At 72.8% G+C, this 53,001-nt stretch carries 50 protein-coding genes and 2 tRNA genes; 25 read left to right on the top strand and 27 right to left on the bottom strand.

Annotated elements, in window-relative coordinates; translation table 11 throughout:
- The 6 genes from pglW to AIIKEEIJ_RS15210 form a co-directional block, all read right to left on the bottom strand.
- Positions 1 to 2,671: BREX system serine/threonine kinase PglW (pglW, locus tag AIIKEEIJ_RS15235; protein WP_338020959.1), on the bottom strand; the 2,671-nt coding region annotated here is incomplete at its 3' end.
- Positions 2,672 to 2,785: 114 nt separating this feature from the next.
- Complete coding sequence (gene mshC, locus AIIKEEIJ_RS15230) at positions 2,786 to 4,027, bottom strand: cysteine--1-D-myo-inosityl 2-amino-2-deoxy-alpha-D-glucopyranoside ligase (protein WP_161995992.1); 1,242 nt, start codon at positions 4,025 to 4,027, stop codon at positions 2,786 to 2,788.
- A 51-nt stretch (positions 4,028 to 4,078) separates the two neighbouring features.
- Complete coding sequence (locus tag AIIKEEIJ_RS15225; protein WP_050035239.1) at positions 4,079 to 4,882, bottom strand: SCO1664 family protein; 804 nt, start codon at positions 4,880 to 4,882, stop codon at positions 4,079 to 4,081.
- 4 nt (positions 4,883 to 4,886) lie between these two features.
- Positions 4,887 to 5,471, bottom strand: coding sequence for a DUF3090 domain-containing protein (locus AIIKEEIJ_RS15220; protein ID WP_006939363.1), 585 nt, complete (start codon positions 5,469 to 5,471; stop codon positions 4,887 to 4,889).
- A 42-nt stretch (positions 5,472 to 5,513) separates the two neighbouring features.
- The gene (locus AIIKEEIJ_RS15215; protein ID WP_006939362.1) at positions 5,514 to 6,194 is read right to left on the bottom strand and encodes a histidine phosphatase family protein; all 681 of its coding nucleotides are present in this window, start codon (positions 6,192 to 6,194) and stop codon (positions 5,514 to 5,516) included.
- Between the two features lie 56 nt (positions 6,195 to 6,250).
- A complete protein-coding gene (locus AIIKEEIJ_RS15210) occupies positions 6,251 to 7,096 on the bottom strand; it encodes an undecaprenyl-diphosphate phosphatase (protein ID WP_170914091.1) in 846 nt (281 codons plus the stop codon).
- A 191-nt stretch (positions 7,097 to 7,287) separates the two neighbouring features.
- On the opposite strand from AIIKEEIJ_RS15210, the gene AIIKEEIJ_RS15205 reads away from it, so the two are divergent.
- The 5 genes from AIIKEEIJ_RS15205 to AIIKEEIJ_RS15185 all read left to right on the top strand — a co-directional run bounded on the left by AIIKEEIJ_RS15205 (position 7,288) and on the right by AIIKEEIJ_RS15185 (position 11,991).
- Positions 7,288 to 8,226, top strand: coding sequence for an aldo/keto reductase (locus AIIKEEIJ_RS15205; RefSeq protein WP_029543698.1), 939 nt, complete (start codon positions 7,288 to 7,290; stop codon positions 8,224 to 8,226).
- Between the two features lie 108 nt (positions 8,227 to 8,334).
- Positions 8,335 to 9,009, top strand: a complete 675-nt coding sequence (locus AIIKEEIJ_RS15200; RefSeq protein ID WP_006939358.1) for a biliverdin-producing heme oxygenase — start codon at positions 8,335 to 8,337, stop codon at positions 9,007 to 9,009.
- On the top strand, positions 9,006 to 10,016 hold the full coding sequence (locus tag AIIKEEIJ_RS15195) for an ABC transporter substrate-binding protein (protein WP_161995991.1): 1,011 nt from the start codon (positions 9,006 to 9,008) through the stop codon (positions 10,014 to 10,016). The genes AIIKEEIJ_RS15200 and AIIKEEIJ_RS15195 overlap by 4 nt, the downstream gene beginning before the upstream one ends.
- Positions 10,013 to 11,092 carry a FecCD family ABC transporter permease gene (locus AIIKEEIJ_RS15190; protein ID WP_006939355.1) on the top strand — a complete coding sequence of 360 codons (1,080 nt, stop codon included), beginning with the start codon at positions 10,013 to 10,015 and terminating at the stop codon, positions 11,090 to 11,092. Before AIIKEEIJ_RS15195 ends, AIIKEEIJ_RS15190 begins: the two co-directional genes overlap by 4 nt.
- Complete coding sequence (locus AIIKEEIJ_RS15185) at positions 11,089 to 11,991, top strand: heme ABC transporter ATP-binding protein (protein ID WP_050035238.1); 903 nt, start codon at positions 11,089 to 11,091, stop codon at positions 11,989 to 11,991. The genes AIIKEEIJ_RS15190 and AIIKEEIJ_RS15185 overlap by 4 nt, the downstream gene beginning before the upstream one ends.
- Here AIIKEEIJ_RS15185 and AIIKEEIJ_RS15180 read toward each other — a convergent pair.
- Positions 11,944 to 12,291, bottom strand: a complete 348-nt coding sequence (locus AIIKEEIJ_RS15180; RefSeq protein ID WP_050035237.1) for a hypothetical protein — start codon at positions 12,289 to 12,291, stop codon at positions 11,944 to 11,946. The genes AIIKEEIJ_RS15185 and AIIKEEIJ_RS15180 overlap by 48 nt on opposite strands.
- Before the next feature lie 138 nt (positions 12,292 to 12,429).
- Between AIIKEEIJ_RS15180 and AIIKEEIJ_RS15175 the strand changes: the two genes are divergently transcribed.
- The 3 genes from AIIKEEIJ_RS15175 to AIIKEEIJ_RS15165 are packed head-to-tail and all read left to right on the top strand — an operon-like array spanning position 12,430 to position 14,809.
- Positions 12,430 to 13,437, top strand: coding sequence for a hypothetical protein (locus tag AIIKEEIJ_RS15175; RefSeq protein ID WP_050035236.1), 1,008 nt, complete (start codon positions 12,430 to 12,432; stop codon positions 13,435 to 13,437).
- Entirely contained in the window at positions 13,437 to 13,697 is a 261-nt protein-coding gene (locus tag AIIKEEIJ_RS15170; RefSeq protein ID WP_006939347.1) for a DUF5703 family protein, read from the top strand. Before AIIKEEIJ_RS15175 ends, AIIKEEIJ_RS15170 begins: the two co-directional genes overlap by 1 nt.
- 41 nt (positions 13,698 to 13,738) lie before the next feature.
- Positions 13,739 to 14,809: a quinone-dependent dihydroorotate dehydrogenase gene (locus AIIKEEIJ_RS15165; RefSeq protein ID WP_161995990.1), complete on the top strand. Its 1,071-nt coding sequence runs from the start codon at positions 13,739 to 13,741 to the stop codon at positions 14,807 to 14,809.
- A 110-nt stretch (positions 14,810 to 14,919) separates the two neighbouring features.
- Here the strand turns inward: AIIKEEIJ_RS15165 and AIIKEEIJ_RS15160 are convergent, their stop codons facing one another.
- Both AIIKEEIJ_RS15160 and AIIKEEIJ_RS15155 read right to left on the bottom strand, forming a co-directional pair.
- Positions 14,920 to 15,453 (bottom strand): YbhB/YbcL family Raf kinase inhibitor-like protein, encoded by a 534-nt coding sequence (locus tag AIIKEEIJ_RS15160; RefSeq protein WP_006939343.1) that lies wholly within the window; start codon positions 15,451 to 15,453, stop codon positions 14,920 to 14,922.
- A 29-nt stretch (positions 15,454 to 15,482) separates the two neighbouring features.
- Entirely contained in the window at positions 15,483 to 16,844 is a 1,362-nt protein-coding gene (locus AIIKEEIJ_RS15155; protein WP_161995989.1) for a M20/M25/M40 family metallo-hydrolase, read from the bottom strand.
- A gap of 113 nt (positions 16,845 to 16,957) precedes the next feature.
- On the opposite strand from AIIKEEIJ_RS15155, the gene AIIKEEIJ_RS15150 reads away from it, so the two are divergent.
- Positions 16,958 to 17,043 (top strand) — tRNA-Leu (locus AIIKEEIJ_RS15150).
- 225 nt (positions 17,044 to 17,268) lie between these two features.
- Positions 17,269 to 17,354, top strand: a tRNA-Leu gene (locus tag AIIKEEIJ_RS15145).
- 76 nt (positions 17,355 to 17,430) lie between these two features.
- On the opposite strand, the gene AIIKEEIJ_RS15140 is transcribed toward AIIKEEIJ_RS15145, so the two are convergent.
- Positions 17,431 to 17,655: a PLDc N-terminal domain-containing protein gene (locus AIIKEEIJ_RS15140; RefSeq protein ID WP_006939339.1), complete on the bottom strand. Its 225-nt coding sequence runs from the start codon at positions 17,653 to 17,655 to the stop codon at positions 17,431 to 17,433.
- 146 nt (positions 17,656 to 17,801) lie between these two features.
- Between AIIKEEIJ_RS15140 and AIIKEEIJ_RS15135 the strand changes: the two genes are divergently transcribed.
- From AIIKEEIJ_RS15135 to AIIKEEIJ_RS15110, 6 genes are all read left to right on the top strand, one after another.
- Positions 17,802 to 19,244 carry an SDR family oxidoreductase gene (locus AIIKEEIJ_RS15135; protein WP_006939337.1) on the top strand — a complete coding sequence of 481 codons (1,443 nt, stop codon included), beginning with the start codon at positions 17,802 to 17,804 and terminating at the stop codon, positions 19,242 to 19,244.
- A gap of 140 nt (positions 19,245 to 19,384) precedes the next feature.
- The gene (locus tag AIIKEEIJ_RS15130) at positions 19,385 to 19,783 is read left to right on the top strand and encodes a universal stress protein (protein ID WP_006939335.1); all 399 of its coding nucleotides are present in this window, start codon (positions 19,385 to 19,387) and stop codon (positions 19,781 to 19,783) included.
- A 47-nt stretch (positions 19,784 to 19,830) separates the two neighbouring features.
- Positions 19,831 to 20,217: a DUF2784 domain-containing protein gene (locus AIIKEEIJ_RS15125; RefSeq protein WP_006939334.1), complete on the top strand. Its 387-nt coding sequence runs from the start codon at positions 19,831 to 19,833 to the stop codon at positions 20,215 to 20,217.
- 10 nt (positions 20,218 to 20,227) lie between these two features.
- Positions 20,228 to 21,472 carry a saccharopine dehydrogenase NADP-binding domain-containing protein gene (locus tag AIIKEEIJ_RS15120; RefSeq protein WP_161995988.1) on the top strand — a complete coding sequence of 415 codons (1,245 nt, stop codon included), beginning with the start codon at positions 20,228 to 20,230 and terminating at the stop codon, positions 21,470 to 21,472.
- Positions 21,473 to 21,756: 284 nt separating this feature from the next.
- Positions 21,757 to 22,701, top strand: coding sequence for a TSUP family transporter (locus AIIKEEIJ_RS15115; RefSeq protein ID WP_161995987.1), 945 nt, complete (start codon positions 21,757 to 21,759; stop codon positions 22,699 to 22,701).
- Between the two features lie 21 nt (positions 22,702 to 22,722).
- Positions 22,723 to 24,153 carry a CoA transferase gene (locus AIIKEEIJ_RS15110; protein WP_161995986.1) on the top strand — a complete coding sequence of 477 codons (1,431 nt, stop codon included), beginning with the start codon at positions 22,723 to 22,725 and terminating at the stop codon, positions 24,151 to 24,153.
- On the opposite strand, the gene meaB is transcribed toward AIIKEEIJ_RS15110, so the two are convergent.
- From meaB to mutA, 3 genes are read right to left on the bottom strand one after another with little or no spacing between them, the layout of a single operon-like run.
- The gene (gene meaB, locus AIIKEEIJ_RS15105; protein ID WP_006939329.1) at positions 24,098 to 25,117 is read right to left on the bottom strand and encodes a methylmalonyl Co-A mutase-associated GTPase MeaB; all 1,020 of its coding nucleotides are present in this window, start codon (positions 25,115 to 25,117) and stop codon (positions 24,098 to 24,100) included. The genes AIIKEEIJ_RS15110 and meaB overlap by 56 nt on opposite strands.
- Positions 25,118 to 25,123: 6 nt before the next feature.
- Positions 25,124 to 27,370: a methylmalonyl-CoA mutase gene (gene scpA / locus AIIKEEIJ_RS15100; protein ID WP_161995985.1), complete on the bottom strand. Its 2,247-nt coding sequence runs from the start codon at positions 27,368 to 27,370 to the stop codon at positions 25,124 to 25,126.
- On the bottom strand, positions 27,371 to 29,236 hold the full coding sequence (gene mutA / locus AIIKEEIJ_RS15095) for a methylmalonyl-CoA mutase small subunit (RefSeq protein WP_161995984.1): 1,866 nt from the start codon (positions 29,234 to 29,236) through the stop codon (positions 27,371 to 27,373).
- Between the two features lie 215 nt (positions 29,237 to 29,451).
- Between mutA and AIIKEEIJ_RS15090 the strand changes: the two genes are divergently transcribed.
- From AIIKEEIJ_RS15090 to AIIKEEIJ_RS15080, 3 genes are read left to right on the top strand one after another with little or no spacing between them, the layout of a single operon-like run.
- Positions 29,452 to 30,114, top strand: coding sequence for a VTT domain-containing protein (locus AIIKEEIJ_RS15090; protein WP_161995983.1), 663 nt, complete (start codon positions 29,452 to 29,454; stop codon positions 30,112 to 30,114).
- Between the two features lie 31 nt (positions 30,115 to 30,145).
- Complete coding sequence (locus AIIKEEIJ_RS15085; RefSeq protein ID WP_161995982.1) at positions 30,146 to 30,727, top strand: hypothetical protein; 582 nt, start codon at positions 30,146 to 30,148, stop codon at positions 30,725 to 30,727.
- The gene (locus AIIKEEIJ_RS15080; protein WP_006939313.1) at positions 30,724 to 31,266 is read left to right on the top strand and encodes a hypothetical protein; all 543 of its coding nucleotides are present in this window, start codon (positions 30,724 to 30,726) and stop codon (positions 31,264 to 31,266) included. The genes AIIKEEIJ_RS15085 and AIIKEEIJ_RS15080 overlap by 4 nt, the downstream gene beginning before the upstream one ends.
- Positions 31,267 to 31,278: 12 nt before the next feature.
- Here AIIKEEIJ_RS15080 and AIIKEEIJ_RS15075 read toward each other — a convergent pair whose 3' ends face one another.
- The 3 genes from AIIKEEIJ_RS15075 to AIIKEEIJ_RS15065 all read right to left on the bottom strand — a co-directional run bounded on the left by AIIKEEIJ_RS15075 (position 31,279) and on the right by AIIKEEIJ_RS15065 (position 33,833).
- Complete coding sequence (locus tag AIIKEEIJ_RS15075; RefSeq protein ID WP_006939305.1) at positions 31,279 to 32,517, bottom strand: SPFH domain-containing protein; 1,239 nt, start codon at positions 32,515 to 32,517, stop codon at positions 31,279 to 31,281.
- Positions 32,518 to 32,949, bottom strand: a complete 432-nt coding sequence (locus AIIKEEIJ_RS15070) for an NfeD family protein (RefSeq protein WP_029543671.1) — start codon at positions 32,947 to 32,949, stop codon at positions 32,518 to 32,520. It abuts the gene before it with no gap.
- 62 nt (positions 32,950 to 33,011) lie between these two features.
- The gene (locus AIIKEEIJ_RS15065; protein WP_029543669.1) at positions 33,012 to 33,833 is read right to left on the bottom strand and encodes a DUF3097 domain-containing protein; all 822 of its coding nucleotides are present in this window, start codon (positions 33,831 to 33,833) and stop codon (positions 33,012 to 33,014) included.
- A gap of 107 nt (positions 33,834 to 33,940) precedes the next feature.
- Here AIIKEEIJ_RS15065 and AIIKEEIJ_RS15060 point away from each other — a divergent pair, with 107 nt between their 5' ends.
- Entirely contained in the window at positions 33,941 to 34,750 is an 810-nt protein-coding gene (locus AIIKEEIJ_RS15060) for a hypothetical protein (RefSeq protein WP_006939299.1), read from the top strand.
- Positions 34,751 to 34,835: 85 nt separating this feature from the next.
- Here the strand turns inward: AIIKEEIJ_RS15060 and AIIKEEIJ_RS15055 are convergent, their stop codons facing one another.
- The 8 genes from AIIKEEIJ_RS15055 to AIIKEEIJ_RS15020 form a co-directional block, all read right to left on the bottom strand.
- The gene (locus AIIKEEIJ_RS15055; protein WP_006939297.1) at positions 34,836 to 35,900 is read right to left on the bottom strand and encodes a ferrochelatase; all 1,065 of its coding nucleotides are present in this window, start codon (positions 35,898 to 35,900) and stop codon (positions 34,836 to 34,838) included.
- 9 nt (positions 35,901 to 35,909) lie between these two features.
- Positions 35,910 to 36,722, bottom strand: a complete 813-nt coding sequence (gene inhA, locus AIIKEEIJ_RS15050) for an NADH-dependent enoyl-ACP reductase InhA (RefSeq protein ID WP_006939295.1) — start codon at positions 36,720 to 36,722, stop codon at positions 35,910 to 35,912.
- A gap of 52 nt (positions 36,723 to 36,774) precedes the next feature.
- Positions 36,775 to 37,524 carry a 3-oxoacyl-ACP reductase FabG1 gene (gene fabG1 / locus AIIKEEIJ_RS15045; protein WP_006939293.1) on the bottom strand — a complete coding sequence of 250 codons (750 nt, stop codon included), beginning with the start codon at positions 37,522 to 37,524 and terminating at the stop codon, positions 36,775 to 36,777.
- A 79-nt stretch (positions 37,525 to 37,603) separates the two neighbouring features.
- Positions 37,604 to 38,584 (bottom strand): VWA domain-containing protein, encoded by a 981-nt coding sequence (locus AIIKEEIJ_RS15040; protein ID WP_006939291.1) that lies wholly within the window; start codon positions 38,582 to 38,584, stop codon positions 37,604 to 37,606.
- Positions 38,581 to 39,534 carry a DUF58 domain-containing protein gene (locus tag AIIKEEIJ_RS15035; protein ID WP_029543665.1) on the bottom strand — a complete coding sequence of 318 codons (954 nt, stop codon included), beginning with the start codon at positions 39,532 to 39,534 and terminating at the stop codon, positions 38,581 to 38,583. Before AIIKEEIJ_RS15035 ends, AIIKEEIJ_RS15040 begins: the two co-directional genes overlap by 4 nt.
- Positions 39,531 to 40,691, bottom strand: coding sequence for an AAA family ATPase (locus AIIKEEIJ_RS15030; protein WP_006939288.1), 1,161 nt, complete (start codon positions 40,689 to 40,691; stop codon positions 39,531 to 39,533). The genes AIIKEEIJ_RS15035 and AIIKEEIJ_RS15030 overlap by 4 nt, the downstream gene beginning before the upstream one ends.
- 153 nt (positions 40,692 to 40,844) lie before the next feature.
- Entirely contained in the window at positions 40,845 to 42,665 is a 1,821-nt protein-coding gene (locus AIIKEEIJ_RS15025; protein WP_161995981.1) for an NlpC/P60 family protein, read from the bottom strand.
- A gap of 344 nt (positions 42,666 to 43,009) precedes the next feature.
- The gene (locus tag AIIKEEIJ_RS15020; RefSeq protein WP_006939285.1) at positions 43,010 to 43,555 is read right to left on the bottom strand and encodes an Rv1476 family membrane protein; all 546 of its coding nucleotides are present in this window, start codon (positions 43,553 to 43,555) and stop codon (positions 43,010 to 43,012) included.
- Between the two features lie 257 nt (positions 43,556 to 43,812).
- Here AIIKEEIJ_RS15020 and acnA point away from each other — a divergent pair, with 257 nt between their 5' ends.
- Together acnA and AIIKEEIJ_RS15010 are read left to right on the top strand one after the other, a co-directional pair.
- Positions 43,813 to 46,617 carry an aconitate hydratase AcnA gene (acnA, locus tag AIIKEEIJ_RS15015; RefSeq protein ID WP_065922572.1) on the top strand — a complete coding sequence of 935 codons (2,805 nt, stop codon included), beginning with the start codon at positions 43,813 to 43,815 and terminating at the stop codon, positions 46,615 to 46,617.
- 97 nt (positions 46,618 to 46,714) lie between these two features.
- Complete coding sequence (locus AIIKEEIJ_RS15010) at positions 46,715 to 47,287, top strand: TetR/AcrR family transcriptional regulator (protein ID WP_006939281.1); 573 nt, start codon at positions 46,715 to 46,717, stop codon at positions 47,285 to 47,287.
- A 5-nt stretch (positions 47,288 to 47,292) separates the two neighbouring features.
- Here the strand turns inward: AIIKEEIJ_RS15010 and AIIKEEIJ_RS15005 are convergent, their stop codons facing one another.
- Both AIIKEEIJ_RS15005 and AIIKEEIJ_RS15000 read right to left on the bottom strand, forming a co-directional pair.
- On the bottom strand, positions 47,293 to 47,538 hold the full coding sequence (locus tag AIIKEEIJ_RS15005) for a helix-turn-helix domain-containing protein (protein WP_006939279.1): 246 nt from the start codon (positions 47,536 to 47,538) through the stop codon (positions 47,293 to 47,295).
- Positions 47,539 to 47,692: 154 nt separating this feature from the next.
- Complete coding sequence (locus AIIKEEIJ_RS15000; protein ID WP_006939277.1) at positions 47,693 to 49,321, bottom strand: ABC-F family ATP-binding cassette domain-containing protein; 1,629 nt, start codon at positions 49,319 to 49,321, stop codon at positions 47,693 to 47,695.
- Positions 49,322 to 49,446: 125 nt separating this feature from the next.
- On the opposite strand from AIIKEEIJ_RS15000, the gene AIIKEEIJ_RS14995 reads away from it, so the two are divergent.
- From AIIKEEIJ_RS14995 to ku, 3 genes are read left to right on the top strand one after another with little or no spacing between them, the layout of a single operon-like run.
- Positions 49,447 to 50,235, top strand: coding sequence for an SDR family oxidoreductase (locus AIIKEEIJ_RS14995; RefSeq protein ID WP_043798805.1), 789 nt, complete (start codon positions 49,447 to 49,449; stop codon positions 50,233 to 50,235).
- A gap of 3 nt (positions 50,236 to 50,238) precedes the next feature.
- Positions 50,239 to 51,348, top strand: a complete 1,110-nt coding sequence (locus tag AIIKEEIJ_RS14990; protein ID WP_006939274.1) for a lycopene cyclase family protein — start codon at positions 50,239 to 50,241, stop codon at positions 51,346 to 51,348.
- Positions 51,349 to 51,400: 52 nt separating this feature from the next.
- Positions 51,401 to 52,378, top strand: a complete 978-nt coding sequence (ku, locus tag AIIKEEIJ_RS14985) for a non-homologous end joining protein Ku (protein WP_006939272.1) — start codon at positions 51,401 to 51,403, stop codon at positions 52,376 to 52,378.
- A 63-nt stretch (positions 52,379 to 52,441) separates the two neighbouring features.
- On the opposite strand, the gene AIIKEEIJ_RS14980 is transcribed toward ku, so the two are convergent.
- Positions 52,442 to 52,834, bottom strand: coding sequence for a MarR family winged helix-turn-helix transcriptional regulator (locus AIIKEEIJ_RS14980; protein ID WP_044476102.1), 393 nt, complete (start codon positions 52,832 to 52,834; stop codon positions 52,442 to 52,444).
- Positions 52,835 to 53,001: the final 167 nt, after the last annotated feature.

The following is a 53,001-nucleotide window of genomic DNA, read 5'->3' as shown; positions in this document are numbered from 1 at the left end:
GGGTGCTGGCCCTACCCGTGCCCACCGCCGATACCAACAGGGCGACGGCATCGTCCAGGCCGAGCAGCCCCTGCTGATCCTGGGGCTTAGCGGCGGATCGGCCGAGTTCCTTGACCCACGTGCGATGCCGGTCGCGGATCTCGGTGCGGGTGGCTTTCGCTTCCTTGGCGACCAGCCGGTTGAGTCGGGTGGAATCGAGCACCAACAACTCGCCGACCGTGGTGACCTGCGCCGCGGCGAGAGCAGACACGGCCCGCGCGCTCAGCCCGGCGGCAGCAAGGGAGGTGCCGGCGGCGACCTTTACTGCGCGAGTGGTCTTGTCTGCCTTCGCGGGAGCGGCGTCGAGGTCGGTGAACACCCGGCGCCAGTCTCGGAGCATCTCCTCGGCCGTGTCCGGGCGGGTCGCGACGTCGCGGGACAGCGCAGAGGTGAAGTACGTGGTGAGACCTGCCGCGACGGGCGTCTCGAACATGGAGGGGTCGACGGTGACATCGTCCTGCACGGTGGCCGGGTTCGCCTGTGGGTCCGGTCCGTACTGCGGCGCCGCACCGGTCGCCATCTCGAACAGGACGACAGCAGCGCCGTAGCGCTCGGCGGCGGTGTCGTACTGGTTGCGTCCACCGGTGCCGAGAAACGGGTCGAGATAGGGCGGGGTTCCGGCGTCGGTGTGGCGCAGATCGATCCCGGCCATCGAGAAGTCGAACAAGCGAAGGTGCGCGTCGGCACGCGAGCTGGACTGGTGAACACCGAGATTCGACGGCTTGAGGTCGCGGTGCACCACCCCGGCACGCTCGAGGGCAACGAGTGCCTGCAGCAGGTCGGTACCCCAGCGTTCGAGCAGATCGATCGACAGCCGGCCGCCCTTGGCGGCCAACTCCTCCGCGAGGGTGGTGCGTCCCGCGTAGTGCACGACGAGAGCCGCGCGGCCGCCGACGTTCTCCTCGGAGGCCAGTTGCACGATGCGAGGATCGTCGAGCTTGCCGAGCACCTGCGCCTCGGCATGGAGGCGGGCGGCGGCCTCGTCGTCGCGGGCGACCTTGAGGACCCGCTCGTGATCGCCCGCCTTGCGGTCCACGACAAGGATGCCGACGGCGGTCGAGCCCGCGCCCAGGCGCCGCTTGTAGACGAAGCGGCCGTCGCCGAGTTCGTCGCCGGGTTTCGCGTCGAGCGGATCGGTTTCCCCTTCGGCGCGGAACAGATCCGAGCGCACCGCCTCGAGTCGCTCGAGGAAGTCGCCGACGGACGGAATCCGTTCTGCGGGACGGGGGTCGGTGGCGTCGAGCACGAGTTGCCGCAGGATCGAGGGGACCTGTGGCAGTTCCACCGCCAGGTCGAGACCGCCGTCGCGGCGCAATCGGTCGAGCAGTTCGCCTCGTTCCGTTGCCGGCGACTGCCCGCCGGTGAGCAGGTAGAACGCAAGCGCACCGAGCCCGAACACGTCCATCCGGGCCGGATCGGCGGGGTTCACTCCCTCGGGAGCGGTGAACAGCCGAGCCTGGTCGCTCAGGCTGCCGGCCATGAGGCTCAGTGGTCCCGCGGACAGGCGGGTCACCCCAGTTTCCGCGTTGGCGGGCAGCACACCGGCGGTGTCCCAGTCGGTCACCTGCGGTTGCGGGCCGGTCTTGCGGTCGCGGACCACGATCGCCCGTGGGTTGAGGGTGCGGTGCACCACGCGGTGCCGGTGCGCGTAGTGGACGATCTCGGCGATCTCGGTGAGCGCCTCGAGTTGCCGCTCGAGCGTCATCGCGCCGTGGTGGTCCGCGAGCCACAGGTCCAGGCGGACGTCGCTCTCGGATTTCGGGAACACCAGGCCGATGCCGAGTTCCTTGTCCTTGACCACGTCGACGGGCACCTGCAGGCCGTCGTGCTTGAGCCGCGACAACAGCTTGTATTCGTGCTCCACACCGCGCGCCCGGGCGTGCTCCTCCGCGGACGTCGCCCCGGGCTTGGGCAGGTAGAAGCGGATACGGGCGGCACGTTCCATGTCGACGTGGTGGAAGGCGGGCCAATCCTGCCAGCCCTCGCCGTCGCCGAGCGGCTGATCGTCGATCACCCAAGAGCCGACTTCGCGCTGGCGGCGCGGGGCGAGCCCGATGGCGGTCATCAGGTCGCGGATCAGCAGTGACTTCTCTTCGGACACCGGACCGTGCTTGGCCGGGGCGAGCAGCCGCTCGCTGATCCCCGGCAGCTGGCTGCGATCGCTATTTTCGTCGATGCCGTAAAGGTTGATCTTGGAACTGGTAGGGAGTGCGCACACGAAGTCCGGATGGTGCAGGTACACCAGTTCCTGCACGAACGGGATGATGCCCTTGAGGTTCTTCTGCCCGGTCTTCTCTGCCAACCGGTCCTTCAGCAGCGACGAGAAGTACTGCGCCTTCTTGCGCGCAAGCAGCAGCGGCGAATCCTCAGAACGGTAATTTCCGCGACTCCACACGTGGTCGTTGCCGCGCAGAACGCCGCTGTAGTACTTGAGTTCGATCAGGTAGAGAGTGTCGCGGGCGAGAACCAGCAGATCTACTTCATGCCAGCGGCCACGGTTGTCCCGGAATTCGAAGTTCGACCACGCCCGAAACGGTGGTGCGTCGGGAAGGATCTCCTTGATCCGTTCGAGCCCTTCGCGTTCATGGTCGAATGGAGAAGGACTGACCTCGACCCAGCGGTCACTCTGCACCTGGCCCCGCACCTCTCGATCTCATCCGTCACTCATGTATAGAGAGTCGAGTGTGCACATCTCGTCGTTACGCTTCGGCGTGTCGCGACGAGATGTGCACACTCGGAAGGCGCTTCAGCGCAGCGGGATGCCGAGCAGGGCGTCGACGGCGTCCGCGAATACGGCGGGCGCCGAGGGGTCGTCGCCACCGCGCTCGACCGCGAACGTCGCCCAGCTGTCCAGCGCGGCGAGGGCTTTCGGGGTGTCGAGGTCGTCGGCGAGGTGCTGACGCAGCCGCGCGATCGTGTCGTCGGCGGACTGGGCCGAGCCCAGGGCCGCGGCGTCGCGCCACAGGGCGAGGCGGGCCTGGGCGTCGGCGAGGACCTGATCGGTCCAGGCGCGGTCGGTGCGGTAGTGCCCGGCGAGCAGGCCCAGACGGAGGGCGGCGGGGTCGACGCCCTGGCCGCGGAGCTTGGAGACGAACACGAGGTTGCCGCGGGACTTGGACATCTTCTCGCCGTCGAGGCCGATCATCCCGGTGTGCACGTAGTGCCGGGCGAAGCGGCGGTCGCCGGTGACTGCCTCGGCGTGGGCAGCGGAGAATTCGTGGTGGGGGAAGATCAGGTCGCTGCCGCCGCCCTGGACGTCGAAGCCGCTGCCGATGCGGTTGAGGGCGATGGCGGCGCATTCGATGTGCCAGCCGGGGCGGCCGTCGCCGAACGGGGACGGCCAGGCCGGTTCGCCGGGCCGCTGCGCGCGCCAGAGCAGGGCGTCGAGCGGGTCGCGCTTGCCGGGCCGGTCGGGGTCGCCGCCGCGTTCGGCGAAGAAGTGCTCCATGGTGGCGCGGTCGTAGCCGGATTCGTAGCCGAACTGCTCGGTGGCGTCGGCGCGGAAGTACACGTCGGGGTATTCGGCGTCGTCGACGATGTACGCGGCGCCGGAGGCGACGAGTTTCTCGACCAGTTCGACGACCTCGCCGACGGATTCGACGGCGCCGATGTAGTCGCGGGGCGGCAGGACGCGCAGCGCCTCCATGTCCTCGCGGAACAGGGCGGTCTCGCGCATGCCGAGGACGATCCAGTCTTCGCCGTCGCGGGCGGCCCGTTCGAACAGCGGATCGTCGACGTCGGTGACGTTCTGGACGTAGTGCACGTCGTGGCCGGCGTCGCGCCACACCCGGTGGACCAGGTCGAAGGCGAGGTAGGTGGCGGCGTGACCGAGGTGGGTGGCGTCGTAGGGGGTGATGCCGCAGACGTACATCGTGGCCGTGGGGCCCGGGGTGACGGGGCGGACCGCGCGATCGGCGGTGTCGTACAGCCGGAGCGGGGGGCCCTGACCGGGGACGGACGGGAGCGCGATGTCGGACCATGACAGCATGCGCACGAGCCTAGTAGAGGGCGCGGGCGGCTCCGGACGGAGGCCGGGTCCTCAGAACGCCGGCCAGGGGATGCGCCGCTCTCCGACCGGGCGGGGCATGACGGGGCGGCGGAGCAGGGCGCCGACGCGGCCCCGCAGGGCGGCGACCTCGCCGGCGGTGATGTGGGTGCCCAGCCGCTGCCCGAGTTCGCCGTCGAGTTCGCGGGCGAGTTTGTCCAGGTCGACGAGCAGCGACGGGTCGACCTGGCTGCCGGCCCAGCCCCACAGCACGGTGCGCAGCTTGTTCTCCCGATGCAGGCAGATGCCGTGGTCGACGCCGTACACGCCGCCGTCGACGCCCTCGAGGGCGTGCCCGCCCTTGCGGTCGGCGTTGTTGAGGATCACGTCGAGCACGGCCATGCGCTGCAGTCGCGGGTCGTCGGCGTGGACGAGGACGACGTCGGTGCCGTCGAGATCGCGGGCGCGCAGGACGGGCAGCCAGCCGGGCGGGACGGCGTCGATCGGGCACAGGTCGACCAGGTCGAGGCGGCCGGGCGGGTCGGCGGGGTCGGGGGTGTCGATCCACCGCTGCACCATGCCGGTCCCGAAGGGTCCCTCGCGCAGCACGGTGGTGGGGATGACGCCCCAGCCGAGGGCCTCGGAGACGAGGTAGGAGGCCACCTCCCGGCCGGCGAGGGTGCCGTCGGGGAAGTCCCACAGGGGCCGTTCGCCGCGGACGGGCTTGTACACGCAGCGCACGGTGGTCGCGTCGAGGGTGGCGTCGCACACCAGGGTGGCGTTGCTGGCGTGCACGACGCGGCCGACCACGGTGAGTTCGCCGTCGGTGAGCACGGTGCGGACGTCGGGGCTGCCCACCGGCTCAGGTCTCCTCGCCGAGCCAGGCGGCGGGATCGAAGCCCTCGGTGCGCAGGTACCCGTTGGTGCGTACGCAGATGTGGCCGCCGCCGACCGGTTCGCCGCACAGCGGGCACGGGGTGCGGCCGGCGGCGACGACGAGTTCGGACCGGGCGGCGAATTCGCGGGCCTGCTGGGGGGTGAGGAAGACGCGGACCGCGTCCGGGCCCTCCTCGGCGTCGTCGAGGACGACGGACTCGTCGACTTCGGTCTCGGTGACGGCGAGCAGCTCGACGACGACGTTGCCGCTGTCTGCGTCCCAGCCCAGGCCCATGGTCCCGACGCGGAACTCCGCGTCGATGGGGGTGACGAGCGGACTGATGTCGACGTCCGCGTCCTCGGGCAGGTCCGTGCCGAAGCGGCGGTGCACCTCCTCGAGCAGCAGGCCCATGCGGTCGGCGAGGATCTGCACCTGCTGCTTCTCGAGCATCACGCTCACCACCCGGGAGGCGTGCACGGCCTGCAGATAGAACACCCGGTCGCCGGGTTCACCGACGGTGCCGGCGACGAACCGGTCCGGGGTCCGGAAGACATGTATCGCGCGGGCCATCGCACCTCCTCGTTGTCGAATCCATCCGGTGTCGCTCTCCCATTATCCGCCGCGGGGACCGACCTCCCCGCCCGGCACGGGCGCCGGTTGCGCCGGCGGCGCGAGCCCGGACAGGTCCGAGCCGGTGTCGTTGACGCGCAGCACGAACGGGCGGGTCTCGGTGTAGCGGACGACGCTGAGGGAGGCGGGCTCGGCGACGATGCGCTGATAGCCGTCGAGGTGCGTGCCGAGCGCGTCGGCGAGGACGGCCTTGATGACGTCGCCGTGGGTGCAGGCGATCCAGACGACGTCGCCGCCGTGGGCGGCGGCGAGGCGGCCGTCGTGTTCGCGGACGGCGGTGACGGCGCGGGCCTGGACCTGTGCGAGGCCTTCGCCGTCGGGGAACACCGCGGCCGAGGCGTGCTGCTGGACCACCTTCCACAGCGGTTCCTTCAGCAGGTCACCGAGTTCGCGGCCGGTCCACTGCCCGTAGTCCACCTCGACGAGGCGGTCGTCGACGAGGGGGGTCAGGCCGCGGTCGGCGGCGAGGGGGGTCACCGTCTGGCGGCAGCGCAGCAGCGGCGAGTGCACGATCTCGGCGATGGTGAGGCCGGCGAGCCGGTCGACGAGGCCCTTGGCCTGGATGTGGCCCATCTCGTCGAGTTCGACGCCGGGGGTGCGGCCGGCGAGGACCCGGGAGGTGTTCGCCGTCGAGCGCCCGTGCCGCAGCAGGATGACCGTCATGAAGCCAGCCTAATGGGCCGGGCGCCCGACGAGCGGGCCCGGCGTGGGTCCCGGGGTCAGGTGGCCGAGATGGTGCCGGTGGCGAGCAGGGCCAGGACGACGGCGCCGAGGGCGATGCGGTAGCCGACGAACCAGTACATCGAGTGGTTGACGACGAACCGGAGCAACCAGGCGATCGAGGCGTAGCCGACGGCGAATGCGACGGCGGTGGCGACGAACAGCTGGGCGCCGGAGGCGTTGAGGCCCTCCCCGGCGGGTTCGAACGCGTCCGGGAGGCTGAACAGGCCGGAGGCGACGACGGCGGGGATGGCGAGCAGGAACGAGTACCGGGCGGCGGCCTCGCGGGTCAGGCCGAGGAACAGGCCGGCGCTGATGGTGCCGCCGGAGCGGGACACCCCGGGGATCAGGGCCAGCGCCTGCGCGCTGCCCATGAGGATGCCGTCGCGGAGGGTGAGTTCGTCGAGCTTGCGGGTCTTGCGGCCGTAGCGTTCGGCGGCGGCGATGACGAGGGCGAACACGATGAGCATGGTGGCGATGAGCCACAGGTTGCGGGCGCCGGTGCGGATCTGGTCCTTGAACAGGAATCCGAGGACGCCGACGGGGATGGTGCCGACGATCACGTACCAGCCCATGCGGTAGTCGAGGTCGCTGCGGTGTTCGCGGTGGGCGAGGCCACGGAACCACGCGGCGACGATGCGGACGATGTCCTTGCCGAAGAAGACCAGGACGGCCGCCTCGGTGCCGAGCTGGGTGACGGCGGTGAAGGACGCGCCGGCGTCGGTGCCGAAGAAGATCTCCGAGACGATCCGCAGGTGGCCGGAGGACGAGATCGGGAGGAACTCGGTCAGACCCTGCACGAGGCCGAGGACGAGGGTCTGGAGCCAGGTCATGGATTCGCCGATCACGCGGCGACCTCCGGGTGATCGTGGGGACGGTCGCCGGGGGTGGGGTCGATTTTCACCTGGGCGAGGGTACGCGGCGCGGCGGAACGGTTTTCGCGGCCTCGCGGCACTAGGGTGCTGGGTCAGGGGCGGCGGTCGCGGCTGCGGCGGATCGGCCCCGTCGGTCGGATGGTCACGAGGCGCGGGCGGATATGGAACACAGAACGGTGGGTGCGAGCGGGCTGCGGGTCTCGCGGCTCGGTCTGGGCACCCTGAGCTGGGGACGCGGCACGGACGGGGACGAGGCGGCGGCGCAGCTGTCGGCGTTCGTCGACGCCGGCGGCACCCTGGTCGACACGTCCCCCGCCTACGGCGACGGGGTGGCACAGCGGATCCTGGCGGAGCTGCTCGACGACGTGGTGCCGCGGGATCAGCTGGTGGTGTCCGGCAGCTCGGGCATCGACACCTCGAAGGTCGGGGCGGGCCGGGTGGACTGTTCCCGTGCGGGCCTGCTCACGCAGCTGGACCGCACGTTGCGGGAGCTGGGCACCGACCACCTGGACCTGTGGCAGGTGGCGACGTGGGATCCGCGGACGCCGGTCGACGAGGTCGCGGCGGCGCTGGAGTTCGCGGTGACCAGCGGCCGGGCCCGGTACGTGGGGGTGCGTGGGTACCTGGGCTGGCAGCTGGCGACGGCCGCGGCGGTGGCGACGCGCCACGCGCCGCTGGTGGCGACGCAGGTGGAGTACTCGCTGCTCGCGCGCGGGGTCGAGGAGGAGCTGATCCCGGCGGCGCTGCACCACGGGGTGGGGGTGTTCGCGGCGGTGCCGCTGGCGGGCGGGGTGTTGACGGGCAAGTACCGCGACGGCATCCCGGCGGACTCGCGCGGCGCCGACGACGTGCACACCGAGGAGGTGCGCAGCTATCTGACCGAGCCGGCGGCGCGGGTGGTCGAGGCGGTGGCGACGGCCGCGGACGGGCTCGGGACGTCGCCGCTGGCGGTGGCGCTGGCGTGGGTGCGGGACCGGCCGGCGGTGGCGTCCACGGTGGTCGGCGCGCGGGATCTGGCGCAGCTGACCGGGGTGCTGGTGGCCGAGGAGCTGGAGTTGCCGGCCGCGATCGCGGCCGCGCTCGACGACGTCAGTGCGTGACCTCGGACACGTCGCCCCCCGGATCCGCCGCCGGGTCAGGTTAGCCTGTCTTCTAGGTCGGCGTGGGTGCGCCGACGGTGGACGTCGGGCACGAGGAGGAACCGGTCGATGACCGCGATCGAGGTCACGGGGTTCGCGGAACGGCTCCGGCGCGAGACGGCGCAGGCGCACAGCGACACCGAGAACGCGCAGTTCGTCACCGAACTGCTGGCCGGCCGGCTCACCCGGGAGGGCTACGCGGCGCTGCTCGCCCAGTCGTGGTTCGTCTACGAGGCGCTCGAGCGGGTGGGCCGGGGCCACGCCGGCGACCCGATCGCCGGGCCCTTCCTGGACGACGCGTTGCTGCGCACCCCGGCGCTCGAGGCGGATCTGACGTTCCTGCTCGGCCCGCGGTGGCGGGAGACGATCGCGCCGCTGCCCGCGGCCGAGCGGTACGTCGCGCGGCTCGAGCGGGTGGCCGCGGCGCGGCCGGAGGTGTTCCTGGCCCACCACTACCTGCGGTATCTGGGGGACCTGTCCGGCGGCCAGATCATCCGGCGCATGCTCGAGCGGGCCTACGGGTTCGACCGGGACGGGCTGCGGTTCTACATCTTCGACGACATTCCCAAGCCCAAACCGTTCAAGGACGCCTACCGGGCGAAGCTGGACGCGGCGCCGCTCGACGAGGTGCAGCAGCGCACGGTGATCGACGAGGCCAACCTCGTGTTCGGGCTCAACGGCGACCTGTTCGCCGACCTGGCCGCCGACCTCGATCGGTACCGCACGACCCCTCCCCTGCCATGACGCGGCGCGGCCTCTTCGCGTTCCTCGCCGCGGCGCTCGCGCTCGTCGCGCTCGTCGCCGGCTGTTCGGCCGCCCCGATCGGGGGTGCCGGGACCGGGGCGCGCACCGCGGTGGTGGACGACCCGAACCCGCGGCCGATCACCGAGGCTCCCGCCCCGGCGCTGCCGGTGACGGTCCGCAGCGTCGACGGCGCCGAGGTCACCGTCACCGACGTCGCCCGCATCGTCACCGCCGACCGGTCGGGCACCCTCGCGCAGACCGTGTTCGCCCTCGGTCTCGGGGACCGGCTGGTGGGGCGGTCGACGGCGGGTTTCCCCGCCGTCGAGCAGGTGCCCAATGTCACCCCCGGTGGGCACGGGCTCTCGGCCGAGGCGATCCTGGCCCTGGCCCCGACGGTGGTGCTGACCGACACGTCGGTCGGCCCGCTGGCGGTGCAGGAGCAGCTTCGGGCCGCGGGCGTGCCGGTGGTGTTCGTCGACCCGCGCCGCACGCTGGCGACGGTCGGCGAGCAGATCCGTTTCGTGGCCCGCGCCCTCGGCGTGCCCGCGGCGGGTGAGGCCCTGGCCCAGCGCACCGACGACGAGATCGCCGCGGCCCGCGCGGCCGTGCCGGACGACGGCGACCGCCCGACCGTGGCGTTCCTGTACCTGCGCGGGTCGGCGATCAAGATGCTCGGCGGTCCCGGGTCGGGCGCCGACGCGCTCGTCGAGGCCCTCGGTGGCCGAGACGCGGGCACCGTCGCCGGCTTGACCTCCGAGTTCACCCCGATCACCAGCGAGGCGATGATCGCGTCCGCCCCCGATGTGATCTTGATCATGACCGAGAGCCTCGCCTCCGTCGGCGGACCCGCGGGGCTCGCCCAGCTGCCCGGCGTCGCGCAGACCCCCGCCGGGCGCGACGGCAACGTCGTCGACATGGCCGACTCGGTGCTGCTGAGCTTCGGCCCGGACACCGGGCGGGTGCTCGCCGCGCTCGCCGCTGCGCTCTACCCCGCCGCGCCGGCATGAGCGCCGTCGACACCGCCGCGCCCGCCCGGCTGCCCGCCGCGCACCGCGGCCGGACCGCCGCGGTGGTCGCGGGCCTGACGGTCGCGCTGCTGGTGCTGGCGGTGCTCTCGGCGTGCCTCGGGCAGGTGCCCACGTCGCCGGCCGAGGTGATCGGCAGCGTGCTGCACCGCGCCGGGCTCGACCTGGGGCCGCTGCCCGCCCACCCGGCCGGGGAGGTCACGCTGTGGGAGGTGCGGTTCCCGCGGGTGGTGCTGGCCGTCCTGGTCGGCGCGTCGCTGGGCTGCGCGGGGGCCCTGTTGCAGGGGGTGTTCGCCAACCCGCTGGCCGAGCCCGGCGTGATCGGCGTGTCCGCGGGCGCCGCCGTCGGCGCGTGCGCCGCGATCGTGCTCGGCGGCGCGTTCACCGCCGGATGGGCCCTGGCCGGCGCCGCGTTCGCCACCGGTCTGCTGACCACGAGCCTGGTGTACGTGCTCTCGCGTTCCGAGGGCCGCACCGAGGTGGTGACGGTCATCCTCACCGGCGTGGCGGTCAACGCGTTCGCCGGCGGCCTGATCGCCCTGTTCACCTTCGTCGCCACCCCCGCCGCCCGCGACCAGATCGTCTTCTGGCAGCTCGGCAGCCTGGGCGGGGCCACGTGGGACGTCGTGGCGGTGGTCGCGCCGCTGGCGCTGGGCGGGATCGCGGCGGCCGTCGTGCTCGCCCCGAAGCTGGACCTGCTCGCCCTCGGCGAGCACGTCGCGCGGCATCTCGGTGTCGACGTCGAACGGGTGCGGCAGGCCGCCATCGTGATCGTCGCCGTGCTGGTGTGCTCCGGGGTCGCGTTCACCGGCATCATCCTGTTCGTCGGCCTCGTGGTGCCGCACCTGATGCGGATCGCGCTCGGGCCCGCGCACCGCGTGCTGATCCCCGCCGCCGCGCTGTGCGGCGCGGTGGTGCTGCTGGCCGCGGACCTCGGCGCCCGCACCCTGGTGGAGAACGCGGACCTGCCGCTGGGCATGCTGACCTCGCTGGTCGGCGGCCCGGTGTTCTTCTGGATGCTGCGCCGCACCCGGGCGCGCCAGGGAGGCTGGGCGTGAGCCCGCGCCTGCCGTGGCCGGACCGGCACGTGCCGGCCCGTGCCGGCCGCGGCGCGGTGACGCTGCGCGCCGCCGGGGTGCGGGTCCGCCGCGGGGACCGCGTCGTCCTCGACGGCGTCGACCTCGAGGTGCGGGTCGGGGAGGTGCTCGCGCTCGTCGGCCCCAACGGCGCCGGCAAGTCCACCCTGCTGGCCGCGCTCGCCGGCGACCATCCCGTCGCCGCGGGCCGCGTGGCGGTCGGCGACCGCCCGCTGGAGGAGTTCTCGGCCGCCGCCCTGGCACGTCGACGGGCGGTGCTGCCGCAGCAGCACGCCGTCGGCTTCGCGTTCACCGCGCTGGAGGTGGTGCGGATGGGTCGCGCGGCGTGGGCGCGCACCGGGCGCAGCCGGGACGACGACGCCCTGGTGGCAGCCGCGCTGACCGAGGCCGACGTCACGCACCTGGCGCACCGGCCGTTCCCCGCGCTCTCCGGCGGCGAACGGGCCCGGGTGGCGCTGGCGCGGGTACTGGCCCAGGACACCGAGACGCTGCTGCTCGACGAGCCCACCGCCGCGCTCGATCTGGGCCATCAGGAGACGGTGATGCAGGTGGTGCGGGCCCGCGCCGACGCGGGCACCGCCGTCGTGGTGGTGCTGCACGACCTGGACCTGGCCGCGGCGTACGCCGACCGGATCTGCGTGCTCGAACGGGGCCGCGTCGCCGCCGACGGCCCGCCCGCGCAGGTGCTGACCGGCGAGCTGCTCACCCGCGTGTACGACTACCCGGTGCGGGTCCACGCCCATCCCGAGACCGGCGCACCGCTGGTGCTGCCGCACCGGCCGCCGCGGCACCGCGAGGCGGGTGCGGCGGGGTCAGCGGCCCGGCAGCATCCCGAGCACGCGGTCGAGCAGCGTCGGTGACCGGCACGGCCGGGCGCGCGCGACGGTGTCCCGCACCGCCGCCACCACGCTGCGTTCGTCGGCGAGGTCGATCTCCGCGACCGACGCCCGGGCCCGGGCGATCACGTCCGCCGCGGTGGGGACGGCGACACGGCCCGCGGGCCGGTACACCTCCACCCGCAGCGTCTTGCGGCGCACCCGGAACGAGAACGGCTGTCCCTCGTCGGTGCGACCGAACCCGTGCGCGTGGACGCCCGGGCTGACGTATTCGACGGCGAAGCCGTCGGCGGGCACGTCGGCCGAGCCGGTGGGCCAGGTCACATCGGTCTCCTCGCGGGGTGGAGGGCGGGAGAGGCGCCTGCGGCGGCGCCGCGGCGATCAGGAACACTGGGGGTCGGGTGCGGGGCCGGCGACGGTGCCGCCCCGGACCGACCGTGGACGAGTACGAGGAGCGAGACGATGGGCAGACCGGCAGCACGTGGCGCCGCCGCGGCGGTGGGGTTCGCGTTGGCGCTGGTCACCGGGTGTTCCTCCTCGAACAGCGGCGACAACCTGCCCACCATCGACGCGGCCACGCCGGCCGTGGCTCCGGCGCCGGCCGTCCCGCCGGCGGGAACGGTGCAGGCGCTGGGCCGTGCCGTCGACGCCCTCACCGTCGATCCTGGCACGAGTACGGTCGCCGCGCTCACCGACGACGGGTCGCGGCTACTGCTGCTCGGGGCCGCCGATCCGGCCGCGACGCCCCGCGAGGTCGCGCTGCCGGCCGCGGCGGTGACCGTGGTTCCCGGGGCCGACGGCGAGGTCCTGGCCCCCGGTCCCGGAGTCGTCGCGCGGGTGGATGTGCGGGCGGGCACCGTCGCCGAGGTGCCGGTCGACGGCGACGCCCGCGCCGCGGCCGTGCTGGCGGACGGCCGCCTCGCCGTGGGCACCGCCGACGGTGTCACCCACGTCGTCGACCCGTCTGGTGCGACGCAGACCGTCCCCGGCCTGGCCTCGGTCGACGCGCTCGCCGCGGTGGGCACGTCGCTCGCCGCCCTGGACCGTCGCCAGACCTCGCTGACCGAGGTCGACGTCGCCGAGGGTGATCTGGGGCTGGCGTTGCGCGCCGGGGAGGGCGCCACGCAGCTGACCACCGATCCGTTCGGCCGGGTGCTGGTGACCGACACCCGCGGCGGGGAACTGCATGTGTACACCCTCGACCCGCTGGTGCTGCGCCAGCGTTACCCGGTGCCGAACGCCCCGTACGGCGTCGCCTACGACACCGCGAACGATCTCGTGTGGGTCACCTCGACCGGCAGCAACGAGGTCATCGGCTACGATCTGTCGACCGGGATTCCGCAGGAGCGGGGCCGGTACGCGACGGTGCGGCAACCGAACTCGGTGGCGGTCGACGCCACCGACGCGGTCCTGGTGATCGGGTCCGCGACCGGGGACGGACTGCAGCGGATCCCGATCGGGGGTGTGTGATGGCAGGGGCACGCGAGGTGGGCGGCCGGTGGACCCGGCTGCCGGTGGGCTGGGACACCAGCAACGACGAGTACGAGTACGTGCCGCTGCGGCTGCCGCGCGACGTGTCCCGGGTCAGCGCGTCGCTGCGGCTCGCCATCCAGGCCGAGTTCCACGGCTGGGAGCTGACGCGGGTGCGGCTGTATCCCGACGGCAGCCGCCGGGTGCTGCTGCGTCGCCGCAAGACCGGCCACCACGTTCCCGAACCCACCGTTCGTTGACGCCGACCCCGGGCACCGCCCGGGCCTGCAGGGAGTGTTACGTGTATCGCTTGTTCCTTCGACTGCTGTTCCTGCTGCCGCCGGAGCGGATCCACCACATCGCGTTCACGGCGATGCGGCTCGCGACCCGGGTCCCGCCGCTGCGGGCGCTGATCGCGAAGGTCCTCGTCGTCGACGATCCGGTGCTGCGCAACACGGTGTTCGGGGTGACGTTCCCGGCCCCGCTCGGTCTTGCGGCCGGCTTCGACAAGGACGCCGCCGGGGTGAACGCCTGGGGCCCCCTCGGCTTCGGGTTCGCCGAGATCGGCACCGTCACCGCCCAGGCGCAGCCCGGCAACCCGGCGCCCCGGCTGTTCCGCCTGCCCGCGGACCGGGCGCTGATCAACCGGATGGGCTTCAACAACCACGGGGCCGGGGAGGCCGCGAACCGCCTGCGCACCCGCGTGCACACGGTCCCCATCGGCGCGAACATCGGCAAGACCAAGATCGTCGCGCCCGGGGACGCTGCCGACGACTACACCGCCAGCGCGCGGCTGCTCGGCCCGCTCGCCGACTTCCTCGTCGTCAACGTCTCCTCCCCCAACACGCCCGGGCTGCGGGACCTGCAGGCGGTCGAGTCGCTGCGGCCGCTGCTCGCGGCGGTGCTGGACACCGTGCACGTGCCGGTCCTGGTGAAGATCGCCCCCGACCTGTCCGACGCCGACATCGACGCGGTGGCCGACCTCGCCGTCGAGCTCGGGCTGGCGGGCATCGTCGCCACCAACACCACCATCCGGCGGGACGGGCTGCGCACCGACCCGGCCCGGATCGCGGAGATCGGCGCCGGCGGCCTGTCCGGTCCGCCGGTCGCGGAGCGCTCGCTCGAGGTGCTGCGCCGGCTGCACGCGCGGGTCGGTGACCGGCTGGTGCTGATTTCGGTCGGCGGCGTCGAGACCGCCGAGCAGGCGTGGGAGCGGATCCTCGCCGGCGCGTCGCTGGTGCAGGGCTACACCGGTTTCATCTACGGCGGCCCGTTCTGGGCGCGCCGCATCCACAAGGGCCTCGCCCGCAAGGTGCGGGCCGCGGGCTTCGGTTCGGTCGCCGAGGCGGTCGGCGCGGACGCCCGCGTCTGATCCGCCGAGCCCGGATCGGCGGGCGGGGACACGCCCGTCCGGACAGGCACACCCGTCCGGACGGGTGTGCCTGTCCGATTCCGGTGCGGAGGCGATCCGCGGAACGCGGTCTACTGCTCGAACGTGCCGTGCAGCGTCGCGCGCGCGATCGCGTGCGAGAACACGTTGAAGCCGAGGAACGCGGGCGTCGAGCCGGTGCCCACCCCGTCGAGCTTGTCCACGTCGAGGGCGTGCACGGCCACGATGTAGCGGTGCGGGCCGTGGCCGGCCGGCGGGGCCGCGCCGAGGAATCGGTGCAGGCCGCCGTCGTTCTTCAGGGTGACCGCGCCCTCGGGCAGGCCGGAGCCGGTGTCGTCGCCGGCGCCGGCGGGCAGCGACGTCACCGAGGCCGGGATGTTCGCCACCGCCCAGTGCCAGAACCCGGACGCGGTCGGCGCGTCGGGGTCGAACACGGTGACGACGAAGCTCTTGGTCTCGGGGGGAAAGCCCGACCACGACAGCTGCGGGGAGATGTCCTGCCCGCCGGGAACCCCGAAGATCCCGCTGGCCTGTGCCGGCTTCAGCGGCCGACCGTCGGTGATGTCCTCGCTGGTGAGCTCGAACGTGGGCAGGTCGGGCAGCGGCGCGTACGGGTCGTGGGCCATACCGGTCCTTTCTCTGGGTGCTGGTGTGCTCAGGCGTGCAGCAGGAAGTGTTCCATGACGCGGGTGCCGAAACGCAGCGCGTCGACCGGGACACGCTCGTCCACCCCGTGGAACAGCGCGGCGAAATCCAGCTCCGGGGGCAACTGCAGCGGGGCGAACCCGAAGCAGCGGATGCCGAGCTTGGCGAAGGCCTTCGCGTCGGTGCCGCCGGAGAGCATGTAGGGCACGGTCCGGCCGAGGGGATCGTGGGCCAGGATCGCCGCGTTCATCGCCTCGACGAGGTCGCCGTCGAATGTGGTCTCGTACGAGTCGAGGTCGGTGATCCACTCGCGGGTGACGTCCGGGCCGATCAGTTCGTCGACGGTGCGTTCGAACTCGGCGCGCCGGCCCGGCAGGATGCGGCAGTCGACGACGGCCTGCGCCGTCTGGGGGATGACGTTCGCCTTGTACCCGGCGTCGAGCATGGTGGGGTTGGCGGTGTCGCGCAGGGTGGCGCCGACGATGCGGGCGATGGACCCGAGTTTGGCGAGGGTGCCGTCGAGGTCGGGCGAGGCTGGATCGAAGTCGAGTCCGGTCTCCTCGGCGACGGCGGCGAGGAACTCGGCGACGGAGTCGGTCAGCACGACCGGGAAGGTGTGGGTGCCGAGCCGGGCGACGGCCCGGGCGAGGGCGGTGACGGCGTTGTCCTCGTGCAGGAACGAGCCGTGGCCGGCGCGGCCCTTGGCGGTCAGCCGCATCCAGCCGAGGCCCTTCTCGGCGGTCTCGACGAGGTAGAGGCGGCGCTCCCCGCCGTCCCGGCGCGGCACGGTCAGGGAGAATCCGCCGACCTCGCCGACGGCCTCGGTGATGCCGTCGAACAGGTCGGGGCGGTGCCGCACGAGCCAGTGGCTGCCGTAGGTGCCGCCGGCCTCCTCGTCGGCGAGGAACGCGAAGACCAGGTCGCGCGGCGGCACGATGTTCTCGGCCTTGAATCGGCGGGCGACGGCCAGCATCATCCCGACCATGTCCTTCATGTCGACCGCGCCGCGACCCCAGACGTAGCCGTTCTCGACGGCGCCGGAGAAGGGGTGCACGCTCCAGTCGGCCGGTTCGGCGGGGACCACGTCGAGGTGCCCGTGCAGCAGCAGTGCGCCCCGGGACGGGTCGGCACCCGGCAGGCGGGCGAACACGTTGCCCCGGCCGGGAGCCCCGGATTCGACGTATTCGGTGGTGTAGCCGACCTCCTCGAGCCGCGCCGCCACCCACATCGCGCAGTCCCGTTCGCCGCGGGTGGTGGCGAGGTCTCCGGTGTTGGAGGTGTCGAAGCGGATCAGCTGCGACACCAGGTCGACGACTTCGGCCTCGGCGCGGGATCCGCCGGCCGGCTGGGCGGGATTCGATGTTGTGGACACGGTCCCCTGTCTACCATCGATCTCGGCAAACACGCAGGTGGGCGGGGCGATTTGGGCGCCGCGACGCGGTGGGTTACTCTTTCACAGCGCCCGCGGAAGTGGGAGCGGAGCAGGTCCGAGTGGCGGAATGGCAGACGCGCTAGCTTGAGGTGCTAGTGTCCTATTAACGGACGTGGGGGTTCAAGTCCCCCCTCGGACACTCTGAGTTGAGACAGACGGCGAAGGCCCCGAACCGATCAGGTTCGGGGCCTTCGCCGTTGCGGCGCCGCGCGGCCGTCCGTCGGGCCCGGCGGCGCGCACCGCCGGAGCGTTCCCCACGGACGCCGGGGGCGGCCGGACGCGGGCCGCTGACCAGCGGATTGGGACCGCGCGCCCGGGTGGGTTACGCTGAAACGGCACCCGCGGGAGCGGGGAGCATCAGCATGTCCGAGTGGCGGAATGGCAGACGCGCTAGCTTGAGGTGCTAGTGTCCTATTAACGGACGTGGGGGTTCAAGTCCCCCCTCGGACACTCCGAGTCGAGACAGACGGCGAAGGCCCCGAACCGATCAGGTTCGGGGCCTTCGCCGTTGCGGCGCCGGAGCCGCTCAGCCGATCCGGCCGCGGCGGAAGTACGCGATCGGACCGATCCAGTTCACGGCGATCATCGCAGCCCACTTCGCCTTGCTGCCCGCAACCTTGTCCGCCGGGCGCCGCGCCAGATCGATCCATGCCGTCGCGGCGAGCGAGAGCTGCACGCAGGCGAGCGTGAGAACGAGCGTCTGCTGCCACGGGGACAGGTCGCGGAACTTCGGGCGGCGCCGTGCGGTCATCGTCGTCTCCTGGGGTCGGGGATCCTTCCGGCCCGAGCCTGCCAGGTTTCGGGCGCCGTGGGCAGGGCCACAGGTCCCGCGGGGTCGGCCCCGCGCGCACCGCCGGATACCATCGGCCGGTACCGCACCACACGACGAACAGGCCCATGACTTCGCACACCGACGCGTCGGGCATCGACCCGGCCGACCTCGCCACCTGCCTCCGCGTCCTGTCCCTCGTGGACGAGCTCGACGCCGACCATCCGGATTCGGTGACGGTGCAGCGCGCCGTCGGGAGCATGTTCAAAAAGCTCAAGCAGTTGCGCCGCAACGAGACCCGCCGGGCCAAGGTCGCCGCGGACCGGCAGGTGCTCGCGGCGACGGCGACCGGATCGCCCACCCGCATCGACGACGAGACGGCCGGGATCGCGCTGAGCTCGAACGCACCGGGGGCGAGCGCGGGCACCCTGATCCGGCCGCGGGGCTGCTACGTGTGCAAGGACAAGTACACCCGGGTCGATGCGTTCTACCACCAGCTGTGTCCGCGCTGCGCCGCGGAGAACCACGCGAAACGGGACGCCCGTACCGATCTGACGGGACGGCGGGCGCTGCTCACCGGCGGCCGCGCCAAGATCGGCATGTACATCGCGTTGCGGCTGCTGCGGGACGGCGCCCACCTGACGATCACGACCCGCTTCCCGAACGACGCGATCCGCCGCTTCGCCGCCATGGACGACAGCCCCGACTGGCTGCACCGGCTGCGGATCGTCGGCATCGACCTGCGCGACCCCGCCCAGGTCGTGGCGCTCGCGGACGACGTGGCCGCGCAGGGCCCGCTGGACATCCTCGTCAACAACGCCGCGCAGACCGTGCGCCGCTCCCCCGGCGCGTACTCCGCCCTCGCCGAGTCCGAGTCCGGCCCGTTGCCGGCGGGTCCGTTGCCGGAGGTGCTCACCTTCGGCAAACCCTCGGACGCCCATCCGGCCGCGCTGGCCGGGTCGCTGCCGTCCGAGCTGACCGCCGAGTCGCTCACCTCGCTCGCGCTGGTCGCCGGGTCGGCGACTCCCGCACGGATCGCCGCCGGGGTCGCGGTCGACGCCGGCGGCCTGCTGCCCGACCTGGTGCACACCAACAGCTGGGTGCAGACGGTCGGCGAGGTCGAGCCGCTCGAACTGCTCGAGGTGCAGTTGTGCAACTCCGTGGCCCCGTTCATCCTGGTCAATCGCCTGCGACCGGCCCTGGCGGCGTCCCCGGCCCGCCGCACGTACGTGGTGAACGTCTCGGCGATGGAGGGGCAGTTCGGCGGGCGCCGGTACAAGGGCGCCGGGCACCCGCACACCAACATGGCCAAGGCCGCGCTGAACATGCTCACCCGCACCAGCGCCGAGGACCTGCGCGCCGACGGGATCCTCATGACCGCCGTCGACACCGGCTGGATCACCGACGAACGGCCCCACCACACGAAGCTGCGCCTGGCCGACGAGGGCTTCCACGCCCCGCTCGACCTCGTCGACGGGGCGGCCCGCGTGTACGACCCGATCGTGCAGGGCGAGGCCGGGGTGGACCTGTACGGCTGCTTCCTCAAGGACTACCGCCCGGCCCCGTGGTGAGCGCGCCGGCACCCGGCAGCTGAGATCCATCCGACACGTCCCCGCAGGTGGAGACCAGTTCCACACCGCCGGGAGCGGCCAGGGAGACCCCGGACGGGGATACTGGAAGGCACACGTCACCGCCGCCCCCGGAGGACCCCATGCCCGTTGCCGTAGTCCACGCCGCGACCCCGGAAGGACATGCCGCGCTCACCACGGCCGCCCGCGAGGCCGCACACAGCGACGGCACGACCCTCGTGCTCGTCGCGGTCGACGACGACGGCCCGTCCGGGCAGCGGGAACTCGAGTCGGTCCGCACGGACGTCACCGCCGCCCTCGGCGCCGACGGGTGGGAGCTGCGGACGGCGGTGCACGACGGGGACCCGGTCGGCGCCCTCGTCGACCTGGTGGAGCGGTCCGGCGCGGAACGTCTCGTGGTGGGCACCCGCGACCGCAACGCGCTCGGCAAGTTCCTGCTGGAACGACGCCTGCAGCGGCTGCTGCTCGAGGTGCCGGTGCCCGTCCTCGTCGTCAAGGGCACCGACGCGGACGCAGGATAGAAGCCCGGAACTGCCGCTCCCCCGCCCGATCCGGATAGGCTGGCGGCATGGCGTACCGGCTGTTGGCCGACGTCACCGTGGTCGTGCACCTGGCCTTCCTGCTGTATGTGACGTTCGGCGGTTTCCTGGCGTGGCGGTGGCCCCGCACGCTGGTGCTGCACGTCGTGGCGGTGGTGTGGGGGTTCGCCACCGTCCTCGTCGGGTTCGACTGCCCGCTGACCGATCTGGAGAACTGGGCGCGGCGCCGCGCCGGGATCGCCGGCCTGCCGCCGAGCGGGTTCATCGACCACTACCTGACCGGGGTGATCTACCCGGAATCGGCGGTGGGGCTCGTGCGGGCCGCGGTGGCGGTGACGATCGTGGTGTCCTGGCTCGGCTGGTGGCTGCGGCGCCGTCGTGTGAGCCGCGTCGCATCCCGACTTACCCGGCAGTAGGGTGTGGCGCATGACTGCCTCCCGCGATCTCGACATCGTCGTCTACGGCGCCACCGGCTTCGTCGGCCGGCTCACCGCCGCCTACCTCGCCGAGCACGCCCCCGAAGGGGTGCGCATCGCGCTCGCCGGCCGCTCCGCCGAGCGCCTCGAACGGATCCGCACCGGGCTGGGCGCCGCCGCGGCGGCCTGGCCGGTGCTCGCGGCGGACGCCGGCGACCCGCAGTCGCTCGCCGCCCTCGCCGCCCGGACCCGCGTGGTGGTCACGACGGTCGGGCCCTACGCCAAGTACGGGCTGCCGCTGGTGCAGGCCTGTGCCGAGGCGGGCACCGACTACGTCGATCTCACCGGCGAGGTGCTGTTCCACCGCGAGAGCATCGACCGGTTCGACGACGTGGCCCGCCGCACCGGCGCCCGCATCGTCCATTCCTGCGGATTCGACTCGATCCCCTCCGACCTCGGCGTGCACGCGCTGCACCGGGCCGTACAGGCCGACGGCGCCGGCGACCTGACCGACACGACCCTGGTGGTGCGTGCGATGCGGGGCGGCGTCAGCGGCGGCACGATCGACTCGATGCGCACCCAGGTGGACGTGGTGCGCCGGGACGCCGAGGCCCGCAAGGTCGCCCTCGCCCCGTACTCGCTGTCGCCGGACCGGTCCCGCGAGCCGGACCTCGGGCAGCAGAACGACCTGGCGACCGTCGACGGGAAGTCCGTCGCCCCCGAGCTGTCCGGCCGGCTCGCACCGTTCTTCATGGGCCCCTACAACACGCGGGTGGTGCGCCGCAGCAACGCGCTCACCGGCTGGGCGTACGGGCCGCGGTTCCGCTACCGGGAGGTGATGAACGTCGGCTCGTCGCGGTTGTCGCCCCTCGTGGCGACCGGTGTCGCGGCCGGCTTCGGGGCGCTGGTGGCGGGCCTGGCGTTCCCCCCGACCCGGTTCCTGCTCGACAAGGTGCTGCCCGCGCCCGGGCAGGGCCCGTCCGAGTCGGCGCGCGAACGCGGCTTCTTCACCATCGACCTGTACACCACGACGAGCACCGGCGCCCGCTACACCGCACGCGTCGCCGCCCAGGGCGATCCCGGGTACAAGGCGACCGCGGTGATGCTCGGCGAGTCGGCGCTGTCGCTGATCCTCGGCGGCGACCGTCTCCACGCGGGCGGCGGGGTGCTCACCCCCGCGACGGCCTTCGGGGACGTGCTCACCGACCAGTTGCGCGCCGCCGGATTCGAGATCACGGCCCGGCGCCTGCCGTGACCGGCCGCGGCGGCATCCCCGGGCGCGACACGCCGCCCGAAGATGCCGCCGCCGCGCACGACGGGCTATGCTCGGACGGATCGTCGCGAGCGCGGCGAACAGCAGACCGGCGAAGGGACACGAACGTGCAGGCGACGAGCATCGCGGCGGCTCCGGCCACCCTGCTCGCCTTGATGGCGTTCTGGCCCACCCGACGGGGCGCGTGCTTCGACCAGGAGTGTTGCTGAGCGGCGTCCGCCGCCCACCCTCCCCCGGTTCGCTCCTTCGTGGTCGGAGTCTTCTGCATGTTCGCTCTCCTGGTGTTCACGCTCGTCGGTATCGGCGCACAGCTCGTCGACGGTGCCCTCGGCATGGCCTTCGGTGTCACCGCCACCACCCTCCTGATCTTCAGCGGGATCGGCCCCGCACACGCCAGCGCCGCCGTGCACCTCGCGGAGCTCGGCACCACCCTCGTCTCCGGCGCCTCGCACTGGCGGTTCCGGAACGTGGACTGGGGGGTGGTCGCGAAGCTGGGCGTGCCCGGCGCGGTCGGCGCATTCCTCGGCGCCACCGTGCTCTCCAGCCTGTCCACCGAGGCCGCGATTCCGGTGACATCGACGATCCTGCTCGCCATCGGTGTCTATGTGGCGCTGCGGTTCTCCGTCCGGCCGCCCGCCGTCGCGCACGCCCGCACCTCGCCGCACTCGGCGAGGTTCCTGTCTCCGCTGGGCCTGTTCGGCGGGTTCATCGACGCCAGCGGCGGCGGTGGATGGGGGCCGATCACCACGAGCACCCTGCTCTCCCGCGGCAAGACGGCCCCGCGGACGGTGATCGGCTCGGTCAGCGCCTCCGAGTTCCTCGTCGCGCTCGCCGCCAGCATCGGCTTCCTCGTCGGTCTCGGCCGGGAATCGCTCGGCAACCTCCTCGTCGTGGCCGGTCTCGCCCTGGGCGGCGCGATCGCCGCGCCGATCGCGGCATGGCTGGTCAGCCGGGTGCCGGCCACCCTGCTCGGCACCGCCGTCGGCGGCGTCATCGTGCTGACCAACGCGCAGAAGCTCTTCACGGCGTTCGAGATCTCCGGCACGGCCTCCACCCTGCTGTACCTGCTGATCGTGGCCGGATGGATCGCGCTGCTCACGGTCTCGTGGCGCCGCTCCCGGCTCACCCGCGCCGAATCCGCCGGTGCGCTCGAACGCCTCGAGCCGGCCCGCCCCGAACTGCGCGAGCCGGCCGCGGACCGCACGAGCTGAACCCCGCTCTAGGCTCGGCGCATGACGCGCCCCCTCGCCCTGCTCGACGACTACAGCGCCGCCCTCGCCGACGCCGGCCTCGACGTCCCGGCAGACCCGGCCACCGGCATCCGCTGCGCCCCGGCCGGGCACTTCCTCACCGCCCGGCTGCCGGTGGGCGACCTCGCCACGGGGGCCGTGGCGGCCTTCGCGTCGGCCGCCGACCGATACCGCCACACCCGCGGACTCGAACCGCAGGGGGCGCGGCTCGACCCGGAGCGCATCGCCGCCTCGTTCGCCGGGGACCGGATGCTGCGCCTGGCCGGCCGGCCCGTTCACGGGTTCGCGGCACTGTCCGGGTTCTTCGCCGCCGCCGACGGGTGGGTGCGCACCCACGCCAACTACCCGCACCACCGCGCGCGTCTGCTCCGCGCACTCGACCTGCCGGACGGTGCGGGCCGGGACGACTGCGCCGCCCGGATCCGGCAGCTGCCCGCCGCGGCGGTCGAGGACGCGGCCGCCGCGCACGACGCGATCGCGGTGCGGGTGCGCACCGAGCACGAGTGGGCCACGAGCGCGCAGGGCCGGGGCGCGGCGGCGGGCCCGCTGGTACGGATCCTCGCCCGGTCCGACAGTGCCGGCGAGACCCGGCCGGGCGGCGATCCGGCGCGGCCACTGACCGGGATCCGGGTGCTGGATCTGACCCGGGTGATCGCCGGCCCCGTCGCCGCCCGGGCGCTGGCCCTGCTGGGGGCGGACGTGCTGCGGGTGGATCCGCCCGCGCTGCCCGAGATCGCCTGGCAGCACGCCGAGAACGGGCAGGGCAAGCGCACCGCGCTGCTGGACCTGCGCACCGCCCGCGGCCGGGAGACGTGCCGCCGCCTGCTCGCCGACGCCGACGTGCTGCTCACCGGCTACCGGCCCGGGGCGCTCGACGCGCTGATCGGCGCACCCGTGCACCAGGCCCGGCCGGGCGTGGTGCACGGCCGGGTGTGCGCGTGGGGATGGTCCGGGCCGTGGGCGCCCCGTCGCGGCTTCGACTCGATCGTGCAGGCCGCCTCCGGGATCGCCGTCGTCGAGGGCCGCCCGGACGCGCCGGGAGTGCTCCCGGTGCAGGCTCTCGACCACGCGAGCGGCTACCTGCTCGCGGCCGGGGTGCTCGACGCGCTCACCGCGCGGCTCCGGGACGGGCGGGGCCGCGACGCAGCGGTCGCGCTGGCCCGCACCGGGGCGTGGCTGCTGCAGGCGCCCGGCCGCAACCCGCACCCGGCGACGCCGGCGAGCCCCGGCGCGGGCACCGTGGCCACGCACGCGGCGGTGACCGCGGCCCGGCCCGCGCTCGCCGAGTATCCGGACTATCCGTTCCCGGCCCGCGCGTGGGGCGCCGATCCGGCGGCCTGGGCCCCGGCTCCGCTGTCTAGGGTGCGGCGTCGAACGCGTCGAGGATCTGCTGGGCGGCCAGGGCTGCCGTGAGGGAGCCGTCGCGCACGGCGCGTTCGACGTCGCCGCGGAGCGCACGCACCCGCGGGTTGGTCTCGAGCCGGCGCAGCAGCTGGTCGTGCACCATGGTCCAGGTCCAGTCCACCAGCTGGCGGCGCCGGTTCTCCTCGAACAGGCCCGCCTCGGTGAGCACCCGGCGGTGTTCGAGGACGGTGTCCCAGAACGTGTCCAGGCCGGCGCCCTCCAGGCCGCTCATGGTGATCACCGGGGGTTTCCACACCGCGTCGTGCGGGTGCACGAGCCGCAGCGCGCCGGCGAGTTCCCGGGCCGCGACCCGCGCGTCGCGTTCGAACGGCCCGTCGGCCTTGTTCACCGCGACGAGGTCGGCGAGTTCGAGGACGCCCTTCTTGATGCCCTGCAGCTGGTCGCCGGTGCGGGCGAGGGTCAGGAAGGTGAAGCAGTCCACCATGTTCGCGACGGTGACCTCGGACTGCCCGACGCCGACGGTCTCGACGAGGATCACGTCGAATCCGGCGGCCTCGAGCAGCACCATCGTCTCGCGGGTGGCCTTGGCGACGCCGCCGAGGGTGCCGGCCGTGGGGGACGGCCGGATGTAGGCGTCGCGCTGCACCGACAACCGGGCCATGCGCGTCTTGTCGCCGAGGATGGAGCCGCCGGTGCGGGTCGACGACGGGTCCACCGCGAGCACCGCCACCCGGTGGCCCTTGCCGAGCAGGTACATGCCCAACGCGTCGATGAAGGTGGACTTGCCGACGCCGGGGACGCCGGTGATGCCCACGCGCATCGCTCCGCCCGCCTCCGGGAGCAGGCGCAGCAGCAGCTGTTGTGCCTGCTCCCGGTGGTCGTCCCGGGTGGATTCGACCAGGGTGATCGCCTTCGCCAGGCCGGCCCGCCGGTTGGCGAGCACGGCCTCGGCGAGGGCGTCGACGTCGACCGCGGGCCGACGGGTGGGACTGCCGACCGGGGTGCTGCCCATGCCGGGTCAGGCTCCCAGGTCGTGACCGAGCTGGTCGGCGAGCTTGTGCAGCAGGCCCACCGCGGCGTCCGCGATGACGGTGCCGGGCGGGAAGATCGCCGCGGCCCCGGCCTGGTACAGCTCGTCGAAGTCGCCGGGCGGGATGACGCCGCCGACGACGATCATGATGTCCGGGCGACCCACCTCGGCGAGGGCCTCCCGCAGCGCGGGCACCAGGGTCAGGTGTCCCGCGGCCAACGACGACACGCCGATGACGTGCACGTCGTTGTCGGCCGCCTGGTTCGCGACCTCTTCGGGGGTCTGGAACAGCGGTCCCACGTCGACGTCGAAGCCGAGGTCGGCGAAGGCGGTGGCGATCACCTTCTGCCCGCGGTCGTGACCGTCCTGCCCCATCTTCGCGACGAGGATGCGCGGCCGGCGGCCCTCCTCCTCGGCGAACTTCTCGACGAGTTCGGTTGCGGTGCTGATGTTGCCTGCCTTTCCGGCCTCGTCCCGGTAGACCCCGCTGATGGTGCGGATCTCGGCCTGGTGCCGTCCGTACACCTTCTCGAGGGCGTCGGAGATCTCGCCGACGGTGGCCTTGGCGCGGGCCGCGTCGATGGCCAGGGCCAGCAGGTTGTGGTCCGGGCCGCCGTCGGCCGAGCCGGCGGCGCGGGTCAGCGCGTCCAGCGCGACCTGCACGGCCTCGGGATCACGGTCGGCGCGCAACTGCTCGAGCTTGGCGATCTGCTCGGCCCGCACGCGGGAGTTCTCGACCTTGAGGACCTCGATCTCGTGGTCCTCGGTGACCTGATACTTGTTGACGCCGATCACCGGCTGGCGGCCGGAGTCGATCCGCGCCTGGGTGCGGGCCGCGGCCTCCTCGATGCGCAGCTTCGGGATGCCCTCGGAGATGGCCTGGGCCATGCCACCGGCCTCCTCGACCTCCGTGATGTGCTTGCGGGCGCGGTTGGCGAGCTCGTGGGTGAGCCATTCGAGGTAGTACGAGCCGCCCCACGGGTCGATCGGCCGGGTGGTGCCCGATTCCTGCTGCAGCAGCAGCTGGGTGTTGCGGGCGATGCGGGCGGAGAAGTCGGTCGGCAGTGCCAGCGCCTCGTCGAGGGCGTTGGTGTGCAGCGACTGGGTGTGGCCCTGGGTCGCGGCCATCGCCTCGATGCAGGTGCGGGCGACGTTGTTGAACACGTCCTGCGCGGTGAGCGACCAGCCGGAGGTCTGCGAGTGGGTGCGCAGCGACTTGGACTTGGCCGACTTCGGGTGGAACTTCTCGACGAGCTCGGCCCACAGCAGACGGCCGGCCCGCATCTTGGCGATCTCCATGTAGAAGTTCATCCCGATGGCCCAGAAGAAGGACAGGCGCGGGGCGAACTTGTCGATCTCCATGCCCGCGTCGAGGCCGGCGCGGAGGTACTCGACGCCGTCGGCGAGGGTGTAGGCCAGCTCGAGGTCGGCGGTCGCACCGGCCTCCTGGATGTGGTAGCCGGAGATCGAGATGGAGTTGAAGCGCGGCATGTTCGCGCTGGTGTAGGCGAAGATGTCGGAGATGATTCGCATCGACGGCTTGGGCGGATAGATGTAGGTGTTGCGGACCATGAACTCCTTCAGAATGTCGTTCTGAATGGTTCCGGCCAGCTGCTCGGGCTTGACGCCCTGCTCCTCCGCGGCGACGACGTACAGCGCCAGGATCGGCAGGACGGCGCCGTTCATGGTCATCGACACCGACACCTGCGACAGGTCGATGCCGTCGAACAGCTGCCGCATGTCGAGGATCGAGTCGATCGCGACGCCGGCCATGCCGACATCGCCCTGCACGCGGGGATGATCCGAGTCGTAGCCGCGGTGGGTGGCCAGGTCGAACGCCACCGACAGGCCCTTCTGCCCGGCCGCGAGGTTGCGCCGGTAGAAGGCGTTGGACTCGGCGGCGGTGGAGAAGCCCGCGTACTGGCGGATGGTCCACGGCTGGTTGACGTACATCGTCGGGTACGGGCCGCGCACGAACGGCTCGAGGCCCGGGTAGCTGCCCAGCGGGTAGCCCTCGGCGACGATCCGGTCGCGGTCGGCCTTGGTGTAGACGGGCTTGACGTCGATGCCCTCGGGCGTGGACCACACCACCTGATCGGTCGTGTAGTGGTTGGCGGCGGCGACCGATTCGACGAGCGCCGTGGCCTGCTCCTCGGTGGGGGCGGCGGGAGCCGGCGCCGCCGGATCCGTCAGCGGGACGTCGGCGAAGCTGCCGATCTCGTGTTCGATGCTCACTTACGCTCCCAGGGTGGTCAGCAGGTCGGTCAGCGCGGCGATCGCGTCGATCTTGGCGGTGAGGAACCCGTCCGGGCGCTCGGCGCCGGTGGTCTCGCTCACGGCCCTCTCCGGCCCGGCCAGCAGGACGGTACCGATCCCGGCGCCGCGGAGCGCGGTGACCGCGGCGGCGGCCTGTTCGCCGTAGCGTTTGTCGGTGCCGCACACGACGGCGACGGTGGCGCCCGAGTCGCGGACGGCGGCGGCGATGCTGTCGTCGTCGACGGACAGCGGGCCGGGGTTGACCGTCTCGATGCCGCCGGAGGCGAGCAGGTTCGCGGCGAACGTCGTGCGGATGTTGTGCTCGGCGATCGGGCCGAGCGGGGCGAGCAGCGCCTTGGGCCGGGTGCCGTGCGCGGCGAGATGGACGTCGGAGCGGTTGCGCAGCGCCTCGAACGCCGCGGCGTACCGGGCGACATCGGCGCCGGCGTCGGCAGTCTTCGCGGGCAGCGGGGCCTCGGCGAGGTTCGGGAACTCGTTGACGCCGGTCACCGCGGTCCGGCGGTGGGCGATGTCGGAGTCCCGGCGGGCGCGGGTGGCGGCGATGCGCTCGCCGATCAGGCCGTCGTCGAGGGCGGCGCGGTAGCCGCCGGCCGCCTCGATCTGCTGGAAGAACTCCCACGCCTTGGCCGCGATCTGCGCCGTGAGTTCCTCGACGTACCAGGACCCGGCGGCCGGATCGAGGACACGGCCGAGGTTGGATTCCTCGAGCAGCAGCAGCTGGGTGTTGCGGGCGATGCGCGCGGAGAAGGCCTCCGACACGCCGAGCGCACCGGTCGGCAGGGCGGTGTCGAACGGGAGCACGGTGACCGCGTCCGCCCCGCCGATGCCGGCGCCGAACGCGGCGAGGGTGGTGCGCAGCATGTTCACCCAGGGGTCGCGCTGGGTCATCATCGCGGCGGAGGTGACGGCGTGCTGGGGGGCGTGGCCGGCGTCGGCGGCGCCCACGACCTGCGCGATGCGGGCCCACAGCTGCCGGCCGGCGCGGAACTTGGCGATGGTCTGGAACTGGTCGTCGGTGGCGGCGAGCCGGAACTCGATCTGGCCGAGCGCACGGGCCGCGGACTGGCGGCTGCCGGTCAGCTCGCGCAGGTACTCGAGGCCGGCGGCGACGGCGGCCCCGAGTTCCTCGGCGTCGGCGGCCCCGGCGTTGTGGAACGCGGTGCCGTCGACGGTGAGGGCCCGCACGGTCTCGGCGCGGTCCGCGGCGGCGTGGGCGAGTTCGACGGCCTGGGCCACGGTGACGTCGGCCCGACCCGAGAACGCGCTGGTCAGCGGCGCGGCACCGAGGTGCAGGCGCACGGCGGCGCGATCGGCAACGTCGGTGCGCGCATCGAGCAGGGCGTAGAGCGCGGCCGCCGCGGCGGCGGTGTCGGCGCCGGCGTCGAGGGTGACCGGCGCGAGGTCGAACAGGACCTTGTCGAGCGCGGCGGGCAGGTCGCCGATCGCGATGCCGTCCGTGCCGACGCGCAGCCACAGGGCGCTGACGCCGTTCTCGAGGGCGTCGAGGATGCGCTCGTTCACGTCACCGGCAGTGTCGCCGAAGCGGGCGCTGACGAGCCAGCCGGTGTTGACGTCGCGGGTCGCGGAACCGCCGCGGACGAACGGGAAGGAGCCGGGCAACGGCGCCTCGGGACGCTCGTCGCGCACGCCGTAGAGGGGGGCGACGGCGACGTCGTCGTAGGTGGTGGTTGCGAGCAGTCGCTGCGGTTCCGGTCCGAACTCCGCGGGGTCGACGCGGCGGGACTTGGCCAGCACCCCCGCCACCGCCTCCTGCCACTGCGCATAGGCGCGCGCAGCGTCCTCGGCTTCTGAAGCTAATGACACGTGAGGGTCCTCTCGTACGCAGCGGGCGGGCTCGCCGAACACGGCCGTGGGAAACCTTAAACCGATTCCGATGTGATGCTAGCCGCATACACGCCGGCCCTATTGTGGGGATCACCACAGTTTCCCTAGCGATCGATAATGTCGTCGCCTAAGGAATCTACCGCGTGCCGAGGCAACCGCTCGTCCGGCCCCCGGCCCCGGTATCGTGACCGTTCGTGACGAGGATGCTGCGGGACCGCCGGATCCTCGGTGCCCTCGCCGTACTGGCCGCGCTCGCGGTCGTCGCGGTGCTGCTCCCCCACCCGTCCGTCGCCGAGGTGCGTGCGTGGGCCGAGTCGGCCGGGCCGCTCTTCCCGCTGCTGTTCTTCCTGATCCACGCGGTGGTGACCGTGGCCCCGTTCCCGCGGACGGTGTTCACCCTCAGCGCCGGGGTGCTGTTCGGGTCGGCCACCGGGATCGCGGTGACCGTCGCCGCCACGACCGTCAGCGCCGTGCTGGCGCTGCTGCTGGTGCGCGCGATCGGCCGCGGCGTGGTCGAGGCCCACCTGAATCATCCGACGGCGCAGGCGGTCGACGAGCGGCTGGCCCGCCGGGGCTGGCTCGCGGTGGGGTCGCTGCGGCTGATCGCGCCACTGCCGTTCGCGGTGGTCAACTACTGCTGCGGGGTCTCGTCGGTGCGGCTGGTCCCGTACACACTGGGCACGGTCGCCGGCATCCTGCCGGGCACGGTGGGCATGGTGCTGCTCGGCGACGCCCTGACGGGACGGACCGATCCCGCATTGCTGGCGGTCTCGGCGGTGTGCATCGCTCTCGGCGCGTCGGGACTGTGGCTCGAGTCGCGCCTCCCGGCGCCCGACCGGTCAAGTCTGAAACCTTGATTTTCCATATTCAAGTCTGCATCCTTGAGTCATGTTCGTGTTGACCGTCGACCAGCGCGGCAGCCGTCGCGACGTCGACCGGGTCGCGGACCTGCTCACCGAGCTGCGCGACGCCGAGCTGCTGCGCCCGTTCGAACGTACCGCCGGCGACGAGGTCCAGGCCGTCGCCGACGACCCGGCCGTCGTCGTCGATCTCGCACTCGACCTCGTCCGCCGCGGCTGCTGGAGCGTCGGCATCGGCGCCGGCGCCGTCGAGCAGCCCCTGCCGGCGCAGACCCGCGCCGGCCGGGGACCGGCGTTCGAGCATGCCCGCCGCGCCGTCGACCGCGCCAAGAACGCCCCCGCGCGGGTCGCCGTGGAGGGCTCGGACACCGCCGCGGCCGCCGACGCGGACGCCGCCCTCACCCTGGTGGCGCTGCTGGTGACCCGCCGGTCCGACGCCGGGCACGAGGCCGTCGACCTCGTCCGGGGCGGGCTGACGCAGGCCGAGGCCGCCGCGCGGCTCGGCATCAGCACCCAGGCGGTGTCGCAGCGCCTGGCCGCCGCCGGCTGGCAGGCCGAACCGGCCGGCCGCGACCTCGCCCGCCGCCTCCTGGAAAGGGCCGACCGTTGACCGTCGTCACCCTGGTTCTGCTCGCCGTCGCCGCGCTGGCTCCGGCCCTGAGCCTGCGCCGCGGCGCACCGGTGTGGCTCGTCGCCGGGCTCGCTACGGCGGCGCTCGCCGGCGCCGCCCTCACCGCGACGGCCACGCCCGCCGTGCACGGCGTCGCCCTCGCCGCGACCCTGGTGCTCACGACCCTGGCGGCGGTCACCGGGGGCGCCCCCGCCGTGCTGGCCTCGTTCCGCATCGCCCGCCGCCAGCCCGACGCGGGACCGGCCCCCTCCCCGTCGCCGTCGCCGGCCGGCCCCGAACCGCCGCCCGGGCCGCTGCGCGGCGGTCGGGTGATCGGCCTGCTCGAGCGGGCGGCGGTCGCCGCCGCGATCCTGTCCGGCTGGCCGGAGGGCATCGCCGTCGTGCTGGCCGTCAAGGGCCTGGCCCGCTACCCCGAACTGCGCGAACCCCAGGCCTCCGAGCAGTTCATCATCGGCACCTTCACCAGCGTGCTGTGGGCGATCGCGGTGTGCGGGGTCGGGCGGGGCCTGCTCACCTGAACGGCCCTCCGGTCACCGGGGTTCGCCGTGCCGCTGCCCCGGCTGCGGCTGCACCCATCCGCCCGTGATCGGCTCCGACGGCGGCAACGCCGTCGCGGGGGACGCGGCCGGCTCCCCGCCCCGGCGTTCGGCGCCGGTCGGGTTGTGCAGCGCCGGATCGACCGGCTTGCGGGCGACGGCCTCGGCGGCGGCGACGGCCTGCGCGACCTCCGGGTCGCGCGCGGTGGAGAACCAGTCGGCCACCTCGTCGGTGTCATCCTCCGGCCGCGGGAGCCTCTCGTCGACCGGGCTCGGCTCGAACCGGAACACCCCGTCCTCGCCCGGCGCACCGAGGTGCCGGGCGAAGCCCTTGAGGGCGTCCCCGAAATCGCTCGGCACCATCCACACCTTGTTCGCGTCGCCCTGCGCCATCTGCGGCAGCGTCTGCAGGTACTGGTACGCGAGCAACTCGGGCGTCGGCCGACCGGACTTGATCGCCGCGAACACCTTCTCGATGGCCTTCGCCTGGCCCTGCGCCTCGAGGTACTTCGCGGCGCGGTCACCCTGGGCGCGCAGGATCCGCGACTGGCGATCGGCCTCCGCCTCGAGGATGGCCGCCTGCTTGGCGCCCTCGGCCGACAGGATCCGGGACTGCTTGTCGCCCTCGGCGGTCTTGATCGCCGACTCCCGGTGCCCCTCGGCGGTGAGGATCATCGCCCGCTTCTCCCGGTCCGCCTTCATCTGCTTCTCCATCGACTCCTGGATCGACGGGGGCGGATCGATGCTCTTGAGCTCCACCCGGGCCACGCGCAGTCCCCAGCGGCCGGTCGCCTCGTCGAGCACGCCGCGCAGCTGCCCGTTGATCGAATCGCGGGAGGTCAGCGTCTCCTCCAGGGTCATGCCGCCGACCACGTTGCGCAGCGTGGTCACCGTCAGCTGCTCCACCGCCGCGATGTAGTTGCTGATCTCGTACACGGCGGCCTGCGGATTCGTCACCTGGAAGTACACGACCGTGTCGATGCTCAGGGTGAGGTTGTCCTGGGTGATCACCGGCTGCGGCGGGAACGAGACCACCCGCTCGCGCAGGTCCACCTTGGCGCGGATCCGGTCGACGAACGGCACCAGGAACGTCAGCTGTCCCGACACGGTCCGGTAGTAGCGGCCGAGCCGCTCGATCACCGCGGCCTCGGCCTGCGGCACCAGCGCCACCGATTTGACGACCACCAGCGCCACGAACGCCACGACGACGGCGAGCACGATCAGCGCTTCCATCTACGGCCCCTTCCACACGACGGCCGTCGCGCCGTCGATCTGCATCACGGTCACGGTCGTGCCGGGCGGATACACCTCGGTGACGTCCAGCGGACGCGCCGTCCACACCTCACCGTCCAGCTTCACCTGCCCGGAGTGCGCGGCCACCTCCTCGAGCACCAGTGCCTGCTTGCCCGGCAGGGCGTCCACGTTCGTCGCCTTCGCCGGCGGCAGGGCGTAGCGCCGGCGCAGCACCGGCCGCACCCCGCCCAGCAGCACCAGCGACGACACCGCGAACACCACCGCGTCGGCCCACACCGGCAGATCCGTCGCGGCGGACACCCCGGCGGTGGCCAGGGCCGCGCCACCGAGCATCAGCAGGACGAAATCACCCGTCAGCGCCTCCGCGGCGGCGAGCACCAGCCCGGCGATCAGCCATATCAATGCCGACACGACGCCATCCAACCACAAATCGGACATCGCGGGTGGCTCCGCAGGTCACGGCCCCGGCGCGGTCAGTCCCCGGTGGGCTCGGTGACGAAGTCGACGAGCCGCTCGACCGCCCCGATCAGCGGCGCCTCGAGATCCCGGAAGCTCGACACCGCCGAGTAGACGCGGCGCCACCCGTCCTGCGGGCTGCCCCACCCCAGCGCCCGGCACACCCCGGTCTTCCAGTCCTGCCCGCGCGGAATCGTCGGCCACGCCTCGATTCCCAGCGCCTTGGGCCGCACCGCCTGCCACACGTCGACGAACGGATGCCCGGTGACGAGCACGTGCGGCCCGAGGTTCGCGGTCAGCCGCTCCTCCTTGGATCCGGCGACGAGATGGTCGGCGAGCACCCCCACGCGGCGGCCGGGACCGGGCGCGAACCCGGCGAGCCGCTCCCCGAGATTGTCCAGGCCCTCGAGTTGCTCGACCACGACCCCCTCGACGCGCAGATCGTGCCCCCACACGCGTTCGACGAGGGCCGCGTCGTGCACGCCCTCCACCCAGATGCGGCTGCCGCGCGCGACCCGCGCCCGCAACCCCTCGACCTTCGTGGACCCGGACGCGGACCGGGTGGGGCCGCCCGCCCTCGGCCGCGGCGCGGGCCGCACCAGCGTCACCGGCCGGCCGTCGAGGAGGAACGCGGCGGGGCGCAGCGCGAACAGCCGGGTGCACCGCGAAGCGTCCTCGAGCCGGACGAAGTCGCCGTCGTAGGTGCGTTCGATGCCGACGATCGCACCGCACCAACCGGACGCGACGTCCTCGACCACCAGGTCCTTCTCGGCGGGCACCTCGGGGATCGTGGGCTTACGGGCGCGCGGATGGCCGGCGAAGATGTCGCCGCCGTACATGTCGGGACTCACGCCCGCCACGTTAGGGCCGCCGCGGCCGCCGCGGCGGGAGGGCACGCCGACCGGCCGTGGCCCCGTTGCCGGGACGGCGCCTATGCTCGGAAACCGTGAGTTCACCCGGTCAGACCCTGACGGTGTGGGCCGGTTCCTGGTTGGCCGGGCACGCCGCACCGGACGACGTCATCGACGCCCTGCACGCCTGGGCGCCGATGCATCTGGTGGTCTCCCGCGACGAGCCCGCCGCCGACTTCTCCGCCGTGCCCGAGCATTCGCCCGTGGACGGCGCCGCCGTGCTGCTGTCCGCGCTGCGCCGGGCCGATCCGGCCGGCGTGGACGGGATCCGGCTGGTGCTGCCCGTGCCCGGCGACGTGCGGGGCCTGCCGCCGGGCACCGAGCTGGCGCGCGCCGCGGTCGCGGCCGGCGAGGCGGTGCTCGCCGGCGCACCCGGGACCCCCGGTCTCGGCTTCGTCCCCTCGGTGGAGGGGCCCGACGTGCTGCGCTGGACGCTGTTCGCGGTCCCGGCGGTGCCCGAGCCGCCCGCCGAGCCCGGCCTCGGGGAGGCCGAGTTCGCCATGCGCGAGGCGGTGCGGGACGCGGCGGCGAGGGTGGGCCGGGTGCTGACCGTCGGCGCGGACGGCCGCACCGCCGACCCCCGGGAGCAGATCGCGGCCGAGGTCGCCGAACATGCGCGGCACCGGTATCCGGAGTCGATGCCGGGGCGCGCGGCCCGCATCCTCGACTCGGCCGATCAGGTCGCGGCCATCCTCACGGTCGCCGGCCGCGGTGTGGAACCGAGGGCCGCCTCGGCCAGCGGGCAGGCCGCGCGGGAGGAGGCGCTGCGTCCGCTGTGGGCCGCGGTGCGGGCCGCCCGGCTCGGGGCGGTGGCGGCCGCGGTCCGGGCGGGGCATCACGCCTGACCCGATGCCGCGGACACGCCTCGGAGAGGCCCGGCGTCCTCGTTCTCTTACCCCGAGCCCGGGGTGGTGGGCTGAGCCCGCCCGGTCAGCGGCGGGGCCGGGCCGGTGGCCGGCAGCATTCCGGTGCGCACAGCACGCCGTTGCAGCCGACGCCCAGCAGCGGCTGGGTGCCGCGCCGCACGGGGGCGGCGCCGTCGAGGTGTTCGCGCACCAGCTCGCGCACCATCTGCACGAACCGCGGGTCAGGGCCGGCGGTGGCGGCGCGGGCGAACGCCATGCCGAGTTCCGCGGCCCGGTCGCGGGCTTCGGTGTCGAGGTCCCAGACGACTTCGAGGTGGTCGGAGACGAAGCCGACGGGCACGACGACGACCGCGTCGACGCCGCGCGCGTGCAGGGCCTCGAGGTGGTCGACGATGTCCGGCTCGAGCCACGGCACCTGCGGCGGCCCGGATCGGGACTGCCACACCAGGTCGTGGTCGGCGCTGCCGGCGGCGGTGGCGACCAGGCGGGCCGCCTCGGCGACCTGCCGGCTGTACAGGTGCCCGCCCAGCTCGGGTGGGCCGCCGGTGGCGTCGGCGGCGGTGGGCACCGAGTGGGCGGTGAACACCAGGCGCGCCGCGTCGCGGCGGTCGGCGGGCAGCTGTGCCCGCGCCGCGGCGACCGCGTCGGCGACGGCGTCGAGGAACAGCGGGTGATCGTAGAAGTGCCGCAGCTTGGTCAGCACGGGTGCGTCGTCGCCGACGGCGGCGCGGGCGCGGGCGATGTCCTCGTGGTACTGCCGGCACCCCGAATAGCCACCCCACGCCGAGGTGGGGAACACCAGCGCGTTGCGCACCCCGTCGTCGCGCATGGCCGCGACGGTGTCCTCGATCATCGGGTGCCAGTTGCGGTTGCCGAAGTAGATCGGCAGATCCAGCCCGGCGGCGGCGAAGTCCGCCTCGAGGCGCGCGATGAGGTCGCGGTTGAGGGCGTTGATCGGTGAGACACCCCCGAAGTGCAGGTAGTGCTCGGCGACCTCGTCGAGGCGTTCGGGCGGCACGCCGCGGCCCCGGGTGACATTCTCGAGGAACGGGCGCACGTCGTCCGGCCCTTCCGGACCGCCGAACGAGAGCACCAGCAGTGCGTCGTACGGCTCGGAGGTACGGGTCATGGCTCGACCCTAGGCGCCGGCACCGAAGCCGACCTGGGAATGGAATCCCCCGTCGACGTAGACGATCGACCCGGTGGTGCCGGGCAGCCAGTCGGACAGCACCGTGCACACGGTCTTCGCGACGGGCGTGGGGTCGTCGACGTCCCAGCCGATCGGGGCCGCCGCGGACCAGCCCTCGTTGAGCCGGTTCATCTCGGCGCCGGGGCCGGTGGCGTCGCCGGCGATGGCCTTCGCGGCGAGGGTCTTGATCGGGCCGGCGGCGACGAGGTTGGAGCGGATACCGCGGCCGCCGACCTCCTTGGCGACGTACCGGTTGACGGACTCGAGGGTGGCCTTGGACACGCCCATCCAGTTGTAGAACGGGACGGCGCGGGCGGGGTCGAAGTCCATGCCGACCAGGGAGGCGCCGTCGTTGAGGACGGGCAGCAGGGCCTTGGCGAGCGCGGCGTAGGAGTAGGCGGAGACCTCGAGGGCGACGGCGACGTCGGTCCACGGCGCGTCGAGGAACGGGCTGCCCAGGCAGGAGCGGGGGGCGAAGCCGATGGAGTGCACGACGCCGTCGAGGCCCTCGGGGGCGAGCTCGCGCACCCGGCCGGCGAGGGTGTCGAGGTGGTCGGTGTTCTGCACGTCGAGTTCGAGGGCCGGGGGCACCGGCTGCGGCAGCCGCTGCGCGATGCGATCGATCAGGCGCAGCCGGTCGAAGCCGGTGACGACGACCTTCGCGCCCTGTTCCTGCGCGACCTTCGCGGTGTGGAAGGCGATGGAGGCGTCGGTGATGATGCCGGTGACGAGAATGGTCTTGCCCTCGAGCAGTCCGCCCATGAGTGTGTCGGTCCTCCAGTGAGTTTCGGATGTGGTGGCGTGCGTGCCGGCGTCAGTGCCCCATGCCGAGGCCGCCGTCGACGGGGATGACCGCGCCGGAGACGTAGGCGGAGTCGTCGGACGCGAGGAAGCTCACGACCGCCGCGACGTCCTCGGGCTTGCCGAGACGCTGCAGCGGGATGAACTTCTTCGCGGTGTCGCGGACGTCGTCGGAGAGCTCGGCGGTCATGTCCGTCTCGATGAATCCGGGCGCGACGACATTCGCCGTGATCGAACGCGAGCCGAGTTCGCGGGTCACCGAGCGGGCCAGGCCGATGACGCCGGCCTTCGAGGACGCGTAGTTGATCTGCCCCGCCTGACCGGCCATGCCGACGACCGAGCCGAGGAAGATCATCCGACCCCAGCGCCCCCGCAGCATCGCGCGGTTGGCGCGCTTCGCGCACCGGAACGCACCGGTGAGGTTGGCGTCGATGACCTTCGCGAACTGGTCCTCGGTCATCCGCATCAGCAGCGTGTCGTCGGTGATGCCGGCGTTCGCGACCAGGACCTCGACCGGGCCCTGGTGCTCTTCGACCTCCTTGAACGCGGCGTCGACGGACGCGCTGTCGGTGACATCGCACCGGACGCCGAACAGTCCGTCCGGGGCGCCGGAGCCGCGGTGGGTGACGGCGACCTTGTGGCCGTCCGCCTGCAGGCGGCGAGCGACGGCGAGGCCGATGCCGCGGTTGCCGCCGGTGACGAGAACCGAGCGGGGGGTGGCCGCGGGGCGCGGCAATCCGGCGGGGCTGCTTGCGTCAGTCATGGGGTCAAACCCTATCTGGTGGCGGTACGGGTCGGTAACAAGGCGCCCGCGGCGGCGGGCACGCGGTCCGCGGCGCAGGTCAGGGCAGGCGTTGGCGCAGCAGCAGGGCGGCGGCGACACCCCCGGCGACGGCGAGGACACCGAGGATCAGCCACGGGCGGCTGGCGTCGCCGCGGGTGGTCTCGTACCCGATCTGTTCCTCGAGGGTGTTGTAGGCGTCCTCGAGTTCCTGCAGGTTCGATGCGGTGAAGAAGGTGCCGCCGGAGAGGTTGGCGATCTCCTTCAGGGACGGGTCGTCCACCGGCACCGGGATGCGCTCGTCCTCGATCGTGACGGTGCCGTACTCGGTACCGAAGGAGATGGTCGAGACGGGCACGTCCTTGTCCGCGGCCTGCCGGGCGGCGGTGAAGCCGCCGCGCGGGTCGTCGGGGCTCTCCGGGACGGTCTGCTTGCCGTCCGAGAGCAGCACGATCCGCGCCGGGGGTGCCTGGTCGCCGCCGCCGAGCACCGCGGCGAGGGTGTCGACGGACTGCAGGGCCGTGAAGATCGCCTCGCCGGTGGCGGTGCGCTCGCTCAGCTGCAGGTTGTCGATCGCGGTCTTGGTGGCCTCCCGGTTGGTGGTCGGCGAGACGAGCACCGACGCGGTGCCGGAGAACGCCACCAGGCCGAGGTTGATGCCGGGAGTCAGGTCGTCGGCGAACGACTTGGCGGCGGCCTGCGCGGCGGCGAGGCGAGTGGGCTCGACGTCGGTGGCCTGCATCGACAGCGACACGTCGATCACCAGGACAACGGTGGCGCGGTTGCGCGGAACCCGCTGCTCGGCGGTGGGCCCGGCAGCGGCGACGGTGAGCAGCGCCAGCCCGGCCAGCAGCAACGCGACCGGGACGTGCCGGCTGCGGCCGGGCCGCTGGGGGGCGACCTTCTCGAGCAGCTCGAGGTTGGTGAACCGCAGCGTGTGCCGCATCCGGCGGCGTTGCACCGCCACGTATCCGGCGGCGAGGGCCCCGACGACGAACAGGAACAGCAACCACCACGGCGCGGTGAAGTCGGAGATGCTCACCGGCCCCCCTTCACCGGGGCGCCGAAGCTGTGGCGGCGGGCGGCGACGAACCGGACCACGTCGTCGATCCAGTTGCGGTCGGTGCGCAGGCTCAGCAGCGGGGCGCCGCAGCCGCGGACGGCCTTGCGCACGGCGGCGCGGTGCTCGGCGGCGGCCCGGGCGTAGTCGGCGCGCAACTGCTCGCTGGTGGTGAACTCGCGGGTGTGCCCGGTCTCGGGGTCGTGCAGCACGACGTCGCCGAGGTCGGGCAGTTCGAGGTCGCGGCGGTCGAGGACTTCCACCGCGAGCAGGTCGTGCCGGCCGGACAGGGCGCGCAGCGAACGCTCCCAGTCGATGGGGCCGAGGAAGTCGCTGACGACGACGGCCAGGCCGCGGCGACGCTGCGGGCGGCGCAGCGACTCGATCAGCCCGCGCAGGTCCCCGCGGGTGCCGTCGGGGGCGTGCGGGGTCGTCGCGATCGAGCGGAGCATCGCCTGCGTGTGCAACTGGCCGCCGCGGGCGGGCACGCGGTGGGTGCGCGCCCCGGTGCTCACCACGGCACCGATCCGGTTGCCGCCGCCGCCGGCGAGGTAGCCGACCGCGGCGGCGGCGGCCACGGCGAGGTCCCGCTTCTCGCAGACCCCGGTGCCGAAGTCGAGGCTGGGCGAGAGGTCGATCGCCAACCAGGTCTCGAGTTCGCGGTCGGCGACGGTCTGCCGCACGTGCGGGTGGGTGGTGCGGGCGGTGACGGACCAGTCCATCTGCCGCACGTCGTCGCCGGGCTGGTACTCGCGGGCGTCGCCGGGCTCCGAGCCGGGCCCCGGGATGAGCCCGAGGTGGTCGCCGTGCAGCACCCCGTCGAGGCGGCGCCGCACGGTCAGCTCGAGGGTCCGCAGCGCCGCCGTGAGGGCGGGGTCACGCAGCTCGCCGGAACGGAAGGTCGGCGGGGTCACCGGGGGGCGTCGGCTCACCGCTGCCCCGCACCCGCCTCCGGCCCGGTCACGCCTGCCGCCGGCGCGGCCGCGGCCCCGACCGGGACCGGGGCGGGCGGGTTGGCCTGCGGGGCGACCTGCGGCATGCCGACGGTCTGCAGGATGCGGGCGATGATCTGGTCGGGCGTGACGTCGTCGGCGAGGGCGTCGTAGGACAGCACCAGCCGGTGCCGCAGCACGTCCGGGATGATGTCGACGACGTCCTGCGGCACGACGTAGTCGCGACCGCGCAGCAGCGCCAGGGCGCGCGCGGCGGAGATGATGCCGAGGGTCGCCCGCGGGGAGGCCCCGTAGGCGATCCACCCGTCGACCTCGGTCAGGCCGATCTCGCCGGGGGCGCGGGTGGCGAAGATGACGCGCACCACGTAGTCGACGAGGGCGTGGTGGACGAACACGCGGTTGGCGACCTGCTGCAGGCGGATCAGCTCGTCGCTGTCGAGGACCTGCTTGGGTTCGGGTGCGGCCACCCCCATGCGGTAGACGATCTCGCGTTCCTCCTCGACCGTGGGGTAGTCGACGAGGACCTTGAACAGGAACCGGTCGCGCTGGGCCTCCGGCAGCGGATACACGCCCTCGTTCTCGATCGGGTTCTGGGTGGCCATCACCAGGAACGGGTCGGGCATGGGGAAGGTCCTGCCACCGATCGTGACGTGCCGTTCGGCCATCACCTCGAGCAGCGCGGACTGTACCTTCGCCGGGGCCCGGTTGATCTCGTCGGCGAGCACGAAGTTCGCCACGACGGGCCCGAGTTCGGTGTCGAACGCCTCGCGGCCCTGCCGGTAGATGCGGGTGCCGACGAGGTCGGTCGGCACCAGGTCCGGGGTGAACTGCACGCGGGAGAACGAGCCGCCGACGACCTTCGCGAACGTCTCGACCGCGAGGGTCTTGGCCACGCCGGGAACACCTTCGAGCAGCACGTGGCCGCGGGCGAGGACGCCGACGAGCATCCGCTCGACGAGCCGGTCCTGACCGACGATCACCCGTTTGACCTCGTAGATCGCCTGCTCAAGCAGGCGCACATCGTGTGCCTGGTCCGACGTGCGTGCCGCGTCCCCGGCCGGGGCGGCCGCGGCCGCCGTGGCGGTCTTCGCGTCCGACGTTGCCGTGCCCGACGTGCCACCCTCGCGTGAGGTCACCAAGAATCCACCGCTTTCGCCTAGGTCGTTCCTGCTCGAAGTCACCTACCCACACCACTATTCCAGGTGCCGGACGCCCCCGCCGTCGCCGAGCCGACGCCCGCGGTCACCGGTGTCGAGCGAGCCCGCCTCCGGCCGGGCCGAAGCGGTGCCTCAGGACACCATCCGTACCACGTACGGGGTCATGCCGTCCCAGCGTACCGGTGAGATCTTCACGTGCGAACCCGACTGCGGCGCCTCGATCATCTGCCCGTCGCCCAGGTAGAGGCCCACGTGCTGGCTGGCGTTCGGGCCGTAGAAGATCATGTCGCCGCGGCGCATCTCGGCCGACGGCACCTGCTCGCCCGCGGTGTACTGGTAGCCGGTGTAGTGCGGCAGCGAGATCCCGATCCCGGCGAATGCGTAGATCATCAGCCCGGAGCAGTCGAAGCCGACCTTGTTGTAGTCCCCGTAGCTGTCGGCGACGCCGCCGTCGCGGATGCCGAGGGTCGGACCGTTCTCGTCGCCACCACCCCAGGCGTAGGGCACCCCGATCTGCGACATCGCCCGGTCGATCACCGTTTCGACGGCGGCGGTGCCGCCGAGGGTCGAGCCCGGCTTGGGAGTGGTCCTGGGCCGGCTGCGGGTCGGCGGAGACGTGGTGGTGCCCTCCTCCTCGACCGGGTCGGCGCGGTCGGGGATCGTCGAGTCCTCCGAGTCGGACTCGCCGCTGCCGTCGGTCGTCGGCTCGCCCGATCCGTCGGTGCCGTCCCCCGATCCGTCGGTGCCGTCCCCGGATCCGCCGGTGCCGTCCCCGGATCCGTCGGTGCCCGACCCGCCGGTGCCGTCCTCGGATCCGTCGGTGCCCGACCCGTCGGTACCCGACTCGTCCTGCTCGGGCGTGGTGCGGCCCGGCCGGGTGGTGGTCGCGTCGGAGGTGGGTGGCAGCGGCGACTCGAATCCGACCTCGGACTCGCCGGATTCGGCGGCCGCCGGCCGGGGCCGCACGTAGTCGTCGATCTGGGTGTGGGGCCGCTGCCCGTTGGCCAGTTCGGCCGCGCGGGCGCGGGCGTCGGCGTCGGCGGCGACGCGCCGGGCGGCGTCGGCCGCAGCCTGCCGGGCGGCGGTCTCGGCCGCGGCCGCCGCGGCCTCCTCGGCCTGCCGCTGCCGATCCCACTCCGCGTACTGCGCGCGCTGGCCCTCGAGCCCGGTGACGGTGCCGCGGGCCCGGTCGAGTTCGGCCTGCGCCTGCGCGCGGTCCTGTTCGATGCGTTGCTTCTCGGCCGTCTGCGCGGCCAGCGCGGTGCGCGCCTCGGCGATCGCCGCCTCGGCGGCGGCCCGGCGTTCCTCCGCCGCGGCGGCGGCGGCGTCCGCCTCCTGCTTGCTGGCCCGCGCCCGCGAGTCCCGGTTGGCCTGCTCGGTGCGGGCACGTTCGAGGGCGTCGAGGACGACGGTGCGGCCCGCGGAGAGCAGGCGCATGATCTGGGCGCGGTCGAGCAGGTCGTCGGGACCGGTGGAGCCGATGAACGAGGCGAGGGAGGCGACATTGGTGCCCTGGACGTAGCTGTCGCGGGCGAACGCGTCGAAGTCCTGCTGCGCCTGCCGGATCCGGGTGCCCGCGTCCTTCAGCGCCTGCTGCGACAGGGCGACCGCGTGGGCGGCGGCGTCGGCGGCGTCGCGGGCGGACTGCAGGTCCACGAGGGCACGGTTGACGTTCTCCCGCTTGACCGCGACCTGATTCTCGAGTTCGGCGAGTTGCTGGTCGGCGGTGGCGATCCGGAGGATGAGGCTGCCCACCTGGTCCACCCCGGCGGCGACGGCCACCCCGGCGGCCGCGAGATCGGCATCGCTGGGATTCGGCGGCGGGGACGGTACCGCGCCGGCGGACGCGGCGGTACCCGCGATCAGGGAGACGGCCAGGCCGAGACCGAGAACCAGCCGAGTCGTGCGGGACAGTCGGCGTCTTCGGGGCGTCCGCGACGGCTGTCGGGACATCGCCTGCCGTATACCGCTACGCCTCACATCGCCCTCCCTCGGTCGCGCCGGCGGGACGCACCCGAGCGCAACCTGGAAAGGGGTCGCCGCAGCAGCGATCCACCGCGGACGAGGCCGCGGTTGCATCGCTCGGCAGCCCGGCGTCGCCTCACGGTTCGCACCGCGACCCGACTCCGGGTATGTGTGACACCCCTTCCCCAAGAGCGCCAAGTGCACCGTACGACACTTTGCACCCCGAGGAAACTCCAGTCACAAATAACAGAAGGGTAATTCGACCTGTGTCAACGCCCTGAACTGTGACGACGGCCACAGTAGTGGCCGGGAAAATTCTCGGTGCGGTCCGGTCAGCGGGCGGGCCGGTCGGCAGCGACCGTCTCCGCCCCGCCGGTGTCGCCGCGGCGACGGACCGCCTTGGCGAGGTACGTGGCCCCCGCCGCGCCCGCGACCGCGAGCAGCAGCAGCACCGTCAGCAGCGTCCAGGGCGGCGCGGGCTCGGTGAGTGCGTCGACGAAGTTGGACGCCGAGACGACCGGATCGCCGGTGTAGGTGCGGTCCTGCGCGGACTCGAGGAGCACCCGGTCGATGCTGTCGCTGTGGGCGCCGGCCCAGCCGGGGCTCAGCACGAGCACGGTGCCGCCGTCCTCGCCGGCGACGTCGGTCGCGAGGTCGCGCAGTTGCGAGTCGAGCCGGGGATCGCGGTCGAGCACGACGATGCTCAGGTCGATGCCGTGCTGTTGCGCGCGTTCGACGACGGCGACCAGGTCGTCGACGCGGTCCGGGGGTGCCGAGACCTGGTCGTCGGCGAGATCGGCGAGGACCTGCTCGAGCGAGACACCCGGGGGGAGGTCGGTGGCCGACGGTGTCAGGACACGTGACAGGGGCGCAGACATCTCTCTCCGTGGGGCTCGACGGCCGCCGCTCGTGCGGCGCCGTTCGTACCCTACGCGACGGCGCCGCGGCGGCGGCCGGACGCCGGATCGGCGGTTGTGTCCCATCGGTTCACAGGACAAGCGTACTGTTAGACTTGCCGCGAGACGCCTCCGACGCCGTCCGGCCCTGTTCTGCGGCCCGGCTCGGCTCCGGGGCCTCGCTTCGGCCGTCGACACAGCCCCGTCGGCGGCGAGCCTCATCGACGAGTGGAGCTGACGTGAGCACCAGTATTGATTCGTTCGGCGCCAAGGGGACGCTGGAGGTCGGAGAGAACTCCTACGAGATCTTCCGCCTCTCGGCCGTTCCGGGCACCGAGAAACTCCCTTACGCACTGAAGGTTCTCGCCGAGAACCTGCTGCGCACCGAAGACGGTGCGAACATCACCGCCGATCACATCCGCGCCATCGCGAGCTGGGATCCGTCGGCCGAGCCGAGCGTCGAGATCCAGTTCACGCCCGCCCGCGTGATCATGCAGGACTTCACCGGCGTGCCCTGCATCGTCGACCTCGCCACGATGCGCGAGGCCGTCGAGACCCTCGGCGGCGACCCGAACAAGGTCAACCCGCTGGCCCCCGCCGAGATGGTCATCGACCACTCCGTGATCATCGACGTCGCCGGCCGCGCCGACGCCTTCGAGCGCAACGTCGACATCGAGTACCAGCGCAACGGGGAGCGCTACCAGTTCCTGCGCTGGGGCCAGGGTGCCTTCGACGACTTCAAGGTCGTCCCGCCCGGCACCGGCATCGTGCACCAGGTCAACATCGAGCACCTCGCGCGCACCGTCATGGTCCGGAACGGCCAGGCCTACCCCGACACCTGCGTCGGCACCGACTCGCACACCACCATGGTCAACGGCCTGGGCGTGCTCGGCTGGGGCGTCGGCGGCATCGAGGCCGAGGCCGCGATGCTCGGCCAGCCGGTCTCCATGCTCATCCCGCGCGTGGTCGGGTTCAAGCTCACCGGTGAGATCAAGCCGGGCGTGACCGCCACCGACGTGGTCCTCACCGTCACCGAGATGCTGCGCAAGCACGGTGTCGTCGGCAAGTTCGTCGAGTTCTACGGCAAGGGCGTCGCCGAGGTGCCGCTGGCCAACCGCGCCACCCTGGGCAACATGAGCCCCGAGTTCGGCTCCACCGCGGCGATCTTCCCGATCGACGAGGAGACCGTGAACTACCTGCGCCTGACCGGCCGCAGCGACGAGCAGCTCGCCCTCGTCGAGGCCTACGCCAAGGAGCAGGGCCTGTGGCACGACGCGGATGTCGAGCCGCAGTACTCCGAGTACCTCGAGCTCGACCTCGGTGACGTGGTTCCGTCCATCGCCGGCCCGAAGCGCCCGCAGGACCGGATCCTGCTGTCGGAGTCGAAGAGCGCCTTCCGCAAGGACATCCACAACTACGTGGAGGAGCACCACCCGGCCGACCACACCCAGCTCGACGAGGCCGTCGAGGAGTCCTTCCCGGCGTCCGACCCGGTCGCCCTGTCCTTCGCCGACGACGGTGCCGTGAATGTCCAGTCGGCCGCGAACGGCTCCGAGGGCCGGCCGACCAAGCCGGTCAAGGTCGTCTCCGAGGAGAAGGGCGAGTTCGTCCTCGACCACGGTGCCGTCGTGATCGCCTCCATCACCTCCTGCACCAACACCTCGAACCCGTCCGTGATGCTCGGCGCCGCGCTGCTCGCCCGCAACGCCGTCGAGAAGGGCCTGTCGGCCAAGCCGTGGGTCAAGACCTCCATGGCCCCCGGCTCGCAGGTCGTCACCGACTACTACGAGAAGGCCGGCCTGTGGCCGTACCTCGAGAAGCTCGGCTTCTACCTCGTCGGCTACGGCTGCGCCACCTGCATCGGCAACTCCGGCCCGCTGGACGAGGCGATCAGCAAGGCCATCAACGACAACGACCTGACGGCCACCGCGGTGCTCTCCGGCAACCGCAACTTCGAGGGTCGCATCTCCCCCGACGTGAAGATGAACTACCTGGCGTCCCCGCCGCTGGTCATCGCCTACGCCCTCGCCGGCACGATGGACTTCGACTTCGAGCACGACGCCCTCGGCCAGGATGCCGACGGCAACGACGTGTTCCTGAAGGACATCTGGCCCTCCGCCCAGGAGATCCAGGACACCATCGGCTCCGCGATCAGCCAGGAGATGTACGTCAAGGGCTACGCGGACGTGTTCAAGGGCGACGAGCGCTGGCGTGGCCTGCCCACCCCGGAGGGCAAGACCTTCGAGTGGGATCCCCAGTCCACCTACGTGCGTAAGCCCCCGTACTTCGAGGGCATGCCCAAGACCCCGGCTCCGGTCACGGACATCAAGGGGGCGCGGGTGCTCGCGCTGCTCGGCGATTCGGTCACCACCGACCACATCTCCCCCGCCGGCAACATCAAGGCGGGCACCCCGGCCGCGCAGTACCTCGAGGCCAACGGTGTCGAGCGCAAGGACTTCAACTCCTACGGCTCGCGGCGCGGCAACCACGAGGTGATGATCCGCGGCACGTTCGCGAACATCCGGCTGCGCAACCAGCTCCTCGACGACGTCTCGGGCGGCTACACCCGCGACTTCACGCAGGACGGCGGCCCGCAGGCGTTCATCTACGACGCGTCGCAGAACTACCAGAACGCCGGCATCCCGCTGGTCGTGCTGGGCGGCAAGGAGTACGGCTCCGGTTCCTCGCGGGACTGGGCCGCCAAGGGCACCAGCCTGCTCGGCGTCAAGGCCGTCATCACCGAGTCGTTCGAGCGGATCCACCGCTCCAACCTCATCGGCATGGGTGTCGTCCCGCTGCAGTTCCCCGCCGGCGAGTCGGCCGCCTCGCTGAAGCTGAACGGCACCGAGGTCTACGACATCGAGGGCATCGAGAAGCTGAACGAGGGCGTCACCCCGAAGACCGTCAAGGTCACCGCGACCCGGGAGAACGGCGAGAAGGTCGTCTTCGACGCGGTCGTGCGGATCGACACCCCCGGTGAGGCGGACTACTACCGCAACGGCGGCATCCTGCAGTACGTGCTGCGCAACATGATCAAGGGCTGACGTCCGAGATCGGTTCACCGCACACGCAGTGCACCGGCGGCGGGCTCGGGACGTCTCGTCTCGGGCCCGCCGTCTCTTCCCCGAAAGGACGTTCGCGGTGCCCAAGGTCAGTGAGGACCACCTCGCCGCACGCCGGAGTCAGATCCTCGCCGGCGCGCGACGGTGCTTCGCCGAGTTCGGCTACGACGGCGCCACGGTGCGCCGCCTGGAGGACGCCACGGGACTGTCCCGCGGCGCGATCTTCCATCACTTCAAGGACAAGGACGGGCTGTTCCTGGCGCTGGCCCAGGAGGATGCGGCGCGGATGGCCGACGTCGCCGCCGAGCAGGGCCTCGTGCAGGTGATGCGGGACATGCTCGCCTCACCGGAGCAGTTCGACTGGCTCGGCACCCGGCTGGAGATCACCCGGCGCCTGCGCACCGACCCGGACTTCGCGAAGGCGTGGACACAGCACTCCGCCGAGCTGACCAAGGCGACCGTGGGCCGGCTCGAGCGGCAACGCGAAGCCGGCCGGCTGCGCGACGACGTGCCGACCGAGGTGGTGCTCAGCTACCTGGACCTGGTCCTCGACGGCCTCATCGCGCGGCTCGCCTCGGGCACCGCCGACAGCGAACTGTCGGCGGTACTGGACCTGGTCGAGGAGTCCGTGCGACGGACTGCCGCCGGCTGACCCGCTCAGGTCGAGGCGCGCGCCGCGCTCCGCCGGTTCGGTCCGCCCCGGCCACGCAGCGCTACATGGGACTCCACGAGCACGTTGTGCACGAACCCGTAGGAACGGCCCGTCTCCTGCGCCAGCGTCCGGATGCTCGCCCCGGCCTCGTAGCGGCGTTTCAGTTCTGCCTGGAGACGGTCACGCGATTCCCCCGTGACCCGTGTGCCCTTGGTCAGTACATTCCCGGCGTGCCCGGATTTGCGTGCCATCGGATCCTCCCGTCGGCTCGGCAAGGCCCCGCTTCCAGGCTAGTGGACGGGGCGAGGTGCCGGGAGGAATCGCGCAGGTCCGGGCCGCGGCCGCACCCCGCGCCGGCACGCTCGGCTCCGGGTACTCCCGCGCACGGTCACGCAGGGCCGGACCTCACGCCAGCTGGATCAGCTCCAGGTACTCCTGCGACCAGTGGTCCTCGGAACCGTCCGGCAGCAGGATCACCCGCTCCGGATCGAGCGCCTCGGCCGCGCCGGGATCGTGGGTGACGAGCACGACCGCACCGGCGTAGCTGCGCAGCGCGTCGAGCACCTGCTCCCGCGAGACCGGATCGAGGTTGTTGGTCGGCTCGTCGAGCAGCAGCACGTTCGCCGCGGACGACACCAGTCCGGCCAGCGCCAGCCGGGTCTTCTCACCGCCGGACAGCGTCCCGGCCGGCTGGTCGAGCTGCGGGCCGGTGAACATGAACGCCCCGAGCAGCCCCCGCAGGTCCTGCTCCCCCGCGTCCGGCGCCGCGTGCCGGATGTTCTCCCACACCGTCGCGTCGTCGTCGAGGGTGTCGTGCTCCTGGGCGAAGTAGCCGATCTTCAGGCCGTGGCCGGGCGCCAGCCGGCCCGCGTCCGGGGTCTCCACCCCCGCGAGCAGACGCAGCAGCGTGGTCTTGCCGGCACCGTTGAGACCGAGCACGACGACACGGCTGCCCCGGTCGATCGCCAGGTCCACACCGGTGAAGATCTCCAGCGAGCCGTACACCTTCGTCAGGCTCTCGGCCATGAGCGGGGTCTTGCCACACGGCGCCGGCTCCGGGAACCGGATCTTGGCCACCTTGTCGGCCACCCGCACCTCGTCGAGCTCGGCGAGCAGCTTGTCGGCGCGCTTGGCCATGTTCTGCGCCGCGACGGCCTTGGTGGCCTTCGCGCCGAGCTTGGCCGCCTGCTGCCGCAGCGCGGACGCCTTCTTCTCGGCGTTGGCGCGTTCGCGGCGACGGCGCGCCTCGTCGGTGGCCCGCGCGTCGAGGTACTTCTTCCAGCCCATGTTGTAGATGTCGGCCTCGCCACGCACCGCGTCGAGGAACCACACCTTGTTCACGACGTCGGCGAGCAGGTCCACGTCGTGGCTGATGACGACCAGGCCGCCGTCGTGGTTCTGCAGGAATCCGCGCAGCCAGGTGATCGAGTCGGCGTCGAGGTGGTTGGTGGGCTCGTCGAGCAGCAGGGTGGTGGTGGACTTGCCGGAGCCGTCGGAGGCGGCGAACAGGATGCGGGCGAGTTCGACGCGGCGGCGCTGACCACCGGACAGGGTGCGCAGGGGCTGGCCCAGGACCCGGTCCGGCAGTCCGAGGCTGGTGCAGATCCGAGCGGCCTCGGACTCGGCCTCGTACCCGCCGAGGGCCGAGAAGCGTTCCTCGAGCGACCCGTACTTGCGTACCGCCCGGTCACGGACGTTCTCGTCGACGGCCTCGGCCATGACGGCCTGCTGCTTCTCCATCGCGCGCAGGATCTCGTCGAGGCCGCGGGCGGAGAGCACACGGTCCTTGGCCAGGACGTCCAGGTTGCCCTCGCGGGGATCCTGCGGCAGGTAGCCGAGGTCGCCGGAGCGGACGACGGCGCCCGCGTACGGCTCGCCCTCCCCCGCGAGGATGCGCAGGGTGGTGGTCTTGCCGGCACCGTTGCGCCCGACCAGCCCGATCCGGTCGCCGGGCTGCACCCGCAGCGCCGGGCCCGGCGCCGAGAGCAGCGTCCGCACGCCGGCGCGGACTTCCAGATCGGTGGCGGTGATCACGCGTGAGGCTCCTCGGGGACGACTCGGATTGGCTGCCAATGATGCCGCAGGGGCAGGCGCACGAACCATTCAATTTACCGTGTCCACCCCGGGATGCCGGGGTGAGATGCGCTACGTTCGCCGGCATGACCACTTCCCCCGACACCTCCCCCGGCTCCGACCTCACGGGCCGCGCGGCGCTGGTCACCGGAGCGAGCCGCGGGATCGGCAAGGCGATCGCCGCGGCGCTGCTCGCCCGCGGCGCGAGCGTGGCCCTCACGGCCCGCCACGCCGAGCCGCTCGCCGAGGCCGCCGGCGAGCTGCGCGCCCTCGGACACGGCGGGCAGGTGCTCGAGCTGCCCGGTAACGCCGGGGACGCCGACACCCGCGCCGAGGCGGTGCGCCGCACCGTCGCCGAGCTCGGCGGGCTCGACATCCTGATCAACAACACCGGCATCAACCCCGTCTACGGGGCGTTGATGGACGCCGACCTGGACGCCGTCCGCAAGATCTTCGACGTCAACGTCGTCGCCGCGCTGGGATTCGTGCAGCAGGCCTACCGCGCGTGGATGGCCGAGCACGGCGGTTCCGTGATCAACGTCGCGAGCGTGGCGGGCCTGCGCTCGACCGGCGTGATCGCCGCGTACGGGGCGTCGAAGGCGGCGCTGATCCGGCTGACCGAGGAGCTGGCCTGGCAGCTGGGGCCGGGCGTGCGCGTCAACGCGGTCGCGCCCGGGGTGGTGAAGACGAGGTTCGCGGCCGCGCTCGTCGCCGGCGGTGAGGACACCGCCGCCGCCCGATACCCGATGGGCCGCCTCGGCACGCCCGAGGACGTCGCCGAGCTGGTCGCGTTCCTGGTCTCCGATGCGGCCGGCTGGATCACCGGGGAGACTGTGCGGGTGGACGGTGGACTGCTGGCGACGGGAGCGATGTAGCGGGTGATAGACGCGGAGGTGCTGGTCGTCGGGCTCGGGCCGGCGGGGCGTGCGGTGGCACACCGGGCGGTCGCCGCGGGTCTCGACGTGCTGGCCGTGGACCCGCAGCCGGATCGGCCGTGGACTGCGACGTATGCGGCGTGGCTCGACGAGCTGCCGTCGTGGCTGCCCCCCTCGGTGCTCGCGGCGCGGGTGGACGAGCCGGCGGCGTGGACGGTGCGGCCACACCGGATCGAGCGCCCCTACGGTGTGTTCGATGCGTCGGCACTGCAGCGAAGCCTGGCGCTGGAGCCTGCGCGGGTACGGGCCGGCCGGGTGGACGCCGTCGCCCCGGATCGCGTCACCCTCGCGGACGGAAGCGTGCTGCGGGCCCGGAGCGTGATCGACGCGCGCGGGGTGCCCGCCGACCGCTCCCGCGCCCAGCAGACCGCCTTCGGGGTCACGGTCGACACCGCCACTGCCGCACCCGTGCTGGAGGGCCGCGCCGCCTGGTTCATGGACTGGCGGCGCGACAACCGCACCCGCTCCGGGGATGCGCCGTCGTTCCTGTACGCGGTGCCGCTCGGCGGCGGCCGGGTGCTGCTGGAGGAGACCTGCCTGGTGGGGCGGCCCGCCATTCCGCTCGCCGAGTTGCGGCGCCGCCTCGAGGCCCGGCTCGCCGCGCGCGGGGTCACGCTGAGCGGGACGGAGCCGGTGGAGCGGGTGCGGTTCGCCGTGCAACCCCCGCCGGGGTCGGCGCGCGGGGTGGCCCGGTTCGGCGCCCGCGGCGGGCTGATGCACCCGGGCACCGGCTACGCGGTGGCGGCGTCGCTGGCGGCGGCCGATCCGGTGGCGCACGCGCTCGCCGGGGGCCGCAGCGCCACGGCGGCGTTGTGGTCCCCGTCCGCGCGTGCGGTCGCGCAGCTGCGCGCCTCGGGGCTGCGGGTGCTGCTGGGACTACGCCCGGAACAGACCCCGGCGTTCTTCGCGGGGTTCTTCACGCTGCCACCGGAACGCCAGCGCTCCTACCTGTCGGGCCGCACCGACCTCGGCGGGACGGTGGCGGCGATGACCCGGATGTTCGCGACGGGTTCGCCGGCGTTGCGCGGGGCGATGCTGCGCGCCCTGTGGTGAGGAGTTCGCCCGGTTCCGCGCGGCGGGCGCCGATCTCGATCATGATGGAACCATGCGTTCGATCTGGAAGGGTTCCATCGCGTTCGGGCTGGTGAACGTGCCGGTGAAGGTGTATTCGGCCACGGAGAGCCACGACATCCGGTTCCACCAGGTGCATGCGAAGGACGGCGGGCGGATCAAGTACGACCGGATCTGCACCGAGTGCGGCGAGTCGGTGCCCTACACCGAGATCGACAAGGCCTACGACTCCGACGAGGGCGTGCGGGTCGTGCTCGCCGACGAGGACTTCGACAAGCTGCCCGTCGCGGAGAAACACGAGATCCCGGTGCTGCAGTTCGTCCCGACCGAGCAGATCGACCCGATCCTGTTCGAGAAGTCGTACTACCTCGAGCCGGACTCGTCGTCGCCGAAGGCGTACACGCTGCTGGCCGAGACGCTCACGCAGACCGATCGCACCGCACTGGTGCACTTCACGCTGCGGCAGCGCACCCGGCTGGCGGCGCTGCGCAACCGCGACGGCGTGCTCGTGCTGCAGACCCTGCTGTGGCCGGACGAGGTGCGGTCGGTGGCGTTCCCGGTGCTCGACGACGCGGAGCCGCCGAAGCAGAAGGAACTGGCGATGGCGGAGATGCTCGTCGAGTCGATGGCCGACGACTTCCGTCCGGACGAGTTCACCGACGAGTACCAGGTCGAGCTGCGGTCGCTGATCGACGACATCATCGCCCGGGGCGGCGAGAAGGTGCTGCCGGTGACCCCGGCGGGGGAACCCGCCGCCGAGGACGCCGAGGTGCTGGACCTGGTGGCTGCGCTGCAGCGCAGCGTGGACGCCGCCGCGGCCGGCGACGAGTCGGGCGCGGCCGCGCCCGCCCGGGGCGCGGCGGCGAAGAAGACGCCCGCCAGGAAGAGCGCCGCGAAGAAGACGCCGGCGAAGAAGACCACGGCCGAGAAGCCCACCGCGAAGAAGACGGCGGCGAAGAAGACCACCGAGAAGGCCCCCGCGAAGAAGTCCACCGCGCGCAAGCGGGCCTGAGGCCCCGGCACCGGCCGGGGCCTCAGGTGTCGGATGGGTGCCGGCCGCGGCCGGCACCACATCTCAGTCCAGTCCGTCGCCGAGGCGGCGCAGGAGCGCCGTGAGCTGCTCCACGTCGGCCGGGTCCCATGCGGACAGCCGGCGACGCCACCGCGCCGTCTGCTCGCGCTGCAGCGCGGTCAGCCGCTCCCGGCCTTCCGGGGTGAGCGCCACGAGCCGCGCCCGCGCGTCCTGCGGGTCCGTCGTCCGCTCGACCAGGCCGAGCCGGGCGGCGGCGTCGATGCGCCGCGTCAACGTCGACTTCTCGATGGCGAGATCCGCGAGCAGCTCCGACATCGCCACCGCGTCGGCGCGGCCGAGCAGCACCAGCAGCGGGTAGCACGCCGGATCCAGCCGGGGGTGGACGGCGCGGGCCCGCTCCCCCATCTGTGCCCGGCCGCGGCGCATCAGCGCCATGAACTCGTGTTCGAGGGCGGTGATCGGATCCGGGGAGCTGCCGGCCCCCGGATCCGGTCTCTGGTGTACACCGGCCCCGAAGCCGTCACACGAGACGGTGAAGTTCTGGACTCTCAGCAGCTGATTCACTCGGTTCCTCCCGCACTCTCGATGAGGATGATACGGAG

The organism is Rhodococcus sp. YH1, assembly GCF_009939605.1.
In the GTDB taxonomy this organism is placed as follows: domain Bacteria; phylum Actinomycetota; class Actinomycetes; order Mycobacteriales; family Mycobacteriaceae; genus Rhodococcus; species Rhodococcus aetherivorans.
Note: the sequence above shows the minus strand (reverse complement) of the source record. Positions and strands in the feature narration are given on the sequence as shown.

Coding starts and splice junctions, on each gene's coding strand:
- inhA (WP_006939295.1), bottom strand. CDS start 36,722: ATGGGCGGACTGCTCGAGGGCAAGACCATTCTCGTCACCGGCATCATC.
- AIIKEEIJ_RS15075 (WP_006939305.1), bottom strand. CDS start 32,517: ATGGAAGCGCTGATCGTGCTCGCCGTCGTCGTGGCGTTCGTGGCGCTG.
- AIIKEEIJ_RS15160 (WP_006939343.1), bottom strand. CDS start 15,453: ATGGCCCACGACCCGTACGCGCCGCTGCCCGACCTGCCCACGTTCGAG.
- AIIKEEIJ_RS15120 (WP_161995988.1), top strand. CDS start 20,228: ATGACTGCCTCCCGCGATCTCGACATCGTCGTCTACGGCGCCACCGGC.
- AIIKEEIJ_RS15065 (WP_029543669.1), bottom strand. CDS start 33,833: ATGTACGGCGGCGACATCTTCGCCGGCCATCCGCGCGCCCGTAAGCCC.
- AIIKEEIJ_RS15195 (WP_161995991.1), top strand. CDS start 9,006: ATGACGCGGCGCGGCCTCTTCGCGTTCCTCGCCGCGGCGCTCGCGCTC.
- meaB (WP_006939329.1), bottom strand. CDS start 25,117: ATGGGCAGCACCCCGGTCGGCAGTCCCACCCGTCGGCCCGCGGTCGAC.
- AIIKEEIJ_RS15085 (WP_161995982.1), top strand. CDS start 30,146: ATGTTCGTGTTGACCGTCGACCAGCGCGGCAGCCGTCGCGACGTCGAC.
- AIIKEEIJ_RS15115 (WP_161995987.1), top strand. CDS start 21,757: ATGTTCGCTCTCCTGGTGTTCACGCTCGTCGGTATCGGCGCACAGCTC.
- AIIKEEIJ_RS15170 (WP_006939347.1), top strand. CDS start 13,437: ATGGCAGGGGCACGCGAGGTGGGCGGCCGGTGGACCCGGCTGCCGGTG.
- ku (WP_006939272.1), top strand. CDS start 51,401: ATGCGTTCGATCTGGAAGGGTTCCATCGCGTTCGGGCTGGTGAACGTG.
- AIIKEEIJ_RS15130 (WP_006939335.1), top strand. CDS start 19,385: ATGCCCGTTGCCGTAGTCCACGCCGCGACCCCGGAAGGACATGCCGCG.
- mshC (WP_161995992.1), bottom strand. CDS start 4,027: ATGCTGTCATGGTCCGACATCGCGCTCCCGTCCGTCCCCGGTCAGGGC.
- AIIKEEIJ_RS15055 (WP_006939297.1), bottom strand. CDS start 35,900: ATGACCCGTACCTCCGAGCCGTACGACGCACTGCTGGTGCTCTCGTTC.
- AIIKEEIJ_RS15220 (WP_006939363.1), bottom strand. CDS start 5,471: ATGGCCCGCGCGATACATGTCTTCCGGACCCCGGACCGGTTCGTCGCC.
- AIIKEEIJ_RS15175 (WP_050035236.1), top strand. CDS start 12,430: ATGGGCAGACCGGCAGCACGTGGCGCCGCCGCGGCGGTGGGGTTCGCG.
- AIIKEEIJ_RS15025 (WP_161995981.1), bottom strand. CDS start 42,665: ATGTCCCGACAGCCGTCGCGGACGCCCCGAAGACGCCGACTGTCCCGC.
- AIIKEEIJ_RS15020 (WP_006939285.1), bottom strand. CDS start 43,555: ATGTCTGCGCCCCTGTCACGTGTCCTGACACCGTCGGCCACCGACCTC.
- AIIKEEIJ_RS14980 (WP_044476102.1), bottom strand. CDS start 52,834: ATGGCGCTGATGCGCCGCGGCCGGGCACAGATGGGGGAGCGGGCCCGC.
- AIIKEEIJ_RS15140 (WP_006939339.1), bottom strand. CDS start 17,655: ATGACCGCACGGCGCCGCCCGAAGTTCCGCGACCTGTCCCCGTGGCAG.
- fabG1 (WP_006939293.1), bottom strand. CDS start 37,524: ATGACTGACGCAAGCAGCCCCGCCGGATTGCCGCGCCCCGCGGCCACC.
- AIIKEEIJ_RS15125 (WP_006939334.1), top strand. CDS start 19,831: ATGGCGTACCGGCTGTTGGCCGACGTCACCGTGGTCGTGCACCTGGCC.
- AIIKEEIJ_RS15110 (WP_161995986.1), top strand. CDS start 22,723: ATGACGCGCCCCCTCGCCCTGCTCGACGACTACAGCGCCGCCCTCGCC.
- AIIKEEIJ_RS14995 (WP_043798805.1), top strand. CDS start 49,447: ATGACCACTTCCCCCGACACCTCCCCCGGCTCCGACCTCACGGGCCGC.
- AIIKEEIJ_RS15200 (WP_006939358.1), top strand. CDS start 8,335: ATGACCGCGATCGAGGTCACGGGGTTCGCGGAACGGCTCCGGCGCGAG.
- AIIKEEIJ_RS15135 (WP_006939337.1), top strand. CDS start 17,802: ATGACTTCGCACACCGACGCGTCGGGCATCGACCCGGCCGACCTCGCC.
- AIIKEEIJ_RS15215 (WP_006939362.1), bottom strand. CDS start 6,194: ATGACGGTCATCCTGCTGCGGCACGGGCGCTCGACGGCGAACACCTCC.
- AIIKEEIJ_RS15190 (WP_006939355.1), top strand. CDS start 10,013: ATGAGCGCCGTCGACACCGCCGCGCCCGCCCGGCTGCCCGCCGCGCAC.
- AIIKEEIJ_RS15005 (WP_006939279.1), bottom strand. CDS start 47,538: ATGGCACGCAAATCCGGGCACGCCGGGAATGTACTGACCAAGGGCACA.
- AIIKEEIJ_RS15205 (WP_029543698.1), top strand. CDS start 7,288: ATGGAACACAGAACGGTGGGTGCGAGCGGGCTGCGGGTCTCGCGGCTC.